This window comes from Micromonospora sp. ATLC16 (genome assembly GCF_057196645.1).
The window spans coordinates 1-54,571 of the sequence record NZ_JBXUOW010000034.1; the positions used below are offsets into that span (position 1 = coordinate 1).

Consider the following 54,571-nt stretch of genomic DNA (forward strand, 5'->3'; position numbering starts at 1 on the left):
GCGACCGGGTGCGCAGCGCGGTGCGGCAGGCCCAGGAACGGGCCCGCCGGGGTGTGATCGACCCCGCTGAGGTGCGCGACGCCGCGTTGGCCGACCTGCCGCCGCCCGTGCCACGGGTCGTGCTCAACGCCACCGGGGTGGTGCTGCACACCAATCTGGGGCGGGCCGCCCTCTCCGAGGCCGCGGTGACCGCGGTGACCGCCGCCGCCGGATACACCGACGTCGAGCTGGACCTGGGCACCGGGCGACGGGCCCGGCGGGGGCGGGAGGCGCTGGATGCTCTCGCCGCCGCCGTACCCGCCGCCGAGGCGGTGCACGTGGTCAACAACGGCGCCGCCGCGCTGGTGCTGGCGGCCACCGCGCTCGCCACCGACGCCGAGATCGTGGTCAGTCGAGGCGAACTGGTGGAGATCGGCGACGGTTTCCGGCTGCCGGACCTGCTCACCAGCACCGGTGCCCGGCTGCGGGAGGTGGGCACCACCAACCGGACCACCCTCGCCGACTATGCCGCCGCCGTCGGGCCGCGTACCGGCTTCGTCTTGAAGGTGCACCCATCGAACTTCCGGGTCACCGGGTTCACCTCGGCGGTGCCGGTGCGCCGCCTGGCCGGGCTCGGGGTGCCGGTGGTCGCCGACATCGGCTCAGGGCTGCTGGCACCCGACCCGCTGCTGCCGGACGAACCGGATGCCGCGAGCACCCTGCGGGCCGGGGCGGCGCTGGTCACGGCCAGCGGCGACAAACTGCTGGGTGGCCCGCAGGCGGGACTGTTGCTCGGCACCGGCGACCTGGTCGAGCGGCTGCGCCGGCATCCCCTGGCGCGGGCGTTGCGGGTGGACAAGCTGACTCTGGCCGCGCTGGCGGGCACCCTCGGTGACCCGGCCACCCCCACTCGCCGGGCGCTGCACGCCGACCCGGCGGCGCTGCGCCAGCGGATCGAACGGTTGCGCGACGCGCTCGTCGCCGACGGCCGCAAGGCCGAGGTGGTGCCGTCGGTGGCGGTGGTCGGCGGCGGCGGCGCACCCGGTGTCGAGCTGGACTCGTGGGCGCTGAGCCTGCCCGAGTGGTACGCGGGCGCGCTGCGTGCCGGCGACCCGCCGGTGCTGGGTCGGGTGGTCCGTGCCCGGCTGCTGCTCGACCTGCGGTGCGTGCCCGAGCGGGCCGACGGGCTGCTGCGCGCGGCGGTGCTGGCCGTGCCGGGTGACGACTGACCATGCTGGTGGTGGCCACCGCCGGGCATGTGGATCACGGCAAGTCCACGCTGGTGCGGGCGTTGACCGGGATGGAACCGGACCGCTGGGCTGAGGAACGCCGGCGGGGCATGACCATCGACCTCGGGTTCGCCTGGACGTCGCTGCCGTCGGGTCGTACGGTCGCGTTCGTCGACGTGCCGGGGCATGAGCGGTTCGTGCCGAACATGCTGGCGGGGGTGGGTCCGGTGCCGGCCGCCGTCGTGGTGGTGGCGGCGGATGCGGGATGGATGCCGCAGTCCGCCGAGCACCTGGCCGCTCTGGACGCGCTCGGCGTCGGGTACGGCCTGCTGGTGGTGACCCGCGCGGACCTGGCCGATCCGGCGGCGGCCCTGGCCCAAGCCCGGTCGGAGCTGGCGGCGACCTCGCTGGCCGGGGTGGAGACGGTGTCGGTAAGTGCCGTCACCGGCACCGGTCTGCCCGACCTGCGGGCCGCGCTGGACCGGTTGGCCGACCGGCTGCCGGTCCCGGTGCCCGACGGGCCGGTTCGGCTCTGGGTCGACCGCTGTTTCACGGTGCGGGGCAGCGGCACGGTGGTCACCGGCACCCTGGGCGCCGGGCGGCTGCGTGTCGGCGACGAGCTGGAGGTGGCGGGCACCGGTGAACCGGTGCGGGTCCGGGGCCTGCATCGGCTCGGTGTCGCCTGCGACGAGGCGGTGCCGGTGGCCCGGGTGGCGGTGAATCTGCGGGGCGTGGCCCGTGACCGGATCAGCCGTGGCGACGCCCTGCTCATCCCGGACCGGTTCCGTCCCACCGACCTGGTCGACGTGCGCCTGAGCGGTGTTGCGGTGGCCGAGCTGCCGACGACGCTGACGCTGCACGTCGGTTCGGCCGGGGTGCCGGTGCGGGTCCGGCCGCTGGGCGGGGACACCGCCCGGTTGCGGTTGAGCCGTCCGCTGCCGCTGCTGATCGGGGACCGGGCGTTGCTGCGCGATCCGGGCCGCCGCTACGTCGCCGCCGGGGTCACTGTGCTCGACGTGCTGCCGCCGCCCCTGGCGCGTCGGGGTGCGGCGGCGGCCCGGGCGGCGGTGCTGGCCACCCTGGATGGCCGCCCCGATCTCGGCGGCGAGTTGAGCCGCCGGGGCCTGGCCCGCATCGGCGACCTGGTGCGGGCAGGCGTACCGGTGACGGAAACTCCGGTGGCGGGTGACTGGCTGGCCGATCCGCAGCACTGGCGGCGGCTGGGCGAGCGGCTCGCCGTTGCCGTGTCCGAGTACGCCCACAGGAATCCGCTGGCGGCGGGTGCCCCGGTCGAGGAACTGCGTCGACACCTCGACCTGCCCGACCGGTCCCTGGTCGAGGCCCTGGTGAGGTCGCCGCTGCGACTGGTCGCCGGTCGGGTGGTGGCACCGGGCACGGGTTCGTTGCCCGAGCCGGTGGCCCGTGCGTTGGCTCTGGTGAGCGAGGACTACGCGGCACATCCGTTCCGCGCCCCCGACGCCGACCGGCTCGCCGCCGTCGGGCTCGGTACCCGGGAGATCGGTGCCGCGGTGCGGGCCGGGGCGCTGCTGCGGTTGACCGGTAACGTGCTGCTGCTGCCCGGCGCGCCGCAGCAGGCGGTGCGGGTGCTGACCGGGCTGCCGCAGCCGTTCACCCTCAGTGCCGCCCGGCAGGCCCTCGACACGACCCGCCGGGTGGCGGTGCCGCTGCTGGAGTTACTGGACCGGCAGGGACTTACCCGTCGGCTACCCGACGATGCCCGGTTGGTGGTGGATTGAGCACATCGTCGGCCGGCACCGGAGCTGGGCACCTACCGTGACGGCATGGACCCCTCCGCGGTCTGGCGGGACCGGCAGCACCGGTGGCGGATCGAGGCGTACCGGGCGCCGGACCTGCGGTTCGCCGTCTTTGCGACAAACGGCACCACCGAGTCCGCGCCGCTGTGGCTGTTCGGCATGTCGGCGCTGGCCCGCTGGCTGATGAGTCACAAGATCTCCCTCGACGACCTGGAGGTCGACTGAGCGTTCCCTCACCCGAAGGACAATCACGGTAAATCGGCTGAATCGGGATCTCTGGTGGGTACCGTGCCAGCTGTGAAGGACCGAGGCATCCGAAAGTTCCTCGCGGTGCTCGCCGGCCTCGCGGTGATCTACTTCGGCACCACGGGCCGGTCGCCGGAGGAGGGTCGCGGCCTCTCCGGCGGGCTGGTGGTGCTGGCGCTGCTGGCGTCGCTGCTGGTGTGGTACCTGACCAGACCCGGCGGCGACGCGGCGAAGTGACGACGCTCAGCGGGCCGCCACGCCGCGGCTGATCTGCCCGGCCGACTCCTCGCCGAGGGCGACCCGCACCAGTGCCGAGGCGAGCCGACCGAAGTCGACGTCGTCGACGAGCCGGGCCAGCCGGTCCGCGCTGGCGGGCAGCCCGAGTCGCCGCGCGCCGGCCACCGCCCGCCGGTCGGCGTAGGGGCGCAACTGCGGCCAGACCGACTGCACCTCGCGGAGGAAGATGTCCGCGCCGGTGGGCCCGATGCCGGGAAACTCGGTGAGCAGCCGACGAAGCTGCGCCGGCTCACCGGCCGCCTCCCGGTGCAACCGCCGCAGGTCGCCGTGCCAGCGGTCCAGACAGAGCCGGGCGCCCGAGCCGAGCATGGTGGCGGTCCGTTCGTCGTAGCGGCGGTAGTGTCCGCGCCCCAACGCGTCGACCCGTTCCTGCCAGCTGGCGGCCTCCATGGCCTGCGGGGTCCGGTAGCCGGCAGCGAAGAGTTCCCGGGCCGCCGCCAGCCCCACCTGAGCCCGGATGCGGGTGCTGAGCAGCGTGACCAGCACCAGCAACTGGTACAGCGGCGCCGGTCGGTCGGCCAGCGCGATGCCGGCCTCCTCGGCGTACGTGCGGCGGGTCAGCAGGGACCGCGCCAGCGCCCGTTGGTCGCCCATCCTCGGGGTGTACCCGCCGCCGGCCTGGTTAGCCCTCGCCGTGGTCAGCGGGCCGGAATGCCGCCGACGGGGGCGGGTAAGCCGCGGGTGACGCGGCGCCGCGCCGCGCACGGGCGAAGGGAGACGACCGTGACGAACCCGCAGCTAGGCCCTTCTGCCAGTTGACGGCCGCAGCCGGTTCCAGGTGGCTGCGGCCGTCAACCCGAAGGTGAGGTGCGGGACGATGTCGGCGACCCAGTCGACGCGCCGCCAGGTACGTGGATCGGTGACGCCGAGCAGGGTCAGCGACCCGTCCGACAGTGTCATCAGCCCCCCGCCGAGCAGTGTGGCCGCCCGCAGCATCGGCTGTCGGCGACCCCGGGCCAGCAGCGCGAAGCCGACCGTCGCGGCCGCGCCGAGCCCGTAGCCCAGCAGGGCGCCGAGTCCGCTGCGCCGGTTGTCCGCCTGCTGCGGCGACCCGAGGGACAGATGGAAGGCGCGGGCCAGCTTGTCGGCGCTCTGCTCCGGCGTCTGGCTGGCCGGCCGGGCGCGGGCCGTCATGTCCAGGTAGGTGACGATGTTGAGCGCGGTGGTGCCGACGGCCCCGGCGATGAGGCCGTCGGTCAGGTCGGCGGCCCTCACTTCTTCGGATCCCCGGGCTCGCGGTTTCCCTTGGGTCCGTAGGCGCGCTCGCCCCGCACGACGCCGCGCCGGCCCCGATCCTCCCGCAGGATCCGGTTGGCCGCCTCGTCGGCCTTCTGGTCCGGCGTGCGCCGGCCGGAGCCGTCGATGGCGTTGCGCAGGCGGGCACGCTGCTTGTCGTAGGCGTTGCTGCCGGGCCGAGGTCCTGGCATCGCTGTCTCCCCTTAGGTCGTCGCCGGTGGCGTCGGTGACCTCCCTGGTCGTCGCCGGTGGCGTACGCGGCCCGTCTACCCGCCTGGACCGTCGTCAACCGTGCCCGCCGGTCACCGGGGGCCGCGTACCACCGCGACCGGACAGTGGCTGTGGTGCAGCATCGACTGGCTCACCGAACCCAGCAGCAACCCGGTCACCTCACCACGCCCCTGCCCCCCGACCACCAGCAGTTGCGCCCGGCGCGAGGCGTCGGTGAGCACCCGGGCGGCCCGCCCTCGAACCGACTCCCGGGTGATCGGCACCTCCGGGTACCGCTCGGTCAGCCCGGCGATGGACTCGGCCACCGCACGGTCCTCGTCGTCGCGCAACTCGGACTCGTCGTACACCAGCGGCTGCATGTCACCCGGGCCGGTGGACACCGGGTGCCGGTAGGTGTGCAGGGCGAGCACCCCGGCGCCGCGCAGGGCGGCCTCGTCGACGGCGAACTCCACGGCCCGGCGGGACGGTTCGGAGCCGTCCACCCCGACCACCACCGCACCGTCGGGGTGCTGCGCTCCGCGCGCCACCAGCACCGGGCAATCGGCGTACGCGGCCAGCTGCACCGCGACCGAGCCGAGCAGCAACGCGGCGAAACCGCCGGCACCGCGATCACCGAGGACCATCATCGCCGCGCCGGGGGCCTCGGCGAGCAGTACGGCCGCGGCCTCACCGTCGATTATCTCGCCGGTGACCCGCAGCCCCGGCGCGGTCGCCTCGGCCTCGTCGACAGCCTCGGCGACCAGCCGTTCCGCCCGCGCCCGCAGGCCACCGTCGGGGACTCTCTCCGTGGCCGGCCGGACGGGGGAGTGCAGCGTCGGCCAGATGAACGCGTGCACCACCCGCAGCGGGCGGTCACGGCGGGCTGCCGTCGCGGCGGCCAGTCGTACCGCGGCGCGGGCGGACTCGGAGCCGTCCACGCCGACCACCACCGCCGCGCCGCTGACCGAGTTCACCGTCGCCTCCCTGTGCTGGGACCGGTTCGGGTCAGTATCGCCGCCCCCGACGGCCAGCGGGGCGATACCGGTGAGGCACGTGCTGTCGGTACGCCGGCGCCTGGCGAAGGAGCGTCGTCGATGGTGGAGCCCGACCAGCCCGTACCGCACGATCGATCGATCCCTGGGCTCGGCGGGTCGCACCACTACCGGGTGGCCGCCGCCCGCGCCTTCGAGCAGGCGTACGGACAGTGTGCTCCGGTCTTGCGGGCGCTGCGCGCCTTCCTCGGCCGGGCCGTACGGGCGATCGCCGCTACCGGTGTGGACCGTTTCCTGGTGTTCGGGGCCGGGCAGCCACCCGGCGATCGACTCCGGCACCGAGGAACTCGCCGCCCATCCGCAGGCGCTGGCGATGCTGGGGCCGGCGTTCCGGATGCGTCCGCCGGCCGCGTCCTGGCCCGTTGCTGGGGCGTTGGCAGCCGACCCGGGACGGGATCGTGCCGGTGACCCACTGGCGACCGGAGGGACGGCCGGCGGAGGTGCCGGAGCGTTCCACGGTGCCGCCGCCGTGCCCTCGGTCGGGTGACCATGGGCGAAACCACCTCCGTATGATGCTTGCCCCAGCGCAAGTATTTTTCGGAGGATGGTCATGTCGGATGCGTCCACGGGGATCTCCCGCGCCCTGCGCGAGGCCCCGCCCGACCGTGTGGTCGAGGCCGCCGACGAGGCCATCCGGTCGGCGCTCGGCGCGTCGGGCACCACGGTGTTCGTCGCCGATTACCGCATCAGCGGGCTGTGGCCGGTGCTCGACCCCCGTCGGCCCGCCGCGGCGGCCCCGGACGTTCAGGCTACGGTGCAGCGCTGCTTCAGCAGCCAGCAGCCGGTGTGGGAGTCCGGTGCGGACGGGCGGTGCCGGGTCTACGTGCCGCTGACGGTGTGGGGTGAACGGCTGGGCGTGCTCATGGTCGAGTTGGCCGGGAAGGCGACGGAGTCGGTGATGGGCGAGGCGGTCGACATCGCCGGGGACATGGCGATGGCGCTGCGTGCCGCCGACCGGGGAACTGACCGCTACCGGCGGGCCCGGCGGCGGGAGCGGCTGAGCATGGCCGCCGAGTTGCAGTGGGAACTGCTGCCGGGACGCAGCGTCAGCCATGACTCCTTCCAACTGGCCGGCCAGCTGGAACCGGCGTACACGGTGGGTGGTGACCACTTCGACTGGTCGTTGGACGAGGGCCGGCTGACCGTCACCGTGCTCAACGGCGACGGTATCGGGCTCGCCGCCGCCCTGTTGACGGCGGTGACGGTCAACGCCATGCGTAACGCCCGCCGCTCCGGGGGCGGTCTGGTGGAACAGGCCGAACTGGCCTCCGACACGGTCTACTACCAGCATCGGGGGCATCGGCACGTGGCGACGTTGTTGCTCGAACTGGACTGTGCCACCGGGCGGGTGCGGGCGGTGGACGCCGGCTCGCCGCGTCTGGTGCGGGTGCGCGGCGGCGCGGTCTCCCGGGTCGATCTCGAGCAGCAGCTTCCGCTGGGGATGTTCGGCGAGACCCGTTATGACCTACAGGAGTTCGACCTCGACCCGGGGGACCGGTTGTTCATCGTCTCCGACGGGGTGTGGGCGGCCGATCCGAGCGGCCGGGAGACGTACGGCGAGCGGGCCATGGCCCGCTCGATGCGGGCGACGCGGTTGCAGCCGCCGACCGAGGCGGTTGGTACGGTGATGCGCGAGTTGCAGACCTTCCACGCGGACACCGACCTGCGCGACGACGCGGTCGTCGTCTGCCTGGACTGGCATGGCTCGGCCGCCGGTCGGGCACAGGGCTGACCGGCGGATCGTTGCAGGACCAGCGGGACAATCGCAGGAGACCTCGGGTGGAGCGACCGGATCTCACCGCGGCGATCGACGCGGCCGCCGAGACGCTGGTGGGCGTGCTCGACTCGGCTGTCTCCCGGCACCGGCTCTCGGTGTCGCCGACCCAACTGCGGGCGCTGTCCCTGCTGAGTATCCGTCCCGAGATCAACGTCAACGGGCTGGCCGCGCTGCTGGACGTGGTGCCCTCCTCGGCGAGTCGGCTCTGTGACCGGCTGGAGGCGATCGGGTTGGTGCGGCGCACGGCAGACCCGCGCGACCGTCGGGAGGTGCGCCTCGTTCCGACGGCGGCGGCCGAGGTGCTGCTGGCGGAGGTGCGATCCCGCCGGCACGAAGCGGTGCGGGCCGTGCTCGAACGGATGCCGGCCCGAGGGCGGCAGGACCTGTTGGGGGCGCTGGTGGCGTTCGGTCAGGCGGCGACGATGTCGGGAACCGCGCGCGCTGCCGCCCGCAGCGGACGAATGCACGTCGAGTAGCGTCCTAGGACGCCTTACGCGTAGTGACGCCCCTCACAGTCATGCCGACCAACATCCGGCGCGCGCACGCTGGGCAGCCAAAGGACGACGGCAGCCCGCTATAGTGGCAGCGCATTCGACCGGCCCGTGATCATCGACGATGGACGGCGGGGCAGGGGATCACAGGGGGCGCCGGCAGCAGCCGGCTGGACACGCGTACGACGCCGCACGGCGGACCTGGTCCGCGGTGCCCGAGCGCGCCGCGGAGGAGGTTCGGTGTCGGGTCGGGCGGCTCGGGCGGAGCAACCGCAGGCCCGCGACGGCGACGGCCGGGGACCGAACGATCGGGTGCTCACCTGGCCGAACCTGATCAGCTTCGTCCGCCTGCTGGGTGTTCCCCTGTTCCTCTTCCTGTTCCTGGTGGCGCGCGCCGACGCTGCCGCGGTCGTGGTGTTGGCAGTCGGCGGCACCAGCGACTGGGTGGACGGCTGGATCGCCCGGCGGCTGGGGCAGGTCAGCCGACTGGGCGAGTTGCTCGACCCGCTCGCCGACCGGCTCTACATCCTCGCCACGCTGGTCGCGTTCACTGTCCGCGAAGTGGTGCCCTGGCAGTTCACCGCCGCGCTGCTGGCGCGGGAGTTGCTGCTGCTGGGCTCGCTCGGCGTGCTGCGGCGGCACGGCTACGGGCCGCCGCCGGTGCACTACGTCGGTAAGACGGCCACCTTCCTGCTGCTGGCCGCCTTTCCGATCCTGCTGCTGGCCGCGGTGGTGCCGACGGCCGCGACGGTGGCCGGTGCGATCGGCTGGGCGTTGGCGTGGTGGGGTCTGGTGCTCTACTGGGTCGCTGGCGCGCTGTACGTGATCCAGGCCCGGCAGTTGGTGCGGGCGGTACGCGGTCGGCGGGAGGGCCGTCATGAGTGACGATCCCGGTCAGAGTCGGCGTGGGCCGAGAGCCTTCACTCCGGACTTCCTCACCGAGTTGTTCCGTAATCCGTTGGATCCGGGCTACTCCGACGCGGCGGCCCGGCGGGCGGAGACCGGCCGGCCGGCGCGGTCGGGCTGGTCGGTGGGGCCGGTCGGCCTGGTGGTGATCGCGCTGCTCGGTTTCCTGTTCGCGGTGGCCTACCGGCAGACGATGGCCGAGGAGCCGGGTCGTGCGCAGGCCCGTTCCGGCCTGGTGGCGCAGATCAAGCAGCGCCAGGGTGAGACTGACGCCTTGTCGGCTCGGGCCGAGGAACTGCGTGAGGAGGTCAGCCGGCAGCGGGAGGCCGCGTTGGGTGGTTCTCGCGCGGCCCGGTTGCGGGAGCTGGAGGCGAGTACCGGCCTGGGGCGGGTGCGCGGTGACGGTGTGGTGGTGGAGTTGGCGGACGCGCCGGCTGGTCAGGATTCGCTCGGTGGCGCCGATGCCGGTCCGGCCCAGGTGATCTATCTCGATCTGCAGAGCGTGGCGAACGATCTCTGGGGTGCCGGCGCGGAGGCGATCGCGATCAACGGGCAGCGGTTGACGTCGACGTCGACGATCCGTTCCGCGGGTCAGGCGATCCTGGTGGATTTCCGTCCGGTGACCGGGCCGTACGAGGTGAGCGCGATCGGGCCGGATGGCATGCGCAAGCGGTACGAGGCCAGCGGGAGCGCGTTGACGATGCGTCAGGTGGCGAAGGTGACGGGGTTGTCGTTCGCGGTGCGGGACGCCGATGACCTCACGCTGCCGGCTGCCCCGGAGCCGCGGCTACGCTACGCGGAGCCCGCGGTGAGTCCGAGTGTGTCGTCGTCGGGTCGTGACGAGTCGTCCGGCTCGGGTACGTCCCCCAGTCCCTCCGGAGGTGGTCGATGATCGCGGTGCTGGCCCTGTTGGCCGGGGTGCTGCTCGGGCTGTGGCTTGATCCCACGGTGCCGGCGGCGTTGCAGCCGTACCTGCCGATCGCGGTGGTGGCCGCGTTGGACGCGGTGTTCGGTGGGGTTCGGGCGAAGCTGGACCGCATCTTCGACGACAAGCAGTTCGTGGTGTCGTTCATCTCGAACGTGCTGGTGGCTGCGTTGATCGTGTATCTGGGTGACCAGTTGGGGGTGGGCGGTCAGTTGTCCACCGGTGTGGTGGTCGTGTTGGGTGTCCGCATCTTCGGCAACGTGGCGGCGATCCGTCGGCACCTGTTCCGGGCGTAGGTTTGTGGCGTGAGTGACGAGCACACGCAGACGGGTACGGGGTGGCCGCAGCCGGCGGAGCCGGCGCGGCCGGATGGCCCGGCGGGGGAGCCGGATCCGCGCCCGGAGGCACCGGATCCGGACGAGTTGAGTCCGTTGTCGCCGCAGGTGCACCCGGCGAGGGAGGACGAGGATCCGTCGGCCGCGCCGGACGGAGCGGCGCCGGTGGAGCCGGCGGAGGGGGTCGCTGCGGTGGCGTCGCCGTGGCAGCGGTTCAGTTCGGCGGCGGTGATGATCGTCGTGTTGCTGGGGCTGTTGGGGTTCACCCTGGCGGTGCAGTTGAAGATGACGTCGACGGATTCGTCGTTGGCGGCGGCGCGGCAGGAGGATCTGGTTCGGATCCTGTACGACCTGGAGGCGCGGGAGATCCGGCTGCGGCAGGACATCGCCGCGTTGGAGGAGAGTCAGCGGCAGTTGCGTTCGGGTGAGCAGGGGCGTCAGGCCGCGTTGGAGGAGGCGACCCGGCGTGCGGACGAGCTGGGCATCCTGGCCGGCACGCTGCCGGCGCGGGGTCCGGGTCTGACGGTGCGGTTCCAGGCGGGGGCGAAGCCGATTTCGGCGGTGCGGGTGCTGGATGCGATGCAGGAGTTGCGGGGTGCCGGGGCGGAGGCGATGCAGATCTCCGGTGGTGACCAGGCGACGGTGCGGATCGTGGCGTCGACGTACTTCCTCAACGGGGAGAACGGCGCGTTGGTCGTGGACGGGCGTCCGTTGACGGGGCCGTTCACCATCACGGTGCTGGGTGACCCGGCGACGATGCGTACGGCGCTCAACATTCCTGGTGGGGTGGTGGCGTCGGTGGCTGGCGACGGCGGTAACGTGATCGTTGAGGAGCGTGAGGTTGCCGAGGTGTCGGCGCTGCACGTGCCCCGCCCGCTGGAACATGCCCGTCCGGCCTCCTGAAGGTCGGTGGGCCGGCACCGGTTGGTCCGGTGTCGCGATGGATGAGGACGCTGCTGGTGATTCCTGAGGATCTGCGTTACACCGCCGAGCATGAGTGGGTGGCCGTCGCGGACGGCGGGGCCGTCCGGGTGGGCATCACTCAGTTCGCGCAGGATGCGCTCGGCGACATCGTGTTTGTGCAGTTGCCGGAGGCGGGTGCGACGGTGGCGGCCGGTGCGTCGTTGGGTGAGATCGAGTCGACCAAGAGCGTGTCGGAGCTGTACGCGCCGGTGGCCGGTACGGTGTCGGCGCGTAACGAGGTATTGGTCGACACCCCCGAGGTGATCAACAGTGATCCGTACGGCGCGGGTTGGTTGGTGGAGATCACCGTGGCGGATCCGGCGGTGGTGGACGGCTTGTTGAGCGCGGCTGCGTATCGCGAGTTGACCGAGAGCTGAGCTTTTTGCTGTGCGGGCGGGGCGGTGTCTGCCGCGCGTCCGGTTGCCCTGTTTTTCGGCGCTGGCTAGGCTCGCCCAGTCGACCGAGAACCCATTAGTCGAGCGTCGCGGACAGCCTTTCGGGGCATGGTGAGCCAGCCGCCGGGTGGATGAGAGCCCGGCGGCCAGACCCGCCGTCACCCGACGCCGACCGAAACAGATTCCGTGAGGTGGTCCCCATGACTCGCCCAGGCGACGAGTTCCCCCCGCTCGACGTCACGTCGACGCTCAATCTCGGTTCGCTCGAGGAAGCGCTGGAGGGGCCGGACACCGATGTGGTGCCGAGCCGGATGTCCGGTTCGCTGCCGCCGGGGATGGCGCTGCTGGTGGTCCGGCGGGGGCCGAACGCGGGTGCCCGGTTCCTGTTGGATCACGATGTGACGACCAGTGGCCGGCATCCGGACAGTGACATCTTTCTCGACGATGTGACGGTGTCGCGTCGGCATGCGGAGTTCCACCGGGATGGTGGGACGTTCACGGTGCGGGACGTGGGCAGTTTGAACGGCACGTATGTGAACCGGGAGCGGGTCGAGGCGGCGACCTTGAGCAACGGTGACGAGGTGCAGATCGGCAAGTTCCGGGTGGTGTTCATTGCCGGTCCGCGCCCGGAGGGTGAGGCCGGCCGGGGGTGAACGAGCCTGCGGCCTCCAGGCCGTCCGGGGTGGGTGGCGCCCGGCCGTTGATGAGTATCGGCGAGGTGCTGGCCCAGTTGCGGGCGGATTTTCCGGACGTGACGATTTCGAAGTTGCGGTTTCTTGAGGCCGAGGGCCTGGTGGAGCCGCAGCGCACGGCGGCGGGTTACCGGAAGTACGGCTGGGACGATGTGGCGCGGCTGCGGTTCGTGTTGACGGCGCAGCGGGATCAGTATCTGCCGTTGCGGGTGATCCGGGAGCAGTTGGCACGGTGGGACGCCGACGGTGAGGTGCCGGAGGGGTCGCGTCCGGCGTTGGTGGCGGTGGGCCCCGACGGTGAGGTGCCGGGTCGTGGTGCGGCGGCTTCGGTCGAGTCGGCGCCGGTCCGGTTGGATCGTGCCGAGTTGGTGGCGCGTAGTGGGCTGGACGAGTCGACGTTGGGTGAGTTGGAGCGGCTCGGGTTGGTGGTGTCGGATCCGCCGGGGTGGTATGACGGCGACGCGTTGATCATTGCGCGGGCGGTGGCGGGTCTGGCGGCGTACGGGTTCCAGCCGAGGCACCTGCGGGGTTATCGGACGGCGGCGGATCGCGAGGTCGGTTTGTTCGCGCAGTTGGTGGCGCCGTTGGTGCGGCAGAGTGATCCGGCGGCGCGGGCGCGGGCGGCGGAGACGGCGCGGGAGTTGGTGGCGTTGTCTCAGCAGTTGCATGCGGCGTTGGTGCGGGTGGGCTTGCGTTCGACGTTGGGTCGGTGAGGTGCGTGTGCGTACTGATCGGCTGGTTGGTGAGTGGCGTAGGCTTGCGGGGGTAACCCCTCTTCTGGCGCGGTTGGGTGCGTGTAGCGCATGAGACGGCCGTGTCGCGGTCCGTGTACCGTGCAGAGAAGGGCGCGGTGCGGCGTAGGTGACAACGACACGGAGGCGGCGGTGCGCGAGCTGAGCGTGGTCGGGGTTCGGGTGGAGTTGCCCAGTAACCAGCCGATCGTCCTGCTCAGGGAGGTCGAGGGGGACCGCTATCTGCCGATCTGGATCGGCGCGGTCGAGGCGACGGCGATCGCTTATGAGCAGCAGGGTGTCAAGCCGGCGCGTCCGCTGACCCATGATCTTCTGCGGGATGTGTTGGCGGCGTTGAAGGCGCCGTTGCGGGCGGTGGAGATCACCGAGTTGAAGGAGAACGTGTTCTTCGCTGATCTGTTGATCGGTGATGGGGTGCGGGTTTCGGCTCGGCCGAGTGACTCGATCGCTCTGGCGTTGCGGGTGGGTGCGCCGATTCGTTGTGCGGAGCAGGTCCTCAGTGAGGCGGGGATCGTGATTCCCGACGAGCAGGAGGACGAGGTGGAGAAGTTCCGGGAGTTCCTGGAGCAGGTTCGCCCGGAGGATTTCGCCGGCTGAGAGTTCGGCCCTGCCGGTGTCGGTGGGAAGGCCGCGTGGGCGGTGACTGTCGGTGATGGTGATGGTCATCGCTGTCCATGCGCGGCGTGTCGCGACGGTTTCTCCGTGGTAACTCCTGGCGGTCGCTATAGGGTTGCCGTGTCGAGGGGTGCGCGTCCCGGAAGCGGCGTGGCACCGCACTGACGGGGAGGTTGTCCGGATGTACGAGCCGCGGGATTCCGATCAGGGTGCGGTGTCGGGTGAGCCGGGTGGGATGCCCGAGTCGGCAACTGACGGTGACGGTGCGGTGGGGTACCGGGGTGTGACGGCCTGCCATGCGGTGGGGATCAGCTACCGCCAGTTGGATTATTGGGCGCGTACGGCTCTGGTGGTGCCGAGTGTGCGGGACGCGTCGGGTTCCGGCACGCAGCGGTTGTACTCGTTTCGCGACCTGGTGGTGTTGAAGGTGGTGAAGCGGCTGCTGGACGCCGGGGTGTCGTTGCAGAACATCCGGAAGGCGATCGAGGCGTTGCGGTCGCGTGGGGTGGCGGATCTGGCCGGCATCACGTTGATCTCCGATGGGACGACCGTTTACGAGTGTCGTTCGCCGGAGGAGGTGGTCGACCTGTTGCAGGGTGGCCAGGGGGTGTTCGGCATCGCGATCGGTGGCGCGTTCAAGGAGATCCAGGGTTCGTTGTCGCATCTGCCGGCGGAGCCGGCGGCGGTGCCGCTGGAGCCGGGGCCGGCTGAGGGTGCCGAGGTTGGTGCGGTGGGCGACGAGTTGGCCGCGCGGCGGGCCCGGCGGCGGGCTGGTTGAGTCGTTCCACTGTGTCGTGCGTTCGGGCGTGCCGCTGGTGACGTTCGGCTGTTGTCAGGGCTGCGGCCGTCCTGGTTGATCACTGTGGGTGTGGTTACGGTTGTCCAGAGGTGACGGTCTCGCGTGAGATTTGTGGCCTTTCGTGTCTGGTTGTAGCCAGGATTCCTATGGGCCGGCGGTGACGGGGCGGACGCGGCACGCTATCGTCCGACACGGTCTGCCGGCTGCCGCTGCCGTGGGGTGGTTCCGGTGTCGGCGGGTCGTCGTTGCGCGCGCTGACACCGCGCGTCCCCTCACGACGGAAGGAAACAACCGTGACGGTTACCGAGGAGACCGCTCCGGTCTCGCATTACGAGCGCATCGGCGGGGCGGCTTCGGTGAAGGCCGCTGTCGAGCTGTTCTACGACCGGGTGCTCGCGGATCCGGATCTTGCCGGTTACTTCGCCGAGGTGGACATGGCGGGGCAGCGTCGGCATCTGGCGTTGATGTTGACGGTGGTGCTGGGTGGTCCGAACGAGTACACCGGCCGGGATCTGGCGTCGGCGCATCAGCCGTTGAACATTCCGGTGGCGCACTACGTCAAGGTTGGTGAGCATCTGACGGCGACGTTGACGCAGCTGGGTGTGCCGGGTGACATCATCGTCGACGTGCAGGCGGTGCTGGCGCAGGTGCAGGACCAGGTGGTGGCCGACGGGGACCAGGCGGGCGCCTGAGCGTGGACGTGCCCCGGCTCAAGCAGAGCTGGTCGATGGTGGCCACGCACGGCGACCAGGTGCCGCTCTACTTCTATTCGACGCTGTTCCTGGCGTATCCGGAGACCCGGCAGATGTTCCCGACGAACATGGCGGGTCAGCGGGATCGGCTGGTGACTGCGCTTGGTCACATCGTGTCCCAGGTGGACCAGTTGGACCGGCTGGTGGGTTTCCTGCAGGATCTCGGCGTCGACCACCGCAAGTTCGCGGTGCGGGCGGAGCATTACCCGGCGGTGGGGGAGGCGTTGCTGGCGACGTTGCGGCATTTCCTCGCCGACCAGTGGACCGACGAGTTGGCGCAGGACTGGACGGCGGCGTACGGGCTGGTGGCGCAGGTGATGTCCGAGGCGGCGCAGGCCGCTGAGGCGACGAGTCCACCGTGGTGGGCGGCGGAGGTGGTGGGGCACGAGCGGCGGGCGTTCGACGTGGCGGTGCTGACGTTGCGTCCGCAGTATCTGTTGCCGTACACCGCGGGTCAGTCGATCGGGTTGTCGCACCCGGCGGTGCGATCGTGGCGGTACTACTCGCCGGCGAACGCGCCGCGCGCGGACGGCACCGTCGAGTTGCATGTGCGGGCAGCGCCGGGGGGCGCGGTGTCGTCGCGGCTGGTGTACGGGTGTGCGGTGGGTGACCAGGTGCATCTGGCCGCTCCGGTGGGTGACGGGTTGACGTTGCGGCCGGCCGGTTCGGCGGATCTGCTGCTGCTGGCCGGTGGTACCGGTTGGGCGCCGCTCAAGGCGTTGGTGGAGCAGGTGGCCGCGGAGGGTTCCCGGCGTCAGGTCGACGTGTATGTGGGGGCGCGTTCGCGCAGCGAGTTCTACGACGGTGCCGAGTTGGAGAAGTTGGCCGCCTCGTACGCGTGGTTGTCGGTGACGCAGGTGGTGGGGTTGGACCTGAACCAGCCGGGGGAGTTCGTGTATCCGGTGGACCGGGCGCTGGCCGACGGTGACTGGCGGTCTCGGCATGTGTACGTGTGTGGTTCCGACGACATGGTGTCGCACACGGTGGCGACTTTGACCCGGTCCGGTTTTCATGCCGGGCAGGTGCATCACGAGGGTCTGGGTAGGCACTGGTACGGCCCCTCGTGGCGGACGGCGGTGGGAGGCCCCGCTGTCTCTGACGATTCCGGAGGTGCCCGGTGAGTGAGCCTCGTGGCCGCGAGTGGCGGGCTGGTGCGGTGAGTGCGACCCCGGTCGGCAGGTACGACGGTGCGCAGGTCACCGGTGGTGTGCAGGTGCGGATGACCGCCGACCGGGTGCGTCGGTGGGAGTTCGGTTCGTCGTCGTTCGGGCGTCGTGGTTTCGACCAGAACGACGTGGATCGGTTCCGGGTTCAGGTGGCCGATGAGTTGGATCTGCTGTCGACGCAGGTGGCGAATCTGCGGGCGGAAAATGAGCGGCTCAACGATCATGTGGAGTTGCATCGGCACGGGGTGATTCCGAGTTCGGAGCCGACGGCGAAGCCGCCGGCGGCCAAGGAGGTGAATCTGCTCTCGGCGGCGCAGCGGGAGGCCGAGCAGATCATCGCCCAGGCGCACGACTACGCGCGGCGGGTCGCCGAGTACGCCCGCACCCAGTACGAGAGCTATGTGCGGGCGGCGGTGGAGGAGGCCCGTCAGGAGGCGGAGCGGGCGGTGCAGGACTACCACGTGGCGGCGGGGCCGACGTTCGACGACGGGGTGGCCGCGCGGGAGGCGCTGCGGATCTACGGCGAGATGATGATCTCGCACATGCAGGCGGCGGCGCGGCATCTGGACGACGGCAGTGAGCAGTTGTCGCGGACCATGGAGCGCATCGGTGCGCAGCCGGCGGCGGCCGGAGCGGCGGCGGCCCGGTCGTTGCCTCGGCATCAGCAGCGCTGACGCGTGCCCGTCCGGCGGCTGCCGTGGGTGCCACCGGTGGCGGTTCATCGCCACCGGTGGTGTGCGTCGTAAGTGCGGCTGGGGCACCATGGGTGGGTGCAGGAGCTGATCGAGCCGTTGGCGGGTCTGGTGGCCGCCGGTGGGGTGGTGGTGCTCAGTGGCGCCGGGTTGTCCACCGAGTCGGGCATTCCCGACTATCGGGGGCCCAGTGGTGTCGCCCGCCGGCACACTCCGATGACGTATCAGACGTTCCTGGCGGATCCGGTGGCGCGTCGCCGCTACTGGGCGCGTAGTCACCTGGGGTGGCGGTTGATCGCCCGGGCGGCGCCCAACGACGGGCACCGGGCGGTGACGCGCCTGCAGCGCGCTGGGCTGGTGACGGGGATCGTCACGCAGAACGTCGACGGGTTGCACTCGGCGGCCGGTAGTCGGGACGTGACGGAGTTGCACGGTCGGCTCGACGAGGTGGTCTGTCTGGGGTGCCGGTGTCGTACGTCGCGGGTGGAGTTGGACGGGCGGCTGCGGGCGGCCAATCCCGGGTTCGCCGGGCAGGTCGGCGCGGTCAACCCGGACGGTGACGTGGACCTCGCTGACACGCAGGTGGCGGCGTTCCGGACGGTCGACTGCGTGGCCTGCGGCGGGCTGCTCAAGCCGGATGTGGTGTTCTTCGGTGAGACGGTGCCGGCGGCGCGGGTGCAGTCGTGTTTCGCGACGGTGGAGCAGGCCCGGCTGCTGCTGGTGCTGGGGTCGTCGTTGACGGTGATGTCGGGTCGCCGGTTCGTGTTGCGGGCGGCGAAGCGGGACGTGCCGGTCGTGATCGTCAACCAGGGGCCCACCCGCGGTGACGGGTACGCGTACCTACGGGTGCAGGCGCCGCTGGGGCGGCTGTTGCCGGCGCTGGCCGACCGGCTGCTCACTGCCGAGCCGCCGGTGGGGCCGGCGACCGTGCCGGCGGCGTCGAGTCCGGTCGGGTGAGCGGGCCGCAGGTCAGGGGCTCCGGTGCGGGCCGTCAGGGGCTTTGGTGCGGGCCGTCAGGCCCGCTGGTAGCGTTGATCGCGCCGGTAGCACCGACGTGGGAGAGACCGCCTGGCGACAGCCGGGACGGCGCCGAAGGGGCAAATCCTCCCCGGAACCTCTCAGGCAGAAGGACCACGTCGGGTCAGGCACTGTGGAGCGCCCGCGGGGTGTGACAGAGGGGGAGGGCCGACCTGTCGACCCCCGCCCCTCGCAGGAGCGCCCATGACCGCCGAGCAGTTCGCCGACCGTCACATCGGTCCCGGTCCCGACGACGAGCGCCGCATGTTGGACGCCGTCGGGTACGCCTCGACCGACGAGTTGATGGACGCGGCCATTCCCGAGGTGATCCGCTGGCACGGCCAGCTGGACCTGCCGCCGCCGGCCAGCGAGCACGACACGCTGGCGGAGCTGCGGGCCCTGGCGGCCCGCAACACGGTCGCCGTTTCCATGATCGGGTTGGGGTATCACGGCACCCACACCCCGGCGGTGATCCGTCGCAACGTGTTGGAGAATCCGGCCTGGTACACGGCGTACACGCCGTATCAGCCGGAGATCAGCCAGGGCCGGCTGGAGGCGCTGCTGAACTTCCAGACCATGGTGTCGGACCTGACCGGCCTGGGCACCGCGAACGCGTCGATGCTCGACGAGGGCACCGCGGCGGCGGAGGCGATGACGCTGGCGCGGCGGGCGTCGAAGAGCGGCAGCCGGGTGTACGTGGTCGACGCCGACGCTCTGCCGCAGACCATCGCGGTGATCGCCGGGCGGGCGGAGCCGCTCGGTATCGAGGTGCGGGTGCTGGATCTGGACGTGGAGCCGTTGCCGGCGGAGTTCTTCGGGCTGCACCTGCAGTATCCGGGGGCGTCCGGTGCGGTGCGGGACCATGCTCCGCTGGTCGAGGCCGCGCATGCGGTCGGTGCGGTGGTGGCGGTGGCGGCGGACCTGTTGGCGTTGACGGTGCTGCGGCCGCCGGGGGAGATCGGCGCGGACATCGCCGCCGGCACCACCCAGCGGTTCGGGGTGCCGATGGGCTTCGGTGGGCCGCACGCCGGCTACCTGGCGGTGCGGGCCGGTCTGGAGCGGATGCTGCCGGGCCGGCTGGTCGGGGTGTCCCGGGACGCGGCCGGCGCGGCGGCGTACCGGTTGGCGTTGCAGACCCGTGAGCAGCACATCCGGCGGGAGAAGGCGACCAGCAACATCTGCACCGCGCAGGTGCTGCTGGCCGTGATGGCCGGCATGTATGCCGTGTACCACGGCCCGGACGGGCTGCGGGAGATCGCGGCCCGTACCCATCGGATGGCGGCCCGGCTGGCCGCCGGACTGCGTGCCGGTGGGGTCGAGGTCGCCGACGTCGCGTTCTTCGACACGGTGACGGCGCGGGTGCCGGGTCGGGCCGGGCAGGTGGTTGCCGAGGCGCAGCGGCGTGGGGTGAATCTGCGTCTGGTCGACGCCGACCGGGTCGGTGTGTCCTGCGACGAGACCACCACGGTCGAGCAGGTGGCGGTGGTGTGGACGGCGTTCGGTGTCGACGGTGTCGACGGTGAGGTGCCCGAGGTGTTGCCGGCAGAGCTGGCCCGCACCAGTGATTTCCTCACCCATCCGGTGTTCCGTGCGCACCGGTCGGAGACGGCGATGCTGCGGTACCTGCGTCGGCTGGCGGATTTCGACTACGCCCTGGACCGGGGCATGATCCCGTTGGGCTCGTGCACGATGAAGCTGAACGCCACCACCGAGATGGAGCCGGTGAGCTGGGCCGAGTTCGCGAACATCCACCCGTTGGCGCCGGTGGAGCAGACCACCGGCTACCGGCAACTGGTCGGCCAGTTGGAGGGGTGGCTGGCGGAGCTCACCGGCTACGACGCGGTCAGTGTGCAACCCAACGCCGGTTCGCAGGGCGAGTTGGCCGGGCTGCTGGCGATCCGGGCGTGGCACCGCAGCCGGGGTGAGCGGCACCGCGACGTGTGTCTGATCCCGTCGTCGGCGCACGGCACCAACGCGGCCAGCGCGGTGATGGCGGGGATGCGGGTGGTCGTGGTCGGCTGCGACGCCGACGGCAACGTCGACCTGGTGGACCTGGACGCGAAGATCGACGCGCATCGGGACACCCTCGCGGCGATCATGGTGACGTATCCGTCGACGCACGGGGTGTACGAGACGGGTATCGCGTCTCTGTGCGCGAAGGTGCACGACGCCGGTGGGCAGGTGTACGTCGACGGGGCGAACCTGAACGCGCTGGTCGGCTACGCCCGGCCGGGCCGGTTCGGGGCGGATGTGTCGCACCTGAACCTGCACAAGACGTTCTGCATTCCGCACGGTGGTGGTGGTCCGGGGGTGGGTCCGGTGGCGGTGCGGGCGCATCTGGCGCCGTTCCTGCCGGGCGATCCGACCGGTGGGCAGGTGGACGGGCGGCCGGCGATCGCGGCGGCCCGGTACGGGTCGGCGGGGATCCTGCCGATCCCGTGGGCGTACCTGCGGATGATGGGCGCCGACGGTCTGGCCCGGGCCACCGGGGTGGCGGTGCTGGCGGCGAACTACGTGGCGGCGCGGCTGCGGGAGCACTTCCCGGTGCTGTACGCGGGCAACAAGGGTCTGGTCGCGCACGAGTGCATTCTGGATCTGCGGCCGGTGACGAAGGCGACCGGGGTGAGCGTCGACGATGTGGCCAAGCGGCTCATCGACTACGGGTTCCACGCGCCGACGATGTCGTTCCCGGTGGCGGGGACGCTGATGGTGGAACCGACCGAGAGTGAGGACCTGGCCGAGTTGGACCGGTTCTGCGACGCGCTGATCGCCATCCGGGCGGAGATCGACAAGGTGGGTTCGGGTGAGTGGCCGGCAGGGGACAATCCCCTCGCCAACGCGCCGCACACGGCGGCGATGGTCGGCGCTGACGACTGGCCGCACCCGTACCCGAGGTCGGTGGGCGCGTGGCCGGCCGGGGTGGACCGGGTGGGGAAGTACTGGCCGCCGGTACGTCGGGTCGACGGCGGGTACGGCGACCGGAACCTGGTCTGCTCGTGCCCGTCACCGCAGGCGTACGAGAGCTGACCGGGCCCGGTACCGCGCCGACCTGGTCGTGGCCGCCCCTGACCGGGGGACTAGCCTGGGTCGGCGCGGAAAATGAAGTCGTGACGGATCGTGATGTCGCCTCAGGCGGCGAGAGCGTGTCGGGCGGGGCCTCGGTGCGGTGCGATGCTGCTGCCGTCGGGCAGCAGCTCGCCGGTGTCCTCGAAGACGATGACTCCGTTGCAGAGCAGGCTCCAGCCCTGTTCACGGAAGCAGGCGATGACCCTGGCGGCTTCCCGGTCGGTGGCTTCGGCGGAGGGACAGGTGGGTTGGTGCTGGCACATCGGGTTCTCCGGACTGTGGGGGCACTGTGTCATGGTTCACATGACCAGTGACGCACAGTACCAAGCGAAAGCGCGCCGCATCGAGCAGGTATGCGCGTGGTGCGCGGGAAATCCGCTGAACGGATGAGCATGAACCGCCCAGACGTCCTGGAAGCGCTCCCACGGATGGTTGTCGATCCACCCGCGGTTCCCGCGTCCTGCCGCGGCCGGCTCGTCGAACGGGCCCGCTGGCAGTGGCGCCCCGCCGACGGCGGCGACCCCGCCGCGTACGCCGAACAGTTCCTCGCCGACCACGGCCTGCGACTACCCGACCTGGCCCGCCCGGCGCGCCACCACCACCAGCACGGGATCTGCGGGGCCGCCCTCTACCTCTCCGCCACCGCCGCGGCCCTGCTCGCCGGCGGCCCACCCGGCGCACCCAACCCCGCCGACCTGCCCGAGGTGGCCGTCGTCGTCTACGCCCACACCGACGCGAGCACCACCCACCCCGGCCCACCACCACCCTGGTGGCGCGGCACCTGGACCGAAAGCTGGACCCCCCGCCAGCACGCCGACGCGGTCACCGCGACCCGCAGCGCCATCGGCCGCGGCGAGGTCTACCAGGTCAACCTCGTCGGCCACGCCAGCGCCCCCTACACCGGCGACCCACTGCCGGCCCTGACCCGCCTCGGCCGCCTACCCGGCGCCCGCTACGGCGGCGTACTCACCGGCCCCGGCTGGGCCATCGGCTGCGCCAGCCCGGAAACCCTCATCGAGGTACGCGACGGCACCCTCACCACCCGACCCATCAAAGGCACCCGACCGGCCACCACCACCGGCCGCGCCGACCTGCTCGCCTCCGCGAAGGAACGCGCCGAACACATCATGATCGTCGACCTGGAACGCAACGACCTGGCCCGAATCGCCCGCACCGGCAGCGTCCGCGTCGACGACCTGTTCGCCGTACGCCGCTGGTGCGACCTGTGGCAGGCCGAATCCACCATCCGCGCCGACATCGCCGACGGACTCGGCCTGGCCGACCTGCTACGCGCCGTCTGCCCCGGCGGCTCGGTCACCGGCGCACCGAAACTCGCCGCCCTCGACCACATCGCCGCCCTCGAACCCGTCGGCCGCGGCGCCAGCATGGGCGCCCTCGGCTGGATCGGCCCCGACCACATCGACCTCGGCCTGACCATCCGCACCGCCGCCGCCGACGGCAACGCCCTACACGTCTGGGCCGGCGGCGGCATCACCTGGGACAGCGACCCCGCCGCCGAGGTCGCCGAAGCCGCCGCCAAGACCACCCCGGTACGGGCCGCCCTCACCGGACGCTGAACCGAGCCACCCCCACCCACCCCCACCCACGGCCACCGCCCGATAACCTTGCCGACATGACGATGCGGGACATCCGAATCATCGGCGACCCGGTGCTCCGCACCCCCAGCGAACCGGTCACCAGCTTCGACGCCGAACTGCGCACCCTGGTCACCGACCTGATGGACACCCTGCTCGGCGCGCCCGGCCGCGCCGGCGTCGCCGCCCCCCAGATCGGCGTCAACGCCCAGGTCTTCGTCTACGACGCCGACGGCCACCGCGGCCACATGATCAACCCGACTCTGGAGCTGTCCGACGAGCTACAGGACGACGACGAGGGCTGCCTGTCCATCCCCGGGCTGTACTTCCCGACCCCGCGCGCCCTGCACGCCACCGTCCACGGCTACGACCAGCACGGCGAACCCCTCACCATCGCCGGCAGCGGCTTCCTCGCCCGCGCCCTGCAACACGAGGCCGACCACCTCGCCGGCCGCCTCTACGTCGACACCCTGCGCGGCGACACCCGCCGCCGCGCCCTACGCGAGATCCGCGCCGGCCGCTTCGACTCCTCCCGCCGCGGCTGAACCAGCCACCCGAGACACGTCCTGCGCGCCCCGCGCCACAAGCGTGAACTCGCCGTAGTCGGCCACCCGGGTGAACCCCAACCGCTCGTACAACCGCACCGCCACCGGATTGCCGGCCGCCACATTCAACGTCACATGGTCGACCTCGGCGGCCAACAGCCCACACAGGCGAGCCACCACCGCCCCCGCCAACCCCCGACCCCGCCAGCCGGGCCGGGTCGTCACGTTCCCCACCGCCGCCACCCGGTGCTCCGGGGAGACGACATGCACCCCCGCCACCGCCACCAGCAGCTCACCATCACGAATGCCCACGTACCGGCCGGTGTCCACCATCCGCGAGTCGAACCAGTTACCCGGGTAGGCCGCCGCGTACAACTCGTGCAACCGTGGCAGATCCGCCCGACCCAGCACCTCACCGGCCGGCGTGACCGCCGCCAACCGCTCCCGATCCGCCAACACCATCTTCCGATGCGCCCCCGCCCCGGTGACCCGGAACGCGGCGACCAACGCCGACTCCAGGCCGGGGGACAGGTGCGCGTACAACCGCGCCGGCAGCACCGGCGTCACCTCACCCAGCAACGCCCCCACCGCACCTACCTGCGCCGGCCGCGCGAACGCCAGCAGCGTCGGCGGCACCGCACCGTGATACAGCAACACCACCGACTCGCCACGCCGGAACCACGACGTGTACGGCCAGAAGAAGTCGTCGAGATCGCCCAGCTGGTAGGCGTGCAACACCGGATCCCGGCTCAGCAGACCCGCCAGGACCGCCCGATCGTGTTCCGCACGCACCACCACCCGCCGATGATCACACGCACCGCGCCGGCACACTCACCCGGCCACCCACTGGTCATAGCCCAACCTCGCCACCAACGCCAGCACCACCACCAGCAGCACCGCCCGCACGAACCCCGAACCACGCCGCAACGCCATCCGCACCCCCACCGACGCCCCCGCGATGTTGCACACCGCCATCGCCGCGCCCAGCAGCCACCACACATGCCCGGTCACCGCGAACACCGCCAGGGCACCGGCGTTCGTACCCGCGTTGACCACCTTCGCCATCGCCGAACCGTGCACGAAATCCGCACCCACCAGCGCGGTGAACGCCAGCACCAGAAACGTGCCCGTACCCGGACCGATCAGCCCGTCGTACGCGGCGATGCCCACCCCGGCGACCAGCACCGTAACCACCACCCGCACCCGGGTACGCCGCTGCGGCACCGCCAGCACCCCCATCGCCGGACGCAGCACCACGAACAACGCCACCGACACCAGCACCACCAGCACCACCGGCCGGTACGCCGACGGCGGCACCGCCCCGGCCAACGCCGCACCCAGGCCCGCACACACCACCGCCAACGCCGCCGCCGGCCCCGCCACCGCCCAGTCGATGCGCGTACGACGGGCGTACGCCACCGCCGCCGTCGACGTTCCGGCGATCGCCGCCAACTTGTTCGTCCCCAACGCCGTCGCCGGAGGCAACCCCGGCGCCGCCACCAACAACGCCGGCAACAGCAGCAACCCACCGCCACCCACCACCGCGTCCACCCAACCCGCCAGGGCAGCGGCAGTCAGCAACGTCACCACGGTCACCGGGTCCAACTCCACGACCAGGGATTCTTCCCACCGGCACCCCACCCACGCCGCCGGCTGTGGCCAGCCTCACCGGCCCCGACGACGCCGCACCCACATCCCCACCCCGGCAACCGCCACAAACACCAGCATCGAACAGCACAACGCCCGCAGCATCGGGCAACTTTCCCACGCCGTCGCTAAGGTGACAGCGTGCGCCTGGCCACGTTCAACCTGCTGCACGGCCGGTCCCTCACCGACGGCCTGGTCGACCCGGCCCGACTGACCGCCGCCGTCGCCGCCCTCGACGCCGACATCCTCGCCCTCCAGGAAGTCGACCGCGACCAGTCCCGCAGCGGCAACCTCGACCTCACCGCCATCGCCGCCCAGGCCCTCGGCGCACCCGAGCACCACTTCGCCGCCGCCATCGTCGGCACCCCCGGCGAAAAGTTCCGCCCCCTCACCCACGACGACGACGGCCACGGCGAACCCCGCTACGGCGTCGGCCTGATCTCCCGCCACCCCGTCACCAGCTGGCGGATCACCCGGCTACACCCCGCCCCGGTACGCTCCCCGGTCTACGTGCCCGGCCCGGGCGGCGGCCTCATCCTGCTCCGCGACGAACCCCGCGTCGTCCTCGCCGCCGTGCTGGACACCCCCCACGGCACGGTCACCGTCGCCGCCACCCACCTGTCCTTCGTCGCCGGCTGGAACGTCCGGCAACTCCGACAGGTCATCCGCGCCCTACGCGCCCTACCCGCCCCGCGCATCCTGCTCGGCGACCTGAACCTGCCCGCCTGGGCCACCCGCGCCGCCTCCGGCTGGCATTCGCTGGCCCGCCGGCCCACCTACCCCGCCGCGCACCCCCGCGTCCAGCTCGACCACATCCTCGCCGACCGGCACGGCTTCGACCAGCTACCCCCGGCCACCGCCGTGCGCACCCCGCTGTCCACCATCTCCGACCACCGCCCCCTGGTCGTCGACCTCGGCACGCGCCCCTGATCCGTAACCCACGGTCGCCGCCCCCACCCTCTGAGTTCGACGCCCTGTTTCGGCACCGGGCGGGCGGGTTGTTTGGGAACCACCGTGGCCGAGCGGACGGTTGGCGTCAGGCTTTCGTGGACATGATCGGCACCTTCTCGCGGTGCCACCTGTTGGCGCTTTGCCATGATCGGCAGGTTCTTCGGGCGCCATGAGTGATTGGTAGGCCGGCTGCGGCGCCACCCAGGGGCAGGCTGCTGTCGTCGTTGCTGACGGATTTTCGCACGCATTTCTGGAGAAGTGCGACTTCCGAGTTCTGCAAATGGAAGGCAGCAAACGCATGCCGCATTGACGTTGGCAACTGAAAGTGCTTGGGTGATTTCGACTAGTCATCGTTACGACCACGCGTGCGCTTCCGTCAACAATGATCGGAGAATCGCATGAGGCGATCAACGGCAGCCGTGATGGCGGCCACCCTAGGGCTTTCCACTATTGCAGTTGCAAGCCCGGCATGGGCGGATCCTCAAGGCTGCGTCCAGGGGGAGATTTCCTTCTACCAGGATTCTGGCTACATGACTGCTGTCAACGACGCGTTTTGTCAGACGTCCGTGACCCGAACCTTCCGGGTCGAGATCAAGAGAGACGTGGCCCTCTCACCCGACCCGGTGGTATCGAGCTACGACGACTACTGGACGGGCACGTACTACTATGCTTCGACCAGCAGCTGCGACGGCGGACGAATCGCTTACTACTATGGTCGGTCGTTCTTCACGGCCAACACGACCTACAATGACTCCTACCACTATCAGGTGGCCACCTGCTGACGCGAGCGAGGGCCGACGATGGGTGATCCAATCACTGGGCACGGATTGACGCAGCGGTATGGGAAGCGGAATGTGTTTCGCGATCTCAATGTCGTGGTCCCGCGCGGCGTAACGGTGCTGTTGGGGCCGAATGGCGCCGGGAAGACGACTCTGCTGCACACCATCGTGGGTCTCAAGCGTCCGGAGGCAGGGAGCCTTCGCGTTCTTGGTCATGATGTGCTGCGTCGTGGCGGCCTTCGGGCTGTCGCGGCGCAGATCGGGTTTCTGCCGCAGGTCGTGTCGCACTATCCCGGCTACACCGTCCGGGAGTCTATCGCCTACGCAGCCTGGCTGAAGAACGTTCCGAGGCGAGACATCGGCGCGAAGGTGGATCGGGTTCTCGGGTTGATGAGCCTGTCCGGTCGAGCCGGGTCACGGATGGGGAGCCTGTCGGGCGGACTGTTGCGCCGGGCCGGTATCGCGCAAGCGCTGGTGCACGAGCCGGAGCTGGTCATTCTCGACGAGCCAGCGGCCGGTCTTGATCCCCGGCAGCGCATCGAGCTGCGCCGTGTCCTGCGGAAGGTCGCCGGCTCGGCCGCTGTGCTGGTCAGTACGCACGTGGTAGACGATGCTCGGCATGTTGCGGACACCATCATCGTTCTCAATGAGGGTGCGGTGGTTTTCACCGGCACGGTCTGCGAGCTGGAAGGGCTCGCAAGGCCGGGGGTGGACGGGGACAGTGATCTGGAGCGCGGCTACCTCACCGCGCTGCGACAGCCGGTGGTGTGCGTGTGACCCCGCTCCGCATCGAGCTGCGCCGAGGGCCGGGCTTGTGGATCCTGCCTGTCTTGATAGCAGTCGGCGTGTTCATGTCCCGCGCCCAACTGGACAAGGACACGGACACGGTCTGGGCCTACGCCACCGGCGCGGTGACAAGCGCCCCGGTACTGATGGCCCCGCTGGCGGTGGGCACGGCCGCGTGGGCGGGAGGCCGATCACAGCGCCGCGGCGCACGCCACGCCTGGCTGCTGGCGGGACGCGACCCAGCGCAGGCGCCACTAGTCGAGGCAGGCGTACTGGTGGCCTGCGCCACCGTGGCCTACGCCCTGGTCGCAGCGGTGACGCTGCTGTCCACGGCGAATGCCGCAACGTGGGGTGGTCCTTTCTGGTGGTGGCTGGCCTCAGCCGGGATCGGGTTCGCCGCAACCGTAGCGCTCGCCTACGGCGTGGGCGTGCTCCTGCCGGGGCGGTTCACCCCGTTCGCCGCCGCGCTGGTCACCTACCTGGCCACAACCTGGAACCTCGGGCAGTACGGCACCTGGTATGCGCTGTTCCCGTTCACCATCGAGCTGATCCCGCCGTTCAGCGCACCGCACACCCCAACCATGCGGGGACAACTGCTGTGGTTCACCGGCCTGGGGTTCCTGGCCCTGGCATTGGTCGCCGCCAAGGTACGCTCCTCGACTCGGGTGGTGATCCCGGCGATCGGGGCGTCCCTGGCTCTGGCCCTCAGCGGCGCCGCGACAGTGATCGGCGAGAACGGCCGCTACGTCGATGTGAATCGCCACATCATCTGGTCCTGTTCGGGCAGCTCGCCAGAGGTGTGTATCCATCCCGCCTTCGCCACCAGCCTCACGCCGATCAGTCAGCGAGCACAGGCCATCAGCCAGCGTCTGGCCCCCACGCCGTTCGCCATCAGCCGGGTAGAGCAGCGACCCCGAGGCGTGGGCGGCCAGCCTACACCCGGCGCGATTGCGTACGCCCTCGACGCACCCGCCACCCATCACTACGACCGCGCGAGCCTCGACATCGCCATCGCCGCTCTCGGCGTCGACTCCTGCGGCCACGGGCCCCAACGTGACAGAACCGCTCACGCCATGGCTCAACTCCTCGTCGCCTGGGCCGTCGGCGACGAGAACCTGTTCACACCACGCGACCCCGGACACCAACAGGCCAAGGCCCGCTTCCTCAACCTGTCAATGACAGGCCAGCAGCAGTGGATCACCGCCCACGCCAACGCAGTCCGCACCTGCTCCCTGACTCCGCAGTCGTTCACATGACCGGCCCCCGCCTACTACTGAAGTCCCGACGAGCAGTGCCGCTGTTGCTGGCCCTCATCGCCGTCGCAGTTGTCTCCCGCGGACTCGGGGGCCAGCACCTCCTCATCGGCGCCACCGAGCCGGTCCCGCTGCCGTGGGCCGCGGTCCTGCCCGCACTCACCGCCTACCTCACCACAGCGGTGGCCTGGTCAGCCTTGCCCCTGGAGGAGCACCTCGCCGTTCACCGCGTGGACCTCCACGACCTGCTCTACCTCACCGTGGCCGTCCTGGTCGGCGCCGGACTGGTCGCATGGGCAGCCCAACCGCTCATCGGCACCATCACCGAGCCCGGCGCAATACGCAACTACCTCGGCCTGCTCGGCTACTCCCTCCTCGGAGCCGCCGCCTTCCGCCTCAGCATGGGCTGGACGATTCCCACCACGCTGTTCACCACCGGTCTGGTCGTCGCCGGCACCGGCGCTGACCTTCCGCCGCTCGACTGGCCAGCCCGCCACGACAACGAGCCGACATCCTGGGCGGTCAGCATCACGATCCTAATCGCCGGCATTGCAGCGTTCGCCAGCCCGACGCGCCGGCGCGCCCACGCGCTACGCGCGGCACGCACCGAAGCCGACTAGTGCCGTGACCACGAACGTTGACGGTGTTGGGGTCAGGCTGCTCGGGTGGCGGGTTGGCCCCAGCGTCGTTGTCGTTCGCTGCGGATGCGGGCGCGTTCGCGGCGCTGGGCGGCCAGGACGTCGGGGTGGCGGGCGTTGGCGTTGCGCCAGCGCAGGTAGGCCTGCAGTTTCCGGGTCAGCGCGGGGTGGTTGGGGTGGTTCGATCCGGCGATGACGAAGGTGCGTAGTGGCCCGAACTGGGCCTCGATCGGGTTGGCCCAGGATGCGTAGGTCGGCGTGAAGCAGAGTTCGACCTTGTTCCGGGCCGCCCACCTGCGGATCTTGAGGCCTTTGTGTGCGGACAGGTTGTCCAGGATGACGTAGATCGGTGCCCCGTCCGGGCGTGCGGCGCGGATCGACTTGAGTGCGGCGAGGGTGTTCGCCGCGCTCTTGCGCCGCCGGACCACGCCCCAGAGCTGGTCGTCTCCCACCGAGTCGAAGGCGAACACCCGCTGCGGGAAGCGGCTGGTGACGTACTCGATCCGGGCGAGTTTGGCGTCGCGGTGCGGGTCGGTGGACTCCTTCCACGTCTTGGTCCGCTGAAAGGTGATCTTGTGCCGGTGCAGGATCTGCCGCAGCCGTTCCCGCCCGATACGGATCCGGCGGGTGGCATCTGAGCAGGTGGTCGGCGAGCTTGCGCACGCTCCAGCGGGTGAACGGCCGCCCCAGTTTCTCGGGGGGGGGATTGGCCGTCTCGACGATGAACTGCTCCTCGTCGCTACTGATCTGGCGGGGACGGCCACCCGCCCACTGAGGGTCCAAGCAGGCCATCCCCATCTCGTTGAACCGGTGGATGACCTGCCGGATCGTGTCCTCGTCGGCCTGGACGAGGCGGGCGATCGCCGGCACTGTGTTCCCGCCGGCCGAGGCGAGCACGACCATCGCCCGCCGCAGTCGGATCGGGGAACCGGTTCCCCGGCGGGTGATTCTGAGCAGCTGCTGACCTTCCTGATCACTCAGCCGCCGCACGCGTACAGGATCTGCCACCGCTACAGACTGACCGTCCCGCCATCGCCCAGCCGACAGGCCCCACGGCGTGTCACCCAACACCGTGAACGTTCGTGGTCACGGCACTAGACCGGAGCCGGCAACAACCCGGCCAACGCCCGGTACGTACGGTTGGCCCGCGCCGCCTCCCGCTGCTGCCCCGACGTCACCTCGATGTACGTCTGCGACGATGTCAACGACGCGTGCCCCAACAGCCGCATGATCTCCGCAGCCCCGGCGCCATCCTCGGCCAACCGGGTGGCGAACGTGTGCCGCAGCGCGTGCAACCGCGCCCCACGCGGCACCCGGTCACCGATCCCGGCCCGCCGGTAGCAGGACTCCACCAGATACTGCAGACCACCCCGGCGCAGCGGCTCACCCTGCCGGTCCACCAGCAGCGGCGCCACCTGGCGCACGGTACGGGCGCCGAAGCGGCGGGCCCGGCTGTCCAGATAGCTCGCCAGCAGCGCGTCCAGATCCGGCTCGACCGGCAGCACCCGGGGACGCCCACCCTTGCCGGCCACCTCCAGCCGTCGCTCGCCGGGGCGGCCGTCGAGCGAACCGACCCGCAACGCCAGCAACTCCGCCAGTCGCAGCCCCGCGCACAGGGCCAACGCCAGCACCGCCACGTCCCGCTCCGGCCACGGATCCCGCTGCCGCCCCTCGGCGCGGGCGGCCGAGGTGAGCAGGTGTTCGGGGGTGTCCTCACCGCGCAGCGGCTTGGGCGTCGGCAGCGGAGCCCGAGGACGCCCCACGGCCGGCATCGGATTGCCGGGCACCACCTGCTCGGCGACGAGGAAGGAGAAGAAGCCGTTCCAGGTCGACCAGGCCCGACCGACGGAACTGGCGGCCCGGCCGGCGGCGAAGCGGGCGAACGCGGCTCGGATCAGTCTGGGGGAGAGCGCGTCGACCGGCAGGCCGCCCAGGGGGAGGGGAGGGGTGGACAACTCCGCGGCGAGCGCGGCCACAGCGTTCAGATCCCGCCGGTAGGCGGCCTGGGTGTGGGGGGAGGGCTTGCGGGTGGCCCGGGCGGTCAGGAACTCCTCGATCAGCGCGACTACCGATTCATCCCGTTTGTCATGCATAAGCAATATTATGCATGACTTTCGCGTTCCTCGTGGGGCTCGGGAGAGGGGACCAGCGTGCCGCGGCCGCGAAGCCGGGAGCGACACGCTGACGCCACCGGGCCGGACATACCTGCGGGCATGACCGACATCACGCGCAAGACAGTCGATGAATGGGCCGAGTTGATCGCCCAGCTGTACCACACAGCGGCCACTGATCCAGGCGATGAGCGAAAAGCCTCGTTGAGGTCGAGTGGTTCGAGGTCGGGGTCTTGGTGCTCGGCGGGACGCTGGTTGCTCAAGTTCAGGGTCGATCCCGCAGCGGGCGGAAGTTCGCGACGACGATGCGCTCGCCGGCCAGCCGGAACAGTGTGTTGCGGATCGGCGGCGGGAGCAGCCGGGCCGTGTCACGCCGGCGCGTGTTGTCGCGCACCCATTTCGCCCGTGGGAGCCGGCGGGCCGCGAAATCGCGAACGGCCGCTTCGATCGGCTGCCTGTCCAGTAGCTCTGCGAGGACCAAGGCGTCCTCGAAAGCTAGCGCCGCACCCTGGGCCATATTTGGCGAGAAGGCATGCGCCGCATCCCCGATCAGCACCTTGCCAGGTCCAGCGGTATAGACCGGCTCAACTTGTTCAATCGGTCCAAAGTGGGCGTCTCCGCCTTGGGCTGCCAGGGCTGGCACCGGGTCGGTGAAGTCGGCGAAGAGTTCACGCCAGTCGCCCGCCGGGACCGCATCGGCGTCCGCGTAGCAGTAGGCCCGACCGCCACCGAGGGAAACGGCGAGGAAGGTCCGTTTGTGGCCCTGCCAAGCCGCCCACTCACCGGCGGGTGCCCCCGATTCGGCGAGGAAACGCCACCCTACCAACCCGCTCGGCCGAGGCGCGGAAGTGCCGCGAACCACGGAACGGATGCCGTCGGCACCGACAACAAGGTCGTACGTGCCCTCGACAGCGGCGGGATACTCGACGCCGTACCTTACCGGCACTCCCTCGGCAAGGACGCGATGCAGCTCTGTCCGCTCGACCGCCACGCACGGCCCGGTGTCGCCCCAGATCGTGTCGAACGGCAAGTCCAGTAGGCGTTTGCCGCGCTGGTCAAGCAGGCGCATCCGGGTGACCGGGTGACCGAGAGCGGAGACGCCGAGCTCGTCCAGGGCTCGCACGGCGTTTGCGGGCAGAAAGATCCCGGCCCCGGTCTCCCGGTGAGCTCGATCGATGATGTCGAAGGGAATGTTCCGTGCGCGTAGTGCCCGTGCAACGGCGAGGCCGGCCATCCCGGCACCCACAATCAGGATCGATGGAGGCATCAGTACATGATCGCCTATCCGCGCCAGCCGGGTTTCACCGGACCAGAAATACGGTCAACGTCGCCGCCGACCCGTTGCATCCACTGACCGTGACCGCCGACCACGGTACGGCGCCGACGCCACGCCCGTACACGACGGGCAGCCGGCTGCGCATCGATTTTTTGGCCCTGGGTGTCGTGGTTCTTACCAACACCCCCGACACGGCTCTGCTCGTCATCGACGTGCAGAACGGCGTCATCGCCAACATCAACACTCTGCTCGACGCGGGTCAGGGCAGGGCTCAACCTCTTAGCTTTACATAATGTGCATTATCGAATGAGGGCCTCACTCGTGAGGTGGGTCGGTGCGCAGGCGGGCGTGGCGGTGGGTGTTGTGCCAGCCGTCGGCGTGGTGGCCTTCGCGGCGGGCGGTCCCCTCTGCCGGGTAGCCGGCGCGCCGGGCGACGGCGCACGAGGCGAGGTTGGCCGTCGAGTGGTTGAGTTCGAGGCGGTGCAGTCCGGTGTCGAACGCCCAGGTGGTGAGAGCCATGAGGGCGCGGCTCGCGACGTGCCGGCCACGGGCGTACGGCAGGACCCAGTAGGAGACCTCGGCGATGCCGCTGGCGAGGTCGAGCCGGCGCAGGCTGATCTGGCCGAGGACGCCGTTGCTGTCGGTGACGGCCCAGCCTGCGCCACTCTCGGCCTGCCACCGTGATGGCCATGAGGCGACCCAGGTGTCGGCCTCGTCGTCGGTCATGGTGCGGCAGTGCCAGCGTTGGATGGCGGGGTCGGCGTAGCCGGCGAGGACGGCCGGGCGGTCGCCGGGTCGCCAGGGGCGCAGGCGCAGTCCGTCGGCGTCGATGGTGGGTTGTCGGTGGCGGTGCAGGCTGCCGGGTGGCAGGGCCGGTGGCACGAGCGCGGGCATGGGCGGTCAGAGGCCGCCGGCGACGCGGAGGATGGCGCCGGTGGTGTACGAGGCGTCGGGGCTGAGCAGCCAGGCGACGGCGGCGGCGACCTCGTCGGGTTCGCCGGGGCGGCCGGGTGGGATCCGGCCGGCGGCGCGGTCGGGCCGGTCGGGTTGGCCGGACAGCGCGTGGATGTCGGTGCGGATGATGCCGGGGGCGACGGCGTTGACGCGGATGCCGCGGGGGGCGGGTTCCTTGGCCAGGCCGATGGTGAGGGCGTCGGTGGCGGCGCCGATGCCGCGGTTGCCGCCGGTGATGATGGTGGCGTTTGCCAATGGACCTCTCCCCTGCCCCGAGCCGGTGTCGGGGACGTTACCGGCGTGGTCGCGGTGGCGGGTAGCGCGTTGCGGTCGAGCGCACGGCCGGTGGTGGGTAATGGCTTACGCTCGCGGACACGGTGTCGATGGGAGGGCTTGTGGCGGGTGTGGGTGTCGGGGATGTCGTCGAGGATTTCGAGTTGCCGGACGAGACGGGTCGGCCGCGGCGGTTGACGGAGTTGCTGGCGGCGGGTCCGGTGGTGTTGTTCTTCTATCCGGCGGCGATGACGCGGGGGTGCACGGCGGAGAGTTGTCATTTCCGGGATCTGGCGGCGGAGTTCGCGGCGGTCGGGGCGCAGCGGGTGGGCATCAGTCGGGATCCGGTGCAGCGTCAGGCGGAGTTCTCGCGGCTGCACGGGTTCGACTATCCGTTGTTGTCGGATCCGGACGGTGTGGTGGCCGACCGGTTCGGGGTGCGGCGGCGGTTGCCGTTGGGGCCGTTGAGCACGCGGCGGATGACGTTCGTGATCGGGGTCGATCGGCGGGTCGTCGAGGTGGTGCGCAGCGAGTTGAGCATGAGCGAGCACGCCGATCGGGCGTTGCGGGCGTTGGGGGGCTGATCTTCGGGTTGTCGCCGGCGGCTGGTATCAAGGCAGGCGGTTGAACACGTGTACGAGGAATGAGGGTGGGCGATGGGTGCCGCTGGTCAGGGTTTGTCCGAGGACGAGGTGCGCGGCATCCGGGAGGCGTTGGCCGCGGGCCGTAAGCCGAAGGTGGTGTTCACGGCGGCGGCTGGTCAGATCGCCGGTCAGTTGGGTCAGGTGGTGGATTTGACCGATCCGGCGCAGTCCGACGAGTTCGTGGTGGTGCGGTTCGGGCGGGACGAGTTGCCCTTCTCCCCCGCCGATGTGGCGGTGGCGCCGCGGGGTGCGGGTCGACGGGCGGCGGAGCCGAAGGTGGAGTCGACGCCGGCCGAGCCGGCGGTGGTGGGGCCGGAGTTCGTGTTGGACCGGGTGCCGCAGCAGCGCCGGGAGGAGCCGGGTCGGGATGAGCAGTCGGGTCGGGAGGAGCCGAGGGTGGACGAGCCGGTGGGGTCGAAGGTGGAGGCGAAGCCGGCTCGGCGGGCGGTGAAGGCGGCGAAGCCGAAGGGGCCGGCGGGGTTGACGGTCACGTTGGCCTATGCCGAGGGCGAGTGGACGGTCGCGGCGCAGCAGGGTGGGAAGGTGTTGGCCAAGCCGTACGTGCTCAAGCCGGCGGAGGCGCTGCGGATGGTGGCGTTGGTGGATGTGCCGGGCGTGCATGAGGCGGTGGAGCAGATCCTGGCTGCGGAGCGGTCGGAGGCGGAGCGGCAGGCGGAGAAGTTGCGCGCGGAGTTGGCGGAGATCGAGGCGCGGTTGGCGGAGTTGCGCGAGGCGGGTTGAGGGTTTCGATCCGACCGGTGGCCCGGTCCGGCATGGGGGTGCCGGGCCGGGCCACCGGCGTTTGTCAGAAGTAGTCGATGAGGTGGGCGGTGGGTCCGGCGGCGAGCAGGTCCAGGGCGGCCGGGTCGGGTGTGCGGTGGTGCAGCAGGCCGGTTTCGGCGAGGGTGCGGGCGGTGGCGGTGCCGGTGTAGAGGCGGGCGAAGCCGCGTACGGTCAGGTGCAGGTCGGCTTCGTCGGTGGTGCGGTGCAGGTCGGCGTGGCCGTCGGCGACGGTGAGTTGCCAGGTGCCGGTGTTCCAGTCGGCGAGGTCGTCGGTGAGGGTGAAGGTGACCTGGCCGTGGGTGTGGGTGGGCCAGCCGCGGGCCTGTACGGCGCGGACGACGTCGACGGGTCGGTGCATCCAGGCGTCGCGTTCGTGTTCGCGGGCGCGTTCCAGGGGCAGGTGCAGGCTGACGGTGTCGCCGGGTAGTGGGGCCAGGCGCAGGGTCGGGGTGACGCTGTGCCAGCTGGCGAGGACGCCGACGAGGGCTTGGGCGGCGTCGGCGGTGGTGGCGAGGATGTCTTCCACGGTGAGGACGGCGTCGGGGCCGTAGCCGCGGCCACGGTTCCAGCCGGCGTATCCGGCGAGGTGTCCGTCGTGTTCGACGAGGGTGAGTCCGTCGTAGGGCAGTTCGTCGGTGGCGGCGAATCGGGGGTGGGTGCGGGTGAGCAGGCCGTTGCGGTGGTGGGCGACGCGTCGGTAGAGCTCGGCGGTGGCGGGCAGGTCGGCGGGGGTGCCGGCGCGGACGGTCAGGCGCGGGTCGGTGCGGTGTCGGGGCAGGCTGGCGGTGGGCAGGTCGAGGGTGCGTAGTTGGCCGGTGATCTCCCATCCGCAGGCGCGGTAGGGGGCGGCGGTGGTGGGGAACAGCGCGCTGACGGCGGCGTCGCGGTCGCGGGCGGCGCGGAGCAGGGTGCTCAGCAGGGCACGGCCCACTCCGGCGCCGCGTGCCTCGGGTGCGACGGCGACGCCGGCGACGTCTGCGGTGGGCACGGCGTGTCCGCTCCACCATTGTTCGTCGTGCAGGTCGATGGCCTTGCCGATGAGTTTCCCGGTGGGGTCGAAGGCGCCGTAGGAGGTGCGGCCGGCGGGGTCTGGTGGTGTGGGTGGTTGTGGGTCGGAGCCGAAGGCGAGCCGGCCGAGTTGCCAGGCGTCGTCCAGGTCGTCGGGGGTGAGTTCACGCACGTCGGGCACGGGCCGACGATAGCGGTCGTGGTGGTGCGGTCGAGCGGTTTCGTGCGTGGGCTGTTCAGGTGGTGGTGACCGGTTCGTGGTGGACCGGGAAGTTGACCGAGTTGGCGATGAAGCAGGTGTGGTGGGCGTCGTCGTGCAGCGCGGCGGCGGTGTCGGTGGTGGTGGGGTCGGCGACGGTGACGTGGGGTCGCAGGGTGACCTCGGTGAAGTGGCCGTTTCCGGTGTTGTCGGTGGTCATGGTGCCGGTGGCGTGGTCGACGTAGTCGGTGACGATGATGCCTTTGTCGGCGCACAGGTGCAGGTAGGCGAGCATGTGGCACTGGGACAGGGCGGCCAGGAGGAGTTGTTCGGGGTTCCAGCGGTTCCGGTCGCCGTGGAAGGTGGGGTCGGAACTGCCGGGGATGGGTGGCGGGCCGTCGGTGGTGATGTCGTGTTCGCGTCGGTAGTCGCGGTAGCCGCTGGTGCCGGTGCCGAGGTTGCCGGTCCAGGTGACGGTGGTGGCGTAGTGGTGGTTGCGGGCCATGGTCAGCCTTCCGGTTCGCTGTGGTGGGTGAGCAGGAGGTCGAGGAGGCGGACGAGTTCGTGGCGGTCGGTGGGGTTCAGTGGGGCGAGCAGGGCGTCCTGGGCGGTGTCGAGGGCGTGTTGCAGGTGGGTGAGTTCGCGTTGGCCGGCGGGTGTGATGTGGACGATGTTGCGGCGCCGGTCGGTGGGGTCGGGTTGGCGGCGTACGAGGTGGCGGTCGGCGAGGTCGTTGAGGGTGGCGACGATGTCGCTGCGGTCGATGCCGCTGTGTCGGCCGAGGTCGGCCTGGCTGGCGGGGCCGGTTTCGGTGAGGGTCGCCAGTAGTCGGTAGTGGTAGCCGCGCGCGTGGCGGGTGTCGAGTGCGGCGGTGACGAGGCGGGCGGCGTGGGTGGCGGTCTGGGTGAGCAGCCAGCTGGGTGTGGTGCGCAGTCGACTGGGTGTGGGGGCGCTGGTGTGCTCCATGTGGGGACTGTACGCGATTTCGTTGGCGGCACCCACGATCAATGCTATGTTGGCCCCGCCAACGTTGGCAAGACCAATGGATAGGGGTTCGACATGTCCATCACCCTCAACGGGCAGATCCTCGGCCGGACCCACTACGCCACCCGGGCGGTGCTGGAGCGGGAACTGGGTCGGCTCGGGTTGACCTTCGCGCAGGCGTTGCTGCTCAACGCGTTGGCTGCCGCCGATGCCCCGCTCCCCCGCGTCGAGGCCGCCCGTCGGCTGGTCGACGCGGTGAAGGTGTCGACCGCGACGGCACACGCCACGCTGGCCGAGTTGATCGCGGCGACGCTTGTGGCGCCGCTGCCCTCCGACGCCTCCCGGGTCGCGATGACGCCGACCGGGCGGCAGGCGCAGCAGGTGGTCGCCGCGGTTTCCGTCGAGATCGGAGCCCGGCTGTGGGCAGATCTTCCGACCGACGACCTGGCCGCTGCGGCGCGGGTGCTGGACGTGGTGCGCCGCCGCGCCGAGCAGACCCTGGCGACGGCGTGACGGGCGGTCAGTGCTGGGGGATGTGGGCCACGCCGATGCGCTTGCGGAACACCCAGTAGGTCCAGCCCTGGTAGGCCAGCACGATCGGGGTGAAGAACACCGCCACCCAGGTCATGATTTTGAGGGTGTAGGGGGTGGAGGCGGCGTTGGTGGCGGTGAGGGTGCCGGCGGCGTCCAGCGTGGAGGGCAGCACGTTCGGGAACAGGGCGGCGAACAGGGTGGCCACCGCGAGACCGATCGCGGCGGCGGTGCCGGTGAAGGCCCAGCCCTCCCGCCGTACCGTGGCGGCGGCGAGACCGCCGAGCAGCGCGAGGGCGGCGGCGACGGCGAGCACGACGGCGGCCGCGCTGGAGCGGATGGTCAGGGTCCAGCTCAGGAAGGCCACCGCGAGGACCGCCGCGGCGACGCCCAGGCGCACGGCGAGCGTGGCGGCCCGGCCGCGGATGTCGCCGACGGTCTTGAGGGCGACGAAGACGGCGCCGTGGGTGGCGAACAGCGCCGCGGTGGTCGCGCCACCGAGCAGGGCGTACGGGTTGAGCAGGTTGAGCAGGCCGCCGACGTACTCGTGGTCGGCGTCCAGCGGTACGCCGCGCAGAATGTTCGCGAACGCGACTCCCCACAGGATCGCCGGGACGAGTGAGCCGAAGAAGATGGCGTTGTCCCAGCGGCGTTTCCAGGACGCCTCGAGTCGCTTGTGGCGGTATTCGAAGGCCACCCCGCGGGCGATCAGGGCCAGCAGGATGAGCAGCAGGGGCAGGTAGAAGCCGGAGAAGAGGGTGGCGTACCACTCGGGGAAGGCGGCGAACATGGCGCCTCCGGCGGTGATCAGCCAGACCTCGTTGCCGTCCCAGACCGGCCCGATGGTGTTGATCATGACGCGGCGTTCCCTGTCGTCGCGGCCGAGCACGGGCAGCAGCATGCCGACGCCGAAGTCGAAGCCTTCGAGGATGAAGTAGCCGGTGAACAGCACGGCGACGAGGAGAAACCAGATGGTGGTCAGTTCCACGGTGGGCTCCGGACTCAGTAGGCGAAGGCGAGCGGGCGCTCGGCGTCGTCGGTGTCGTCGGGTTCGGGGGCCGGGGTGACGTCGGGTACGCCGGCCCTGGCGTAGCGGATCAGCAGTCTCACCTCGATGACGGCGAGGACGGCGTAGATGAGGGTGAAGGCGGTGAAGGAGGTGAGGACCTCGGTCAGGGAGACGCTGCGGGACACGCCGTCGCGGGTGAGCATCTCGCCGAAGACGATCCAGGGCTGGCGGCCCATCTCGGTGAAGATCCAGCCGAATGAGTTGGCCAGCAGCGGCAGGATCGGCATGACCAGGCCGGCGCGTAGCAGCCATTTGCTGTTCGGGACGACGCGGCCCTTGCGCTGGGTCCAGAGCACCAGCAGGGCGATGGCGGCGGCGGCGAGCCCGAAGCCGATCATCATTCGGAAGCTCCAGTAGGTGACCGGGATGATCGGGGTGTAGCTGCCGGCGCCGTACTGGGCGCTGTAGCGGGCCTGGAGGTCGTTGATGCCCTGCACGGTGCCGTTGGGGTCGCCGGTGCCGAGGTAGGACAGCAGGTACGGGATCTTGAGGGCGAACAGTTCGCGGCTGCCGTCGAGGCTGCCGACGGTGAGTACGGAGAGTGAGGCGGGGCTCTCGGTGGCGTAGAGCCCTTCGGCGGCGGCCATCTTCATCGGCTGCACCTGCGTCATGATCTTGCCTTGGATGTCGCCGGTGATGATGACGACGACGGCGGCGATCAGGGTGGTCCAGGCGCCGAAGCGGGCGCCGAAGCGGTAGGCGGGGGTGTCGGCGCTGTCGCGGTTGCGGATGAGGTGCCACAGGGCGACGGCCACCAGCAGTGACCCGGCGACCAGGAAGGCGCCGGCGATGGTGTGCGGGAAGGTGATCAGGGCGACCTTGTTGGTCATCACGGCGAGGAAGTCGGTCAGTTCGGCGCGTCCGGTTTCCGGGTTGTAGCGGTAGCCGACCGGGTTCTGCATGAACGAGTTCGCGGCGAGGATGAAGTACGCCGACAGGTTGGTGCCGATGGCCGCGGCCCAGATGCTGGCCAGGTGCAGGTGTTTGGGCAGGCGGTCCCAGCCGAAGATCCACAGGCCGATGAAGGTGGATTCGAGGAAGAACGCGACCAGGGCCTCGATGGCCAGGGGTGCGCCGAAGATGTCGCCGACGAAGCGGGAGTAGTCGCTCCAGTTCATGCCGAACTGGAACTCCTGCACGATGCCGGTGACCACGCCCATGGCAAAGTTGATCAAGAAGAGTTTGCCGTAGAACCTGGTGAGCTTCAGGTACTTCTCGTCTCCGGTGCGGTGCCAGAGTGTCTGCAGGATGGCGACCAGAACGGACAGGCCGATGGTCAACGGCACGAACAGAAAGTGGTAGACGGTGGTGACACCGAACTGCCAGCGGGCGACGTCCAACGCGTCCACCTGCGACCTCCAGGGACTCGCACTACAAGACGTAGTAAATACTACTGCGCGTCGTACACGAATCGGCAGGGGCGGGCGGCCCGAACGGGACCGGGACCAATGACCCTGCTCACTCCTGCCGTACGGCCCGCCCTGGCCGCCGCGCCGCCGATCCGCCGTGCGACCATGTGCCGCTGATGGAAGCAGCGCACTCCCCCTGGCATCCGCCGCTGATCTGGCGCGTCGCGTTGCTGCTGGCCCGCGTCGTCGTCGGGATGCTGGCCCGGCTGGAGGTCACCGGCGACATCCCGGCCAGGCTGCGCGGCGGGCCGCTGATCCTGGCCGCCAACCACATCAGCCCGTTCGACCCGGTCGTGCTCGCCGCGGCCTGCCGGGCCCGCCGGGTGGCGCCCCGGATCATGGCCACCGGCGGGCTGTTCCGCACCCCGCTGATCGGGGGCGCGATGCGCAGCGCCGGGCACATCCGCGTCGACCGGGGCACCAACGGGGTGCACCGGGCCCTGGACGCCGCCGCCGCCGCGGTCGCCGCCGGTGCGCCGATCCTGGTCTATCCGGAGGGGCGGATCGGCCTGGACCCGGGCATGTGGCCCGAACGCGGCAAGACCGGCGCCGCCCGCCTCGCCCTGGCCTGCGGCGCGCCCGTCATCCCCGTCGCCCAGTGGGGATCCCACGAGGTGCTGCCCTACCAGGCCCCGAAAGGGATGCTGCGCGGCGTCGCTCGGGCGCTGGTGCGCCGCCCGACCGTACGGGTGCACTTCGGCGACCCGGTGGATCTGGCCGAGGCGCCGCGCGCCACGCCCGGCGCGGCCCGCCGGGCCACCGACCGGATCATCGACGCGCTCACCGACACCCTCGCCCCGCTGCGGCCGGACGAACCCGACGGCCCCCGCCACGTCGACCCCAGCCGGCCGGTCGACCTCAGCCGGGTACACCGGCGCCGCCCCGCCGCCGGCTGAGCTCAGGTCGCCTGCTGCACCGCCCGCAACACCTCCGTCACGGCCGAGGCCACCGGCGCGACCGGCGCGGCCAGTGCCGCCAGGCGCTGCAACAGCGCCGTCACCCGGGCCGGCTCCGGATCCGGCCGCGCCAGTTGGACCCGCAGTTCCGCGGCCACCGCCCGAGCCGGCTCCGGCAACTCGTCACGGTGCCGGTCGAGCGTCTGCACCAGGTCAGCCACCAGCGCCGGCACGTCCACCCCCGGCGCCGTGGCCCACAGGCTCCCACCGACCGCGTGTGCTCCCGGGCCCACCGCCTGGTTGCCGACCTGGCTCACCCCACCGGACTGCTGGACACCGAAGTTGATCGATTTGTCGGACGTGGTCATGACGGCCTCCCGGTGCCGGCTCGACGGCTCGTGCCCTGTGCTGACGGCTGCTCGGTGGTGCTCTGCTGCTCCGCCCGCGCCCCGGCGCCCACCGCCTGGTTACCGACGACGCTGAGGCCGCCGGTCTGGATCACGCCCTGGTTGAGGATCATGGTTTGCCGGGTGCGGAACTCGGCGGTGTCCACACCCTTGTCCTCCAGGAAGTCGACGATGGCGGCCAGCACGTGCCGCTCGACCACCTTGAGATGCTTTGCGGCGTCGAGCACCTGGAAGTAGTTGTGGTAGGTGGTGCCGGTGGCCAGCTCCCGTATGCCGGCCCGGGCACCGTAGTCGTAGCCGAGGTCGTCGCGGGCCATCCGGCGTGACCGCGCCTGCCGGATCTGGTGACGCATCACCTGGACGCCGTCGCGTACCAGGCGTACCGGCGCGCCGAAGGCGGTACGCACCAACTGCTCGGCGGCGGCGGTGAACAGCTGGACGAACTGACGCACCGGGATCCACTCGGTCAGCCGGTCCACGTCGTGGTACTCGATGCGGGGCGGCTCCAGCAACGTCCGGGCGCACTCCAGGTAGAGCACCCGGCCATCGGTGGAGAAGTGCAGGAACGTGCAGGCCACCACCTCGCCGCCCCAGGACGGCACCAGAGCGCCCAGGAAGTGCCGGGCGGCGCCCTGCGGCCGGCTCGCCACCGCCCGCAGCTGCTCGTCGGACCAGCGTTGCCGGGGCATCCGGCTGCGGTCGGGCAGCAGCTGCGGATCGTCGGTCAGCAGCCCACCGTGCACGAACACCCGATCCTCCAGCACCAGCCCGGCGAGCCGTTCCGGATTCAGCTGCGGGTCGCCGGCCGGGTCGAGGCGGATCGCCGCCAGTCGTCGCCGTACGTGGTCGATCAGATCCACCACGGCGAACTGCGCGGTGGCGTTTGGGTCGTCGGCGGTGACCGCGGTCGACGGTTCGGCCAGATGCTGCTCGGCCCGGTGGATCGGCAGGGCGAACGACCAGCCGGCCACCGGTGCGCCGTGCCCGACGAACGGCGTGTACCCGCTGTAGATCGTCACGTTGCCGTGCTGTGCCGTGTCGAGCTGGGCCAGGCGTGCGGCGTGGCGCTGCGGCACCGGGCCGGTGCCGGGCGACGCGGGCTGGAAGTGACCGCGCCGCAACCGCTGCACCAGCAGCTGCCGGGTGCCCAGCAGGTGCAGCACGAGGATGAGGTAGGCGAGCAGCCCGGCCACCAGCGCCAGCCACGGCACGCCGATCATCCAGTCGAGCGTGCCGTCCTCGCCGTCGGTGTCGATCCCGGCGAACTGCGCCACCAGCCACAGCGACACCACAGTCGTCGCGACCAGTGCCGCCGCCGAGGCCAGCGGTGCGTGCCGGTTGGCCCGGGTCAGCGACATGCCGACCGCCAGCACCGCCGCGGCCAGCAGCGTCCACAGCGGCGCCAGCAGCAGGGCCATGCTGCCGGCGACGAGCAGGCCGGCGTCGCGACGGATGCGCCGCTGACGTGCCTCAAGGCAGTGCCGCAGCACGGTGGTCAGGTCGAAGCCGACCGAGGGCGCCACCGCCCGAAGCTCGTCGTCGAAGACCTCGGACAGGGCCGAGTCGGCGAACGTGTCGTCGGTGTGCGCCGCCACGCACAGGTAGCGGGTCGCCTCGCTCGTGGCGTCCGCCGGGCCCGCCGTCGAGTCCTCGGGGGTGGCCTGCCGGATCACCATCTCAGTTGCCTCCCAGACCGGGAACGGTCGGTCGGGACCGGCGCCGCCGCCAGCAGCAGGCCGACGACGAAGCCGCACAGCAGGGCCCGTACCAGTTCGTTGAGCAGTTCCGCACGCATCGCCGACCCGGCGTAGATTCTGCTGTCGACGGCCAGGTGCACCAGGGTGCCGCCGATCGTGGCGAGCGCCGCCGCCACGACCGTCGCACCGAGGGTGGCGAAGAACCGGTACGCCCGGGACGGCGCCCCGCCGGCGGCCAGCCTGCGCAACATCACCAGCGCGATCAGGACGAACAGCGCCACCTGGGCGGTGCGGGCGAGCTGGTAGCTGGACGAGGAGTTCGGGATGCCCCACCGCAGCCAGGACAGCCCCAGCAGCAGCGCGTCGACCACTGTCGTGACGATGCCGGCCGGGCCGCCGGTGCGGGGCAGGTTGACGCTCAGCTCCCGGATCACCTCGTATCCCCAGGGGCTGCCGGCCACCAGCGTGATGACCAGCAGCGCCCCGAACCCGGTCGGAAGGTTCCGGGTCGCCGGGCGGCGCGGCGGCGCAACGCGCCCGGGCAGCGGGTGCACCGGGCGGATCGTCAGCGGCGCCGGCGTCGAGGTCGGGTCGTCGCGTCGCGGTACGGGTTTCGTCCACGCCATCACCAGGGCAGCGTGACCGGTTGCGGTCGAACCGAGAAGGTCACTGTCCGGAATCCGGCAATCATCAGCGGGTACTGGCCGGGGTGTGGACGACGGTGGCGACCCGGCTGGCCGCCGGCCCGCCACCGGGCGGTCACCGTGGCCAGGCATACTGCGCCGCGTGCCCACGACCGCGCACCCCTACCTCGACGCGCCCGCACCGCTGGCCTTCGCCCATCGCGGCGGCGCCGCCGACGACGGCGACGAGAACACCGCCGCCGCGTTCGCCCGGGCGGTCGAGCTGGGCTACCGGTACGTCGAGACCGACGTGCACGGCACCGCCGACGGGGTGGCCGTGGTGTTCCACGACGACACCCTGGAACGGGTCACCGGGCGCCGCGGCCGGGTGGGCGCGATGCGCTGGGCCGACCTGGCCACGGTGCGGGTCGGCGGCTCCGCCGTGGTGCCCCGCCTCGACGAGGTGCTCGGCGCGTGGCCGCAGGTGCGGTTCAACATCGACGTCAAGTCCGACCGGGGGGTGGCTCCGACGGTGGCCACGGTCGAGCGGGCCGGTGCCGGCGACCGGGTGCTGCTGGCCTCGTTCAGCGACGCCCGGCTGACCCGGCTGCGGGCCCTGACCGGTGGGCGGGTCGCCACCGGCCTCGGGGTGCGCGGGGTGGCCCGGCTGCGGTGGGCCTCGTGGACCGGACGTCCGCTGCGGCTGCCGCCGTCGGTGGTGGCCGCGCAGGTGCCGGTGCGCTACGGCCGGGTGCCGGTGGTCGACCGTCGGTTCCTGCGCACGGCCCACCGGCTCGGCCTGCAGGTGCACGTCTGGACGATCGACGAACCCACCGAGATGCACGAGTTACTTGATCTTGGGGTTGATGGCATCATGACCGACCACGTCGGCGTGCTGCGCGACGTCTACCGCAGCCGCGGCCACTGGGCCGCCTGAACACCTGGGCGGAGGATCCCATGGCCGAGACGGCCACCCCGGCGGCGCAGGACATCCCACCACCGCGAAGCACCCGCCGTGAGCGCACCGGCTGGTACTTCTACGACTGGGCGAACTCGGCCTTCCAGACCACCGTCATCACGGTTTTCCTCGGTCCGTTCCTGACCAGCGTCGCCGAGGTCGCCGCCGGGTGCGAACTCGGCGCGGACGAGTGCGTCGGCTACGTGTACCCGCTGGGCATCAAGGTGGCCGCCGGCTCCTACTACCCGTACCTGATCTCGCTGTCGGTGTTGCTGACGGTGTTCGTGCTGCCGGTGATCGGCGCGATCGCCGACCGGTCGCTGCACAAGAAAAGGCTGCTGGCCGCCACGGCGTTCACCGGGGCCGCCGCGACCGTCGGCATGGTCTTCGTCACCGGGGACCGCTACCTGCTCGGTGGCGCCCTGTTCATGATCGCCAACATCAGCTTCGGCGCGGCGATCGTGGTGTACAACTCGTTCCTGCCGCAGCTGGGTGGGCCGGACGAGCGCGACGCGATCTCCAGCCGGGGCTGGGCGCTGGGCTACCTGGGCGGCGGGCTGCTGCTGGCGTTGAACCTTGTCGCGGTGCAGTCGTTCGACAACGGCACCGCCGAACGCACCCTGGACCTGGCCCGCTGGTCCATCGTCTCGGCCGGGCTGTGGTGGGCGGCGTTCACCCTGGTGCCGCTGCGCCGGCTGCGGGAGCACCCGACCGCCGCCGCGTTGGCCGCCGGTGGCCGCGGCAACGTGCTCACCGACGGGTTCCGCCAGCTCGGCCACACCCTGCGGGAGATCAAGGCGTACCCGCTGACGCTGTTCTTCCTGCTGGCGTTCCTGGTCTACAACGACGGCATCCAGACCGTCATCACCCTGGCCAGTCAGTACGGCACCGAGGAGCTGCGGCTGGGGCAGAGCACCCTGATCGTGACCATCCTGTTGGTGCAGTTCCTGGCCTTCGGAGGCGCACTCGGTCTCGGTGCCCTGGCCGGGCGGGTCGGGGCCTGGAAGACGGTCCTGCTCAGCCTGGTGCTGTGGACCGGGGTGGTCGTCGCGGCGTTCCGGTTGCCGGCCGAGGCGCCGCTGCCGTTCATGGTGCTCGGCGCGGCCATCGGCCTGGTCCTCGGTGGCAGCCAGGCGCTGAGCCGGTCGCTGTTCAGCCAGCTGATTCCCGTCGGCAAGGAGGGCGAGTACTACGGCTTCTACGAGATCAGCGACAAAGGCACCAGTTGGCTCGGTCCGCTCGCGTTCGGTCTGGTTTTCCAGCTCACCAACTCCTACCGGGTCGGCCTGGTCTCCCTGCTGATCTTCTTCGTGGTCGGGTTCCTGCTGCTGCTGGCGGTGCCGATGCGGCGGGCCATCGTCGCCGCCGGAAACACCCCGCCCCGGGTGCTCTGAGCCGGGCGACGATGCGATGATCGACACCCCGGCCGGGTCGACCGCGCCAGCCGGGAGCGCACCGCACTAGGCTGCCGGTCCGTGACGACCGACGACGCCGTACCGACCTGCCTGGCCCGCCCGACCCTGCCCGCTGCGGGCGACAGCCCAGCCGGGTGCGTCGCCGCCCGTGGCGTCGACGGGCGACCGGCACACGCCGCCGCGCTGCGGTTCTACTGGGGGCCGATGGACTGCGGCAAGTCCACGATGGCGCTGCAGATGAACTACAACCATGCCCGGCAGGGCCGCCGGGGACTGGTCACCACCCGCATCGACCGCTCACTCGGCCCGCAGGTGACCACCCGCATCGGGCTGGCTCACGAGGCCATCGAGGTGACCGACTCGCTGGACCTGCGGACCCTGGTCCGCGAGGCCTGGGCCGACGGGGTGCGGGTGGACTACCTGATCTGCGACGAGGCCAGCTTCTACGGGGTCGAGCACGTGGAGCAGATGGCCGACCTGGTCGACAGCTACGACGTCGACGTGTACGCCTTCGGCCTGGCCACCGACTTCCGCTCCAGCCTGTTCCCGGCGGCGCAGCGGCTGTTCGAGCTGGCCGACTCGGTGGCCCGGATCCAGGTCGAGGTGCTCTGCTGGTGCGGCCGTGAGGGCCTGCTCAACGCTCGGGTCGCCGACGGGCGGGTGGCCCGCGAGGGCGCGCAGGTCGTCATCGGCGACACCGTCGACACCGCGGACGTGCGGTACCAGGTGCTCTGCCGCCGACACCACCGCGCTGGTGACCTCGGCCCCGGCAGCGCTGCCACCGGAACCTGAGCGCACGCCCCGGCACAACGCTGCGAACCCTTCCCCGGCCCCGCGAACCGGCGGGGCGGTGTCAGTACGGGTCGCCGCAGACGCGCCAGCCGCCGTCCTCCCGTACCACCGACAGGTCCCGCTGTTCGGTGCTGCCGCTGTCGCGGGTCAGCAGTACGGTGACCTTGCCGTGGGCTCGGCCGCCGCTGGTGGCCACGGAAACGTCCACGATCTCGTAGTCGCGCACCACCGGCGGGGTGCGTACCCAGCTGGTGAAGCCGAGTTCGCTCCACCGGGTGCGGGCGTCGGCGCAGAGCCGCTCGTACGCGCTGCCGGTGTCCCCCGTGGTGACCTCGCGCAGGAACACCTCAGCGGTCTGGCGCACCGGGGCGGCGGCCTGGGTGACCAGTTGCAGGTTCCAGGCGCCCAGCCCGGCGACCCCGACACAGCACAGCGCCGTCCCGGCTGCCGCGACGACGAGGCCGACCCGCATCGGTTGGCGTCGCCGGGCCGGTCTGTCCCACGGCTGCGCAGCGCCCACACCACTCGACGGTAGAAGATCGGCCGCCGCGGCGTGCGGGAAAGGGGACGTGGCGGTGCGGAACCGGACCGCAACTTCCAAGTCCGGGCTTCTGGCCGGATGGCGATCACGGGAAGCGGTCCCGCGCCGTTCTGAGAACGACCGCGATCGGCCGGGTCCGCCGGTCTCCGGTGAACGGGCACCGCCGCCGCCGCGATGATCGTGATCGCCGGCCCGTGTCCGATCGGTGGTCCGGGACCGCGCGGTTTGTCACCGGAGGTGACCGGGGGCCGCGCGGATCGCCACGATGGGTACGGGGTGCGGGTTAAGGTGCTGCGATGGGTACCCATTCCGCCGCGGTCGAGGCCCTCAAGACCGACCCGCGCACCTCCTCCCTGCGCCGATCGCTTGAGGTCTACTACGGCAACCCCGACCGGGACGCGGCGATGGACGCCTTCTACGCCCGCTTCGTCGGCCCCGGCGACCTGGTCTTCGACATCGGCTCGCACGTCGGGGACCACATCGGCAGCTTCCGCCGGCTCGGTGCCCGGGTCATCGCCGTCGAGCCGCAACCGCTGTGCCTGCGGGCGTTGCGGGCCATCTACGCCGACGACGGCCAGGTCACGCTGGTCGAGGCGGCCTGCGGTGCCCGACCCGGGCGGATCGGCTTCCTGGTCAACTCGGCCAACCCCACCGTCTCCACCGCCTCCACCGACTTCGTCACCGCCGCGGCGGGCGCGGGAGGCTGGGAGGGCCAGGTCTGGGACGGCCAGATCGAGGTACCGGTGACCACCGTCGACACGCTGATCGCCGAGCACGGCACCCCGAACTTCGTCAAGATCGACGTGGAGGGCTTCGAGGACGCCGTGCTCGCCGGGCTGAGTCATCCCCTGCCCGCCCTGTCCTTCGAGTTCACCACGATCGGACGGGCGGTCGCGGTGCGCTGTCTGGACCGGCTCTCCGGCCTCGGCTTCGACGGATTCGACGTGGCCCTCGGCGACGACAAGTCACTGACCCTGGGGCGCTGGGTCGATGCCGAGGAGATGGCCGCGCACCTGCTCGCGCTGCCACACGAGGCCAACTCCGGCGACGTGTACTGCGTCCGCACTGCGCGCGGTTGACTCCGCCGCTCAGCCGCGGCGGCGGGCCCGCGCCGCCCAGATGGCGTACGCCGGATCCCGGTCCAGGTTGTGCCGGTCCCGGTCGTAGCGGCGGGTGGTGCGCGGATCGGCGTGGCCCATCGCGTCCTGCACGTCCTCCAGCGGCACCCCCTCGGAGCGCGCGGTGGTGGCGAAGGCGTGCCGCAGCGAGTGCGGTGACAGCCGGGCCCATGCGTCGATCCCCGCGCTGCGGGCCAGCCGCCGGACCAACCGGAACACCGAGTGCCGGTCGAGGCGGGCGCCGCTGGCGGTGACCAGCAACGGGCCGGTCAACTCCGCCACCTCCACCCGCAGCGCGGCGGCCCGCTCGGCCAGGTACGCGTCGACGGCGTACGCCGTGCCCGGAGTCAGCGCCCGACGGCGTGACCGTCCGCCCTTGCCGACGAAGCGCACGCTGCGGTGTCCCCGCTCGGCGCCCAGGTCGTCCAGGTTCAGCGAGACCAACTCCCCCACCCGCAGTCCCAGGTCGGCGAGCAGCGCGACGGCGGCCCGGCTGCGGGCAGCGGTCGGCCCGGTCTCGGCCTCGGCCGCCGCGAGCAGCGCGTCCACCTCATCGGGGGCCAGACCGACGGTGGCCGAGTGGTCCCGGTCGACCCGTGGCCGGTCGGCTCCGGCCACCGGGTTGAGTTCCACCGCCCGCAGTTTGACCAGGAAGTCGTACCAGCTCGACAACGCGGACAGTTTCCGGGCCACCGTCGCCGCGGTCAGCGGGCGGCCGGTCCGGGCGGAAACGCTGTTCTCCAACGCCCGCCCGTACTCGTTGACATGCAGGAAGTTCGCGCGCAGCGGGTCCAGTTCCCGGGCGGCGCACCAGGCCAGCCAGCCGGCGACGTCCCGACGGTACGCATCGCGGGTGTGTTCGCTCAACCGTCGGTTACGCAACCATGCGTCGGTGACGGCCATCGGACCGTCGGGCAGGGCCGGATAGGCCGATGGGCGGTACTGCACCGAAGTGTCGTGCGGACGCATGTGAAAAATGCTCTCAGCCACGCTGCGGGTTGACGATCAGGCGCGCCGACACATCATGATCGGCCGCCGGTGGTCAGGGGGCACCACGTCGTACCCGGCCCCTACGCTGACCCGGTGCTGTCTCAGGTCAACGGTCTGTCCCGACACTTCACCGAGGGCACCCTGCGGGCGTACCTGCTGAGCCGGTCGACGCGGACCGACACCGGATGCCTCATCGTGCGCGGCTACGGCAGCCGGCGCGGCGTCCACCAGAAGCTCGCCGGACGGGCGTGGGCGCACATTGCGGCGTACGTGGTATTCGTCGGCGGCTACGACCCCGCCCTCGACGTCGGCCACGACTGCGGGGCGCCGGACTGCATCGAGCCAACCCATCTACGCCAGCTCAGCCACGCGGACACCTGCCGGGAACGCACCCAGCGTCCACGCTGCCGCAACGGGCACGAACGGGAGACCGATCCGACGGGCCGGCTGCGGCGGGTCTGCCGGACCTGCAACCGGCTGGCGCAGCAACGCTGGCGTGAGCGTCAGGCGGCAGAGGTGGCGCAGGCCCGTGCGGCGTACGGCCGAGCGTCGTCCTGACCATCTCCGGCCGCGCGTCGTGTGGCCGGGGCGCACCGATCGGCCCGCCCCGGCCACGTACCGGTCAGCGGCTCCGGTCGCCGCCCGGATCCGGCGGCAGCACCGTGAAGGTGAACGCCACGCGTGTCGGACGGCGCAGCGAGATGCCGCACGTGATCCGACGCAGAACCTCGCTCCTGCTGAGGCCGAGCCCGTGCGCGATGAGCTTCTGCGGGCGTACCGGAACCGGGTCGTCGAAGGCCACGTCCACTCGGACGGGCCACGCGACGTCGAGCACTGCCGGCGGGGCCACCAGCCGCCAGGCTCCGGTCCAGTCGAGGGTGACCCGGTTACGCCGGGCGAACTGCGGATCGAGCAGCCTGGACGCCACCAGGTCCGCGTCGTTCACCCGGTAACCGGTCAGCTCGACCGGATCGAACGAGCTGACCGGAGTTCGCTCGTACACCGTCAGTTTGCTGGTTCGATCGCAGGACACACAGCGGACCAGCAGCCACACGTCCAGCAACTTGTGGTTGGCGTTGACGCGGAACCTGCCGGGGCCGGTGGTAGCCGAGGTCGACCGGCAGTCCAGGCACCGCAGCGACAGCAGCGGCAGCCTGGTCCGCCGGACGACCCAGGGCAGCACGACATGAGGTGGTGCGGACACGATTGCTCCGAAGACCTGACACGAGGCCGATTGCGCGCGGCCTCAAGCGCTGTACGACCGGGCGCGCGAGGGCAGCCCGGCGAGGCCGACGAGGACGCCGGCTACCAGTGCGGAAAGGTGTCAGGTGCAGAGAGCAGGTGGGGTCACGCGGGGATGTGTCCTCTGTCTTCGCTGCGACGGGGTCGTCGGCAATCTACGGTGAGGCCCGGGCGAGGCTCAACCGCTTTTCGTCCGGATCAACTCGCCGTAGCTCGACGTGCCGGTGCGGCTGACGGTCGGCGACCCTGCGGCGGCTCGGCCGGCGGGGTACGCGCCGTCAGCCGGGGCCGAGGACGCAGAAATCGTTGCTCTCGGGGTCGGCCAGGCACCGCCACGACACGTCGCCCTGACCCACGTCCACGGCTGTGGCGCCGAGCGCCTCCAGCCGCGCCACCTCCGCCGCCTGATCATCACCGGAGTACGGCTTCAGGTCCAGGTGGACCCGGCTCCACCAACTCCTCGGCCCCGACGTGCGGAGGAACTCCAGGTACGGTCCGACGCCCTGGGCCGACCGTAACCGCGCATGGTCATCGGTCACCTCGTGCACCGTCCAGTCGGTCGCCTCACCCCAGAAGCCGGCCATGGCGCGCGGATCCGCGCAGTCGACCACCACCGCCGCGATCGGCCCGGTGTCCCGGTAGATCTCCCGAGGCTCCAACACGCAGAACACGTTGCCCTCCGGGTCGGCCAGCACCGTCCACGGGACGTCGCCCTGACCCACGTCCGCGGGCGTCGCGCCGAGATCCATCAGGCGGCCGACCAACTCTGCCCGATGGGCCGCAGAGGTGGTGGCGAGGTCGAGGTGTACGCGGTAGCGCACCGTCTCCGGATCCGGGACGATGACGACGTCGATGCAGACGGCGCTCGGGTCCGGCCAGGCGAAGTCCACGGGTTCGACGTTGACCACGCCGGGCTCCTCGATGGAGACGCCCCAGCCGAGTGCGTCCGCCCAGAACCGGCCGAGCGCTGATTCGTCCCGAGCCTTGAAGTTCACCTGAACAAGCCGCAGCGCCATGCCGCCGATCCTATGCCCAGCCAGACGGGCCTCACCCGACCGAACACACCAGGCTGACTGCTTACGCACAATAACAGTCATTATGATGTGCGTACGTTATGTCCGATTGTTGGGCGGTAATTAAAGTATTTCTGTCAACGGAAATCCGATAATTTGCGAGCAGGGCGCCAAGACGGCACCCGTGCCGAAAAACCAACGGATATGGCGTGAGCTGTGCGGATGGGGCCTTGGGGCCGTGGGCTGGCAACGGCTTCAGCCTGGGGAAGTCTCGGCCCGCAGGTAGGCGTACACGGTCTCGCGGCTGATGCCGAACTCCTTGGCCAGCACGGACTTGCGTTCGCCGGCCGCGGCGCGCTGCTGCAACTGCCGGGACTGCTCTGTGGCGAGTGCGGGTTTGCGGCCGGTGTAGACGCCGCGCTGTTTGGCCACGGCGATACCCTCGCGCTGGCGTTCGAGGATGAGGCACGCTCGAACTCGGCGAAGGCGCCCATGACCGACAGCAGCAGGGTGGCCATCGGTGATTCCTCGCCGGTGAAGGTGAGGTTCTCCTTGACGAACTCCACCAGCGTCCCGGGTTCGCCACTGGCTTGGACGATGGCCGCCGCGGCGACGTGCCGGCGGGCCGCCGGCCTCGTGGGCTGCTTGTCGCGTAGCAACGCGAGCAGGTCGCGGTCACCGGCAGCTCGTCGTTCCCGATGACCAACTAATCCTGAGTCAGGTCGGCGTCGCCGTCGATGAGGTGCTCCAGGTGCTGCGCCGCCCGCCGCACTTGCTGAGCTTCGGCGGCCGGTGGCTGAACTCGGCGAGGTCCGCCAGCTCGTCCAGGTGCCGGGCGGCGGCCTCGGCCTCGGCCGGGTCCAGGTGCAGCGGGGCTGTAGACCCCCGCCCGCGTGTACTCGATGCCGGCGGGGTCGAACGTGATGAAGGAACTGGAGGAGTTCCTGCGTGGCCGGGCGTTGGAGCGCGACTCGCCGACCACGCACGCCGCCTCCGACCCGCTGCGCGCCGCCAGGCAGGCCGCAGACGCCGGCCGGACTGTCCCAGGCGATGGACGCCCTCGAACAGGCCGCCGCCAATGCGGCCCTGCACTACAACATCAGGCGCCCTGATCCGCATGACCGACTGACCGACGTCCGGCTGGGGTAGGACTATCTACCACGGTCGGATTGGCTGGTGGGTTCACCCGTCGGGCTGCTCGCAACAGCCACAGTGCGATCAGCCAGATGGCGGCTAGCGGCATACCGATGGGCACGAGTAGCGGCAGCCACCAGCCGACCAGCACGACGGCGACGGGGACCGCCAGACACGCGGCCAACACGGCGGTCGTACGCGCCGGCCACACGTACGACGTGATCAGAGGGATCGTCACGAAAACGGTGGCCGCGAACGCGCTCGCCGCGACACCCCAAGAACCTCTCGCTGTGGCAGCGGGGGTGGATACCAAGCTGACCCCCCAGATCAAAGCCGGGACCGCCACCACCCCGGTGGCCAACCACATAGAATGCCGGGACATCCGGGCAATCGTCGCTGCGTCGGCCCGCCGGCTGATCAGCGCCGCCGCTGCCGCCAGGACGGCAAGGCAGCCGAGGCCCACGAGCACCAGCGCTGGAAGCACCTTGCCGGTGCCGTCGGGACACTGCATATCTTCCCCGGGCAGCACATCCCCGCCGGCTGGGCGACATCCGACTCTCAGGGCGGACATCACCAGCAGCCCGACCCCACCGGTGACCGCGCCGACCACTCCGGCTGTGCACCCGGTGGCGAGGTACAGGAGAAACAGTTGGTCCCGGCTGAACCGGCGTCGAGGACGCTGCTGCGACATCCCGATCCTCTCCGAGGCTGCCAGTGGCTGCTATGCCTGGGTTGTCACTCAGTCGAAATCGTAGCGGAGATCGTCACTACGAACCGGTCCAGCGCTGACGATGCGCGGCGCGGCGAGAAACGCGGGCCGAGCCGACCGGTGCCCGGTGTCAGGGCCGGGCGAGGGTGGCGACGAACGCCGCACGCGGGTTGACCAACCACTGCCCGGCGACGTGCACGGTGGGAACGGTTTCGTTGCCGTCGGCCACCGCCC

At 71.1% G+C, this 54,571-nt stretch carries 62 protein-coding genes, 3 pseudogenes and 1 riboswitch (1 of these 66 cut by a window edge); of the genes and pseudogenes, 39 read left to right on the forward strand and 26 right to left on the reverse strand.

Going from position 1 to position 54,571, the window contains the following annotated elements; translation table 11 throughout:
- The 4 genes from selA to AC2CHE_RS16045 all read left to right on the forward strand — a co-directional run.
- Positions 1-1,208: L-seryl-tRNA(Sec) selenium transferase (gene selA, locus AC2CHE_RS16030; protein ID WP_484505684.1), on the forward strand; the 1,208-nt coding region annotated here is incomplete at its 5' end.
- Between the two features lie 2 nt (positions 1,209-1,210).
- Entirely contained in the window at positions 1,211-2,965 is a 1,755-nt protein-coding gene (gene selB / locus AC2CHE_RS16035; RefSeq protein WP_484505685.1) for a selenocysteine-specific translation elongation factor, read from the forward strand.
- 45 nt (positions 2,966-3,010) lie between these two features.
- Entirely contained in the window at positions 3,011-3,208 is a 198-nt protein-coding gene (locus AC2CHE_RS16040) for a hypothetical protein (protein WP_484505686.1), read from the forward strand.
- 72 nt (positions 3,209-3,280) lie between these two features.
- Positions 3,281-3,466 (forward strand): hypothetical protein, encoded by a 186-nt coding sequence (locus AC2CHE_RS16045; protein ID WP_164449908.1) that lies wholly within the window; start codon positions 3,281-3,283, stop codon positions 3,464-3,466.
- Positions 3,467-3,472: 6 nt separating this feature from the next.
- Here the strand turns inward: AC2CHE_RS16045 and AC2CHE_RS16050 are convergent, their stop codons facing one another.
- The 4 genes from AC2CHE_RS16050 to AC2CHE_RS16065 form a co-directional block, all read right to left on the reverse strand.
- The gene (locus AC2CHE_RS16050) at positions 3,473-4,120 is read right to left on the reverse strand and encodes a hypothetical protein (RefSeq protein ID WP_484505687.1); all 648 of its coding nucleotides are present in this window, start codon (positions 4,118-4,120) and stop codon (positions 3,473-3,475) included.
- Positions 4,121-4,264: 144 nt separating this feature from the next.
- Positions 4,265-4,741 carry a hypothetical protein gene (locus AC2CHE_RS16055; protein ID WP_484505688.1) on the reverse strand — a complete coding sequence of 159 codons (477 nt, stop codon included), beginning with the start codon at positions 4,739-4,741 and terminating at the stop codon, positions 4,265-4,267.
- Entirely contained in the window at positions 4,738-4,953 is a 216-nt protein-coding gene (locus AC2CHE_RS16060) for a phosphatidylethanolamine-binding protein (protein ID WP_093402425.1), read from the reverse strand. The genes AC2CHE_RS16055 and AC2CHE_RS16060 overlap by 4 nt, the downstream gene beginning before the upstream one ends.
- 111 nt (positions 4,954-5,064) lie before the next feature.
- Positions 5,065-5,946: a universal stress protein gene (locus AC2CHE_RS16065; RefSeq protein ID WP_484505689.1), complete on the reverse strand. Its 882-nt coding sequence runs from the start codon at positions 5,944-5,946 to the stop codon at positions 5,065-5,067.
- Positions 5,947-6,066: 120 nt separating this feature from the next.
- Between AC2CHE_RS16065 and AC2CHE_RS16070 the strand changes: the two are divergent.
- The 18 genes and pseudogenes from AC2CHE_RS16070 to gcvP all read left to right on the forward strand — a co-directional run.
- A pseudogene (locus tag AC2CHE_RS16070) lies at positions 6,067-6,234 on the forward strand (SAM-dependent methyltransferase); the annotation flags it as partial.
- Positions 6,235-6,244: 10 nt separating this feature from the next.
- The gene (locus tag AC2CHE_RS16075) at positions 6,245-6,511 is read left to right on the forward strand and encodes a hypothetical protein (RefSeq protein ID WP_484505749.1); all 267 of its coding nucleotides are present in this window, start codon (positions 6,245-6,247) and stop codon (positions 6,509-6,511) included.
- A 63-nt stretch (positions 6,512-6,574) separates the two neighbouring features.
- Entirely contained in the window at positions 6,575-7,756 is a 1,182-nt protein-coding gene (locus AC2CHE_RS16080) for a PP2C family protein-serine/threonine phosphatase (RefSeq protein WP_484505690.1), read from the forward strand.
- A gap of 47 nt (positions 7,757-7,803) precedes the next feature.
- Positions 7,804-8,277, forward strand: a complete 474-nt coding sequence (locus tag AC2CHE_RS16085) for a MarR family winged helix-turn-helix transcriptional regulator (RefSeq protein WP_484505691.1) — start codon at positions 7,804-7,806, stop codon at positions 8,275-8,277.
- A gap of 255 nt (positions 8,278-8,532) precedes the next feature.
- A complete protein-coding gene (clsA, locus tag AC2CHE_RS16090) occupies positions 8,533-9,177 on the forward strand; it encodes a cardiolipin synthase ClsA (RefSeq protein WP_484505692.1) in 645 nt (214 codons plus the stop codon).
- Positions 9,170-10,090: a DUF881 domain-containing protein gene (locus AC2CHE_RS16095; protein ID WP_484505693.1), complete on the forward strand. Its 921-nt coding sequence runs from the start codon at positions 9,170-9,172 to the stop codon at positions 10,088-10,090. Before clsA ends, AC2CHE_RS16095 begins: the two co-directional genes overlap by 8 nt.
- Entirely contained in the window at positions 10,087-10,419 is a 333-nt protein-coding gene (locus AC2CHE_RS16100; RefSeq protein ID WP_093402419.1) for a small basic family protein, read from the forward strand. Before AC2CHE_RS16095 ends, AC2CHE_RS16100 begins: the two co-directional genes overlap by 4 nt.
- 9 nt (positions 10,420-10,428) lie before the next feature.
- Complete coding sequence (locus AC2CHE_RS16105; RefSeq protein WP_484505694.1) at positions 10,429-11,361, forward strand: DUF881 domain-containing protein; 933 nt, start codon at positions 10,429-10,431, stop codon at positions 11,359-11,361.
- Positions 11,362-11,417: 56 nt separating this feature from the next.
- Positions 11,418-11,798: a glycine cleavage system protein GcvH gene (gene gcvH, locus AC2CHE_RS16110; protein ID WP_484505695.1), complete on the forward strand. Its 381-nt coding sequence runs from the start codon at positions 11,418-11,420 to the stop codon at positions 11,796-11,798.
- A gap of 218 nt (positions 11,799-12,016) precedes the next feature.
- Positions 12,017-12,469 carry an oxoglutarate dehydrogenase inhibitor Odhl gene (gene odhI, locus AC2CHE_RS16115; RefSeq protein WP_093402417.1) on the forward strand — a complete coding sequence of 151 codons (453 nt, stop codon included), beginning with the start codon at positions 12,017-12,019 and terminating at the stop codon, positions 12,467-12,469.
- A 50-nt stretch (positions 12,470-12,519) separates the two neighbouring features.
- A complete protein-coding gene (gene ftsR, locus AC2CHE_RS16120) occupies positions 12,520-13,221 on the forward strand; it encodes a transcriptional regulator FtsR (RefSeq protein WP_484505696.1) in 702 nt (233 codons plus the stop codon).
- Between the two features lie 171 nt (positions 13,222-13,392).
- Positions 13,393-13,857, forward strand: a complete 465-nt coding sequence (locus AC2CHE_RS16125) for a bifunctional nuclease family protein (RefSeq protein WP_013733914.1) — start codon at positions 13,393-13,395, stop codon at positions 13,855-13,857.
- 199 nt (positions 13,858-14,056) lie between these two features.
- Complete coding sequence (locus tag AC2CHE_RS16130) at positions 14,057-14,653, forward strand: MerR family transcriptional regulator (protein WP_484505697.1); 597 nt, start codon at positions 14,057-14,059, stop codon at positions 14,651-14,653.
- A 314-nt stretch (positions 14,654-14,967) separates the two neighbouring features.
- Complete coding sequence (locus AC2CHE_RS16135) at positions 14,968-15,366, forward strand: group I truncated hemoglobin (protein WP_484505698.1); 399 nt, start codon at positions 14,968-14,970, stop codon at positions 15,364-15,366.
- Between the two features lie 2 nt (positions 15,367-15,368).
- Positions 15,369-16,547: a globin domain-containing protein gene (locus AC2CHE_RS16140; RefSeq protein ID WP_484505699.1), complete on the forward strand. Its 1,179-nt coding sequence runs from the start codon at positions 15,369-15,371 to the stop codon at positions 16,545-16,547.
- Positions 16,544-17,266: a DivIVA domain-containing protein gene (locus AC2CHE_RS16145; RefSeq protein WP_484505700.1), complete on the forward strand. Its 723-nt coding sequence runs from the start codon at positions 16,544-16,546 to the stop codon at positions 17,264-17,266. The genes AC2CHE_RS16140 and AC2CHE_RS16145 overlap by 4 nt, the downstream gene beginning before the upstream one ends.
- A gap of 96 nt (positions 17,267-17,362) precedes the next feature.
- Positions 17,363-18,241, forward strand: coding sequence for an NAD-dependent protein deacetylase (locus AC2CHE_RS16150; protein WP_484505701.1), 879 nt, complete (start codon positions 17,363-17,365; stop codon positions 18,239-18,241).
- An 88-nt stretch (positions 18,242-18,329) separates the two neighbouring features.
- Positions 18,330-18,428, forward strand: a riboswitch (glycine riboswitch).
- A 77-nt stretch (positions 18,429-18,505) separates the two neighbouring features.
- Positions 18,506-21,328, forward strand: coding sequence for an aminomethyl-transferring glycine dehydrogenase (gene gcvP / locus AC2CHE_RS16155; protein ID WP_484505702.1), 2,823 nt, complete (start codon positions 18,506-18,508; stop codon positions 21,326-21,328).
- A 101-nt stretch (positions 21,329-21,429) separates the two neighbouring features.
- Here gcvP and AC2CHE_RS16160 read toward each other — a convergent pair whose 3' ends face one another.
- On the reverse strand, positions 21,430-21,630 hold the full coding sequence (locus tag AC2CHE_RS16160) for a DUF5999 family protein (protein ID WP_093402410.1): 201 nt from the start codon (positions 21,628-21,630) through the stop codon (positions 21,430-21,432).
- Between the two features lie 96 nt (positions 21,631-21,726).
- Between AC2CHE_RS16160 and AC2CHE_RS16165 the strand changes: the two genes are divergently transcribed.
- Both AC2CHE_RS16165 and def read left to right on the forward strand, forming a co-directional pair.
- Positions 21,727-22,944, forward strand: coding sequence for a chorismate-binding protein (locus AC2CHE_RS16165; protein WP_484505703.1), 1,218 nt, complete (start codon positions 21,727-21,729; stop codon positions 22,942-22,944).
- Positions 22,945-23,000: 56 nt separating this feature from the next.
- Entirely contained in the window at positions 23,001-23,507 is a 507-nt protein-coding gene (gene def / locus AC2CHE_RS16170) for a peptide deformylase (RefSeq protein WP_484505704.1), read from the forward strand.
- Here the strand turns inward: def and AC2CHE_RS16175 are convergent.
- Entirely contained in the window at positions 23,460-24,305 is an 846-nt protein-coding gene (locus AC2CHE_RS16175; protein ID WP_484505705.1) for a GNAT family N-acetyltransferase, read from the reverse strand. The two genes, def and AC2CHE_RS16175, sit on opposite strands and share 48 nt — an antisense overlap.
- Before the next feature lie 33 nt (positions 24,306-24,338).
- The gene (locus AC2CHE_RS16180) at positions 24,339-25,118 is read right to left on the reverse strand and encodes a sulfite exporter TauE/SafE family protein (protein WP_484505706.1); all 780 of its coding nucleotides are present in this window, start codon (positions 25,116-25,118) and stop codon (positions 24,339-24,341) included.
- Between the two features lie 177 nt (positions 25,119-25,295).
- Between AC2CHE_RS16180 and AC2CHE_RS16185 the strand changes: the two genes are divergently transcribed.
- The 5 genes from AC2CHE_RS16185 (at position 25,296) to AC2CHE_RS16205 (ending at position 29,543) form a co-directional block, all read left to right on the forward strand.
- Positions 25,296-26,084 carry an endonuclease/exonuclease/phosphatase family protein gene (locus tag AC2CHE_RS16185; RefSeq protein ID WP_484505707.1) on the forward strand — a complete coding sequence of 263 codons (789 nt, stop codon included), beginning with the start codon at positions 25,296-25,298 and terminating at the stop codon, positions 26,082-26,084.
- Between the two features lie 443 nt (positions 26,085-26,527).
- Positions 26,528-26,887, forward strand: a complete 360-nt coding sequence (locus tag AC2CHE_RS16190) for a hypothetical protein (RefSeq protein WP_484505708.1) — start codon at positions 26,528-26,530, stop codon at positions 26,885-26,887.
- 72 nt (positions 26,888-26,959) lie between these two features.
- Entirely contained in the window at positions 26,960-27,661 is a 702-nt protein-coding gene (locus tag AC2CHE_RS16195; RefSeq protein WP_484505709.1) for an ATP-binding cassette domain-containing protein, read from the forward strand.
- Positions 27,662-27,729: 68 nt separating this feature from the next.
- Complete coding sequence (locus AC2CHE_RS16200; protein ID WP_484505710.1) at positions 27,730-28,926, forward strand: hypothetical protein; 1,197 nt, start codon at positions 27,730-27,732, stop codon at positions 28,924-28,926.
- Complete coding sequence (locus AC2CHE_RS16205) at positions 28,923-29,543, forward strand: hypothetical protein (protein WP_484505711.1); 621 nt, start codon at positions 28,923-28,925, stop codon at positions 29,541-29,543. The genes AC2CHE_RS16200 and AC2CHE_RS16205 overlap by 4 nt, the downstream gene beginning before the upstream one ends.
- 32 nt (positions 29,544-29,575) lie before the next feature.
- On the opposite strand, the pseudogene AC2CHE_RS16210 reads toward AC2CHE_RS16205, so the two are convergent.
- The 3 genes and pseudogenes from AC2CHE_RS16210 to AC2CHE_RS16220 form a co-directional block, all read right to left on the reverse strand.
- Positions 29,576-30,569: pseudogene (locus AC2CHE_RS16210) on the reverse strand (helix-turn-helix domain-containing protein).
- A gap of 86 nt (positions 30,570-30,655) precedes the next feature.
- Entirely contained in the window at positions 30,656-31,654 is a 999-nt protein-coding gene (locus tag AC2CHE_RS16215; protein WP_484505712.1) for a tyrosine-type recombinase/integrase, read from the reverse strand.
- A gap of 283 nt (positions 31,655-31,937) precedes the next feature.
- A complete protein-coding gene (locus AC2CHE_RS16220) occupies positions 31,938-32,939 on the reverse strand; it encodes an FAD-dependent monooxygenase (RefSeq protein ID WP_484505713.1) in 1,002 nt (333 codons plus the stop codon).
- On the opposite strand from AC2CHE_RS16220, the gene AC2CHE_RS16225 reads away from it, so the two are divergent.
- Positions 32,930-33,241 (forward strand): hypothetical protein, encoded by a 312-nt coding sequence (locus AC2CHE_RS16225; protein WP_484505714.1) that lies wholly within the window; start codon positions 32,930-32,932, stop codon positions 33,239-33,241. The two genes, AC2CHE_RS16220 and AC2CHE_RS16225, sit on opposite strands and share 10 nt — an antisense overlap.
- A 22-nt stretch (positions 33,242-33,263) precedes the next feature.
- Here the strand turns inward: AC2CHE_RS16225 and AC2CHE_RS16230 are convergent, their stop codons facing one another.
- A complete protein-coding gene (locus AC2CHE_RS16230; protein WP_484505715.1) occupies positions 33,264-33,842 on the reverse strand; it encodes a GNAT family N-acetyltransferase in 579 nt (192 codons plus the stop codon).
- Between the two features lie 6 nt (positions 33,843-33,848).
- Positions 33,849-34,118 (reverse strand): annotated as a pseudogene (locus tag AC2CHE_RS16235) (SDR family oxidoreductase); the annotation flags it as partial.
- Positions 34,119-34,285: 167 nt separating this feature from the next.
- Between AC2CHE_RS16235 and AC2CHE_RS16240 the strand changes: the two are divergent.
- Both AC2CHE_RS16240 and AC2CHE_RS16245 read left to right on the forward strand, forming a co-directional pair.
- A complete protein-coding gene (locus tag AC2CHE_RS16240; RefSeq protein WP_484505716.1) occupies positions 34,286-34,759 on the forward strand; it encodes a peroxiredoxin in 474 nt (157 codons plus the stop codon).
- A gap of 72 nt (positions 34,760-34,831) precedes the next feature.
- Complete coding sequence (locus AC2CHE_RS16245) at positions 34,832-35,560, forward strand: hypothetical protein (protein WP_484505717.1); 729 nt, start codon at positions 34,832-34,834, stop codon at positions 35,558-35,560.
- Positions 35,561-35,624: 64 nt separating this feature from the next.
- On the opposite strand, the gene AC2CHE_RS16250 is transcribed toward AC2CHE_RS16245, so the two are convergent.
- Genes AC2CHE_RS16250 through AC2CHE_RS16260 form a run of 3 tightly spaced genes read right to left on the reverse strand, consistent with a single transcriptional unit; the run spans position 35,625 to position 37,775 of the window.
- Positions 35,625-36,791 carry a GNAT family N-acetyltransferase gene (locus AC2CHE_RS16250; protein ID WP_484505718.1) on the reverse strand — a complete coding sequence of 389 codons (1,167 nt, stop codon included), beginning with the start codon at positions 36,789-36,791 and terminating at the stop codon, positions 35,625-35,627.
- Positions 36,792-36,846: 55 nt separating this feature from the next.
- Complete coding sequence (locus AC2CHE_RS16255) at positions 36,847-37,314, reverse strand: OsmC family protein (protein WP_484505719.1); 468 nt, start codon at positions 37,312-37,314, stop codon at positions 36,847-36,849.
- 2 nt (positions 37,315-37,316) lie between these two features.
- The gene (locus tag AC2CHE_RS16260) at positions 37,317-37,775 is read right to left on the reverse strand and encodes a MarR family winged helix-turn-helix transcriptional regulator (RefSeq protein ID WP_484505720.1); all 459 of its coding nucleotides are present in this window, start codon (positions 37,773-37,775) and stop codon (positions 37,317-37,319) included.
- Between the two features lie 93 nt (positions 37,776-37,868).
- On the opposite strand from AC2CHE_RS16260, the gene AC2CHE_RS16265 reads away from it, so the two are divergent.
- Complete coding sequence (locus AC2CHE_RS16265; RefSeq protein WP_484505721.1) at positions 37,869-38,306, forward strand: hypothetical protein; 438 nt, start codon at positions 37,869-37,871, stop codon at positions 38,304-38,306.
- A 7-nt stretch (positions 38,307-38,313) separates the two neighbouring features.
- Here AC2CHE_RS16265 and cydB read toward each other — a convergent pair whose 3' ends face one another.
- Entirely contained in the window at positions 38,314-39,312 is a 999-nt protein-coding gene (gene cydB / locus AC2CHE_RS16270) for a cytochrome d ubiquinol oxidase subunit II (RefSeq protein ID WP_484505722.1), read from the reverse strand.
- Positions 39,313-39,326: 14 nt separating this feature from the next.
- Positions 39,327-40,742 (reverse strand): cytochrome ubiquinol oxidase subunit I, encoded by a 1,416-nt coding sequence (locus AC2CHE_RS16275; protein ID WP_484505723.1) that lies wholly within the window; start codon positions 40,740-40,742, stop codon positions 39,327-39,329.
- A gap of 176 nt (positions 40,743-40,918) precedes the next feature.
- Here AC2CHE_RS16275 and AC2CHE_RS16280 point away from each other — a divergent pair, with 176 nt between their 5' ends.
- Complete coding sequence (locus AC2CHE_RS16280; protein WP_484505724.1) at positions 40,919-41,698, forward strand: lysophospholipid acyltransferase family protein; 780 nt, start codon at positions 40,919-40,921, stop codon at positions 41,696-41,698.
- Between the two features lie 2 nt (positions 41,699-41,700).
- Here AC2CHE_RS16280 and AC2CHE_RS16285 read toward each other — a convergent pair whose 3' ends face one another.
- From AC2CHE_RS16285 to AC2CHE_RS16295, 3 genes are read right to left on the reverse strand one after another with little or no spacing between them, the layout of a single operon-like run.
- Complete coding sequence (locus AC2CHE_RS16285; protein WP_484505725.1) at positions 41,701-42,066, reverse strand: hypothetical protein; 366 nt, start codon at positions 42,064-42,066, stop codon at positions 41,701-41,703.
- Positions 42,063-43,781: a hypothetical protein gene (locus AC2CHE_RS16290; protein ID WP_484505726.1), complete on the reverse strand. Its 1,719-nt coding sequence runs from the start codon at positions 43,779-43,781 to the stop codon at positions 42,063-42,065. Before AC2CHE_RS16290 ends, AC2CHE_RS16285 begins: the two co-directional genes overlap by 4 nt.
- The gene (locus AC2CHE_RS16295; RefSeq protein ID WP_484505727.1) at positions 43,775-44,428 is read right to left on the reverse strand and encodes a hypothetical protein; all 654 of its coding nucleotides are present in this window, start codon (positions 44,426-44,428) and stop codon (positions 43,775-43,777) included. Before AC2CHE_RS16295 ends, AC2CHE_RS16290 begins: the two co-directional genes overlap by 7 nt.
- A 160-nt stretch (positions 44,429-44,588) precedes the next feature.
- On the opposite strand from AC2CHE_RS16295, the gene AC2CHE_RS16300 reads away from it, so the two are divergent.
- From AC2CHE_RS16300 to AC2CHE_RS16310, 3 genes are all read left to right on the forward strand, one after another.
- A complete protein-coding gene (locus AC2CHE_RS16300) occupies positions 44,589-45,362 on the forward strand; it encodes a glycerophosphodiester phosphodiesterase family protein (protein WP_484505728.1) in 774 nt (257 codons plus the stop codon).
- Positions 45,363-45,382: 20 nt separating this feature from the next.
- Complete coding sequence (locus AC2CHE_RS16305) at positions 45,383-46,777, forward strand: MFS transporter (protein ID WP_484505730.1); 1,395 nt, start codon at positions 45,383-45,385, stop codon at positions 46,775-46,777.
- Positions 46,778-46,888: 111 nt separating this feature from the next.
- On the forward strand, positions 46,889-47,590 hold the full coding sequence (locus tag AC2CHE_RS16310) for a thymidine kinase (protein WP_484505748.1): 702 nt from the start codon (positions 46,889-46,891) through the stop codon (positions 47,588-47,590).
- A 61-nt stretch (positions 47,591-47,651) separates the two neighbouring features.
- On the opposite strand, the gene AC2CHE_RS16315 is transcribed toward AC2CHE_RS16310, so the two are convergent.
- The gene (locus tag AC2CHE_RS16315) at positions 47,652-48,110 is read right to left on the reverse strand and encodes an Rv0361 family membrane protein (protein ID WP_484505731.1); all 459 of its coding nucleotides are present in this window, start codon (positions 48,108-48,110) and stop codon (positions 47,652-47,654) included.
- A 317-nt stretch (positions 48,111-48,427) separates the two neighbouring features.
- On the opposite strand from AC2CHE_RS16315, the gene AC2CHE_RS16320 reads away from it, so the two are divergent.
- Entirely contained in the window at positions 48,428-49,210 is a 783-nt protein-coding gene (locus AC2CHE_RS16320) for an FkbM family methyltransferase (protein WP_484505732.1), read from the forward strand.
- A 9-nt stretch (positions 49,211-49,219) separates the two neighbouring features.
- On the opposite strand, the gene AC2CHE_RS16325 is transcribed toward AC2CHE_RS16320, so the two are convergent.
- The gene (locus tag AC2CHE_RS16325) at positions 49,220-50,218 is read right to left on the reverse strand and encodes a tyrosine-type recombinase/integrase (RefSeq protein WP_484505733.1); all 999 of its coding nucleotides are present in this window, start codon (positions 50,216-50,218) and stop codon (positions 49,220-49,222) included.
- A gap of 114 nt (positions 50,219-50,332) precedes the next feature.
- On the opposite strand from AC2CHE_RS16325, the gene AC2CHE_RS16330 reads away from it, so the two are divergent.
- Complete coding sequence (locus tag AC2CHE_RS16330) at positions 50,333-50,797, forward strand: HNH endonuclease (protein WP_484505734.1); 465 nt, start codon at positions 50,333-50,335, stop codon at positions 50,795-50,797.
- A gap of 64 nt (positions 50,798-50,861) precedes the next feature.
- On the opposite strand, the gene AC2CHE_RS16335 is transcribed toward AC2CHE_RS16330, so the two are convergent.
- From AC2CHE_RS16335 to AC2CHE_RS16350, 4 genes are all read right to left on the reverse strand, one after another.
- On the reverse strand, positions 50,862-51,443 hold the full coding sequence (locus tag AC2CHE_RS16335; RefSeq protein WP_484505735.1) for a DUF1062 domain-containing protein: 582 nt from the start codon (positions 51,441-51,443) through the stop codon (positions 50,862-50,864).
- Between the two features lie 316 nt (positions 51,444-51,759).
- Positions 51,760-52,497: a VOC family protein gene (locus tag AC2CHE_RS16340; RefSeq protein WP_484505736.1), complete on the reverse strand. Its 738-nt coding sequence runs from the start codon at positions 52,495-52,497 to the stop codon at positions 51,760-51,762.
- Positions 52,498-52,749: 252 nt separating this feature from the next.
- Positions 52,750-52,926 carry a helix-turn-helix domain-containing protein gene (locus AC2CHE_RS16345; protein ID WP_484505737.1) on the reverse strand — a complete coding sequence of 59 codons (177 nt, stop codon included), beginning with the start codon at positions 52,924-52,926 and terminating at the stop codon, positions 52,750-52,752.
- 1,541 nt (positions 52,927-54,467) lie between these two features.
- Positions 54,468-54,571, reverse strand: the end of a protein-coding gene (locus AC2CHE_RS16350) for a glutaredoxin family protein (protein ID WP_484505738.1). It continues 154 nt past the right edge of the window; the window shows 104 of its 258 coding nt (coding positions 155-258); its start codon lies beyond the right edge, outside the window; the stop codon is at positions 54,468-54,470.

Bases quoted from the DNA above. Each gene is read 5' to 3' on its own strand.
- selB (WP_484505685.1), top strand. From the start codon at position 1,211: ATGCTGGTGGTGGCCACCGCCGGGCATGTGGATCACGGCAAGTCCACG.
- AC2CHE_RS16040 (WP_484505686.1), top strand. From the start codon at position 3,011: ATGGACCCCTCCGCGGTCTGGCGGGACCGGCAGCACCGGTGGCGGATC.
- AC2CHE_RS16050 (WP_484505687.1), bottom strand. From the start codon at position 4,120: ATGGGCGACCAACGGGCGCTGGCGCGGTCCCTGCTGACCCGCCGCACG.
- AC2CHE_RS16060 (WP_093402425.1), bottom strand. From the start codon at position 4,953: ATGCCAGGACCTCGGCCCGGCAGCAACGCCTACGACAAGCAGCGTGCC.
- AC2CHE_RS16080 (WP_484505690.1), top strand. From the start codon at position 6,575: ATGTCGGATGCGTCCACGGGGATCTCCCGCGCCCTGCGCGAGGCCCCG.
- AC2CHE_RS16095 (WP_484505693.1), top strand. From the start codon at position 9,170: ATGAGTGACGATCCCGGTCAGAGTCGGCGTGGGCCGAGAGCCTTCACT.
- AC2CHE_RS16100 (WP_093402419.1), top strand. From the start codon at position 10,087: ATGATCGCGGTGCTGGCCCTGTTGGCCGGGGTGCTGCTCGGGCTGTGG.
- odhI (WP_093402417.1), top strand. From the start codon at position 12,017: ATGACTCGCCCAGGCGACGAGTTCCCCCCGCTCGACGTCACGTCGACG.
- ftsR (WP_484505696.1), top strand. From the start codon at position 12,520: ATGAGTATCGGCGAGGTGCTGGCCCAGTTGCGGGCGGATTTTCCGGAC.
- AC2CHE_RS16130 (WP_484505697.1), top strand. From the start codon at position 14,057: ATGTACGAGCCGCGGGATTCCGATCAGGGTGCGGTGTCGGGTGAGCCG.
- gcvP (WP_484505702.1), top strand. From the start codon at position 18,506: ATGACCGCCGAGCAGTTCGCCGACCGTCACATCGGTCCCGGTCCCGAC.
- AC2CHE_RS16160 (WP_093402410.1), bottom strand. From the start codon at position 21,630: ATGTGCCAGCACCAACCCACCTGTCCCTCCGCCGAAGCCACCGACCGG.
- def (WP_484505704.1), top strand. From the start codon at position 23,001: ATGACGATGCGGGACATCCGAATCATCGGCGACCCGGTGCTCCGCACC.
- AC2CHE_RS16190 (WP_484505708.1), top strand. From the start codon at position 26,528: ATGGCGGCCACCCTAGGGCTTTCCACTATTGCAGTTGCAAGCCCGGCA.
- AC2CHE_RS16205 (WP_484505711.1), top strand. From the start codon at position 28,923: ATGACCGGCCCCCGCCTACTACTGAAGTCCCGACGAGCAGTGCCGCTG.
- AC2CHE_RS16215 (WP_484505712.1), bottom strand. From the start codon at position 31,654: ATGCATGACAAACGGGATGAATCGGTAGTCGCGCTGATCGAGGAGTTC.
- AC2CHE_RS16225 (WP_484505714.1), top strand. From the start codon at position 32,930: ATGGAGGCATCAGTACATGATCGCCTATCCGCGCCAGCCGGGTTTCAC.
- AC2CHE_RS16220 (WP_484505713.1), bottom strand. From the start codon at position 32,939: ATGCCTCCATCGATCCTGATTGTGGGTGCCGGGATGGCCGGCCTCGCC.
- AC2CHE_RS16230 (WP_484505715.1), bottom strand. From the start codon at position 33,842: ATGCCCGCGCTCGTGCCACCGGCCCTGCCACCCGGCAGCCTGCACCGC.
- AC2CHE_RS16240 (WP_484505716.1), top strand. From the start codon at position 34,286: ATGGGAGGGCTTGTGGCGGGTGTGGGTGTCGGGGATGTCGTCGAGGAT.
- AC2CHE_RS16245 (WP_484505717.1), top strand. From the start codon at position 34,832: ATGGGTGCCGCTGGTCAGGGTTTGTCCGAGGACGAGGTGCGCGGCATC.
- AC2CHE_RS16255 (WP_484505719.1), bottom strand. From the start codon at position 37,314: ATGGCCCGCAACCACCACTACGCCACCACCGTCACCTGGACCGGCAAC.
- AC2CHE_RS16260 (WP_484505720.1), bottom strand. From the start codon at position 37,775: ATGGAGCACACCAGCGCCCCCACACCCAGTCGACTGCGCACCACACCC.
- AC2CHE_RS16265 (WP_484505721.1), top strand. From the start codon at position 37,869: ATGTCCATCACCCTCAACGGGCAGATCCTCGGCCGGACCCACTACGCC.
- AC2CHE_RS16280 (WP_484505724.1), top strand. From the start codon at position 40,919: ATGGAAGCAGCGCACTCCCCCTGGCATCCGCCGCTGATCTGGCGCGTC.
- AC2CHE_RS16285 (WP_484505725.1), bottom strand. From the start codon at position 42,066: ATGACCACGTCCGACAAATCGATCAACTTCGGTGTCCAGCAGTCCGGT.
- AC2CHE_RS16290 (WP_484505726.1), bottom strand. From the start codon at position 43,781: ATGGTGATCCGGCAGGCCACCCCCGAGGACTCGACGGCGGGCCCGGCG.
- AC2CHE_RS16295 (WP_484505727.1), bottom strand. From the start codon at position 44,428: ATGGCGTGGACGAAACCCGTACCGCGACGCGACGACCCGACCTCGACG.
- AC2CHE_RS16305 (WP_484505730.1), top strand. From the start codon at position 45,383: ATGGCCGAGACGGCCACCCCGGCGGCGCAGGACATCCCACCACCGCGA.
- AC2CHE_RS16320 (WP_484505732.1), top strand. From the start codon at position 48,428: ATGGGTACCCATTCCGCCGCGGTCGAGGCCCTCAAGACCGACCCGCGC.
- AC2CHE_RS16325 (WP_484505733.1), bottom strand. From the start codon at position 50,218: ATGCGTCCGCACGACACTTCGGTGCAGTACCGCCCATCGGCCTATCCG.
- AC2CHE_RS16340 (WP_484505736.1), bottom strand. From the start codon at position 52,497: ATGGCGCTGCGGCTTGTTCAGGTGAACTTCAAGGCTCGGGACGAATCA.